We start from the raw sequence: 56,051 nt of genomic DNA on the forward strand, positions 1-56,051 counted from the left end.
AACTCAGAAACACACCCCCCCACCCCCCCCCCCCCCCCCCCCCCCCCCCCCCCCCCCCCCCCCCCCCCCCCCCCCCCCCCCCCCCCCCCCCCCCCCCCCCCCCCCCCCACGACTGTCCCAGGAGGAGGTCCGGGCCCCCGGCTCAGCGCTTGCGGCGGCGCAGCACCAGCACGAGCAGCACCAGCACCGCGGCGGCCCCGGCGGCCGGCGCGGCGAAGCGCGTCATGGCCGCGCTGCCGGCCACCTCGAGCAGGTCGATCGGCTCGGGCTCGGGCGCCGGGGAGGGCGCCGGCCGGGGCGCGGGCGGGGCGGCGGCGGGCGTGCTCTTGGCCGGTCCACCGCCGGCGGGCCGGTTCGGCGGCGCGGTGGTGCCCGCCGGGGGCCGGCTGGGCGCGGCCTTCTTCGCCGGGGTGGCCGGCGCCTCGGACGGGGTCTCGGTCGGGGTCTCGGCGGCGGGGACGGTGTCCGGCGTGGTCGCCCCGGTCGGCGAGGCGGCCTTCGCCGGGGCCGCCTTCGACCGGCGCGGCGGCACCGTCGGGTCGGGCACCGGGCTGGTCTCCGCGGCGGCCGTCCCCTCGGCGGCGCGGGCCGCGGCGGACTTCGCCGGTGCGGCCTTGGCCGCCTTCGCGGGAGCGGCCTTCTTCGCCGGCGCACCGGCCGACGCCTCCGCGTCGGCGGCCTTGTCGGCTGCGGTCGCCGCGGTCTTCTTCGCTGCCGCGGCGGACTTCTTCGCCGGACCGTCGCCCCCGGCGCCCTCCGCGGACATCGCCGCCTCCTCCACCACGCCGGCGGTGGTCGCGGCCGCCTTCGACGCGGCGGCGGCGACCTTCGCGGACGGCGTCGGCTCCTGCGGGGTCGCGGCCGCCTGCTGGTCGACGGCGACGTCGTCACCGGTGGTGGCCAGCTGGGCGGCGAGCTTGTCGGCGAACTGGCCCAGCAGCTTGTTGCCCACGTCGGTCATCACGCCGCGGCCGAACTGGGCCGGGCGGCCGGTGATGTTCAGGTCGGTGAGCACGTCGACCCGGGTGGTGCTGCCCTCGGCCGCGAGGGTGGCGGTGACCGTCGCGGCCGCGGTGCCGTTGCCGCGCTGGTCCTTGCCCTTGGCGTCGATGACCGCGCGGTGCGCCGCCTCGTCCTTCTCCACGAACGACGCCTTGCCCTGGTAGGTCAGGTTGATCGGGCCGAGCTTCACCTTGACCCGGCCGGTGAACTCGTCCCCGGTCACCGAGTCGAGCACGGCGCCGGGCATGCACGGGGCGATCCGCTCGATGTCCAGCAGCACCCGCCAGGCGTCGTCGATCGGCACCGGGACGATGAACGAGTTCTCCAGCTGCACTGCGGGACCTCCGGGGACGAGTTGCTCGGCGGCCCCCATCCGACCACGTCAGGGGGCGGTGCGCAGGAGATCGGCCCGCGGCACGCCGGACGGCCACGCCGATGTGACGGACCGGTCCGGCGTGCGCCGGTGCGCTAGAGGCCGGCCGCCGCGGCCACCGCGCGCCGGGTGAGCACGGTGGCCAGGTGCTGGCGGTAGTCGGCCTGGGCGTTGAGGTCGCTGCTCGGGCTGGTGCCCTCGGCGGCCTGCGCAGCAGCGGCGGTGACCGTCTCCAGGCTGACGTCCACCCCGACCAGGGCGGCCTCGGTGGCCCGGGCCCGCAGCGGGGTGGGGCCCATGTTGGTCAGCCCGATCCGGGCCTCGGTGATCCGCCCGCCCTCCCGCCGGACGGCGGTGGCCACCGCGACGATCGACCAGGCCTGGGCGACCCGGTTGAACTTCTCGTACCGCACCCCCCACTCCTCGCCGAGCTTGGGGATGCGGACCTCCACGAGCAGTTCGCCGTCGTCCAGGGCGGTGGTGAGGTAGTCGACGAAGAAGTCCGCCGCCGCGACGGTGCGCCGTCCGGACGGCCCGGCGAGCACGAACTCCGCGTCCAGCGCGAGCGCCACCGCCGGCAGGTCACCGGCCGGGTCGGCGTGGGCCAGCGCGCCGCCGAACGTGCCGCGCCGGCGCACCTGCCGGTCGGCGACGGTCTCGGTGGCCTGCACCACCAGCCGCCCGTACCGGGCCAGCAGCGGGTCGGTGAGCACGTCGGCGTGGGTGGTCATCGCGCCGATCACGAGGCCGTCACCCTCCTCCCGGACGCCGCGCAGCTCGGGCACGCGGGTGAGGTCGACGACGGTCTCCGGCGCGGCGAGCCGCAGCCGCATGACCGGGATCAGCGACTGCCCGCCGGCCAGGACCTTGACGTCCTCACCCCCGTCGGCGATCGCCTGCAGCGCCTCCTCGACGGTGGTCGGCCGGGCGTAGGCGAAGGGTGCGGGTATCACTGCTCTGCCTCCTCGTAGCCGGACTCGGTGGTGCGGGCACCGCCGTAGGCGTTGCTGCCCTCGGCGGCGCGGTCGCCGCCGTCGCCCCCGGTGTGCAGGGCCCGCCACACCCGCTCGGGGGTCAGCGGCATCCGGATGTCGGTGACGCCCAGGTGCCGGACCGCGTCGAGGGCGGCGTTGACCACCGCCGGGGTGCTGGCGATGCACCCGGCCTCGCCGACCCCCTTGGCGCCCAGCGGGTTGCCGGTGGCCGGGTGCACGGTGTGCCCGGTGTCGAAGTGCGGGAGGTCGGTGGCCGAGGGCACGAGGTAGTCGACGAAGGTGCCGGTGGTCAGGTTGCCCTCGGCGTCGTAGACCGCCTCCTCGTACAGCGCCTGCGCGATCCCCTGGGCCAGGCCGCCGTGCACCTGGCCCTCGACGATCAGCGGGTTGACGATCGTGCCGACGTCGTCGACGCACGCGTACTTCCGGATCTTCACGAAGCCGGTGTCGGTGTCGACCTCCATCGCGCAGATGTGCGTGCCGTGCGGGAAGGAGAAGTTGTCCGGGTCGAAGGTGGCCTCGGCGTCGATGGAGGGCTCGATCCCCTCCGGGTAGTCGTGCGCGGCGAAGACGGCCAGGGCGATCTCCTGGATGTCCATCCCGGCCCCCGGCGTCCCCCGGACCGAGAACCGGCCGCCGCTGAACTCCAGGTCGTCCTCGCTGGCCTCCAGCAGGTGGGCAGCGACCCGGCGGGCCTTGGCGACCACCTTCTCCGCGGCCTTGACCACCGCCGTGCCGCCCACCACCAGGGAGCGCGAGCCGTAGGTGTCCATCCCCCGGGGGGAGACCGAGGTGTCCCCGTGGAGCACCTCGACGTCCTCGAAGGGCACCCCGAGGGAGTCGGCGACGATCTGGCTCCACGCCGTCTCGTGGCCCTGCCCGTGCGGGGTCGAGCCGGTGACCACCTCGACCTTCCCGGTGGGCAGCATCCGGATGGACGCCGACTCCCAGCCGCCCGCGCCGTAGGCCAGCGAGCCGAGCACCCGGGAGGGCGCCAGCCCGCACATCTCGGTGAAGGTGGAGAAGCCGATGCCCAGCTGGACCGGGTCATCGGACTCGCGCCGCCGCCGCTGCTCGGCGCGCAGCTCGTCGTAGCCGATCAGCTCCAGCGCCTGCTGGGTGGCGGTGGCGTAGTCGCCCGAGTCGTACTCCAGCCCGGCGACGGTGGTGAACGGGAAGCTGTCGATCCAGTTCTTCCGGCGCAGCTCCAGCGGGTCCATGTCCAGCTCGACGGCGAGCTCGTCCATGATCCGCTCGATCGCGAAGGTGGCCTCCGGCCGCCCGGCGCCGCGGTAGGCGTCGGTGGGCACCTTGTTGGTGAAGACGCCGTCGCACTCGAACCGGTAGGCCGGGAACCGGTAGATGCCGGGGAACATGAACGCGCCCAGCACCGGCACGCCCGGGGTGATCAGCCGCAGGTAGGCGCCCATGTCGGCGAGGATCCGGCAGCGCAGCCCCCGCACGGTGCCGTCGCGGTCGGCGGCGACGTCGATGTACTGCACCTGGTCGCGGCCGTGGTGGGCGGTCATCAGCGACTCGCTGCGGGTCTCGGTCCACTTGACCGGCTTGCCCAGCCGCCGGGCGATCAGCAGGCAGAGGATCTCCTCCGGGTTGACCTGCAGCTTCCCGCCGAAGCCGCCGCCGACGTCGGGGGCGATCACCCGCAGCTTGTGCTCCGGGATGCCGGTGACCATCGCCGCCATCACCCGCAGGATGTGCGGCACCTGGGTGGCCGACCACATCGTGTAGTTGTCGCCGAGCGGCTGGACGACGACCGAGCGGGGCTCCATGAACGCCGGGATCAGCCGCTGCTGCACGAACCGGCGGCTGACCACCACCTCGGCGTCGGCGAAGGCCGCGTCGGTGTCCGCGCCCGTGCCGGCCTCCCCGGCGTCGAAGACGAAGTGGTAGCTGGTGTTGGAGGTGGTGTGCTCGTGCACCAGCGGGGCGCCGTCCTGCACCGCCTGCTCCATGTCGAGCACCACCGGCAGCGGCTCGTAGTCGATCTCGATCGCCTCGAGCGCGTCCGCGGCCGCCGTCCGGCTGCGCGCGACGACGACCGCCACCGCCTCCCCGACGTGGTTGACCCGGTCGACGGCGATCGAGGGGTGCCCGGGGTTGACCATGTCCGGGGTGACCGGCCAGGCGCAGGGCAGCGAGCCCTGCTCGTCGGCCAGGTCGCGGCCGGTATAGACGGCGACGACGCCGGGCCGTTCCCGGGCGGCGGTGACGTCGACGGCGGTGATCCGGGCGTGCGCCATCGGGCTGCGCAGCACCGCGAGGTGCAGCATCCCGGGCAGCACCAGGTTGTCGGTCCACTGCGTGCGCCCGGTGATCAGCCGGGCGTCCTCCTTGCGGCGGCGTGCCTGCCCGACCTCGGGGACGGGGGTCTCGGGGGCGGGGGCGCCGGGCTCCTCGGTGACGGTCATGCCTGCACCACCACGTGGTCGGCCGCCGCGGTGTCGACCTCGGCGGGGACGACGTGCGCGTCCTCCGCCCGCATCTCGGCGGCGGCGGCGCGCACGGCCCGGACGATGTTCTGGTAGCCGGTGCAGCGGCAGAGGTTGCCCTCGATGCCCTCCCGGACCTCGTCGTCGGTCGGGTCGGGGTTGTCCTGCAGCAGGTCGATCGAGGCCATGATCATCCCCGGCGTGCAGAAGCCGCACTGCAGTCCGTGCATCTCGGTGAACGCCCGCTGGACCGGGTGCAGGGTGCCGCCCTCGGCCAGCCCCTCGACGGTGGTGACCTCGCAGCCGTCGGCCTGGACGGCGAAGACGGTGCAGGACTTCACCGCGTGCCCGTCGAGGTGGACGGTGCAGGCGCCGCAGTTGCTGGTGTCGCAGCCGACGACGGTGCCGACCTTGCCCAGCTGCTCCCGCAGGTGGTGGACGAGCAGGGTCCGTGGTTCGACGTCGTCCGTGTAGGACGCCCCGTCGACCCGCACGTTGATCTGGGTCACCGAGTCCTCCGCTCCGTTGCGTGGCAGGTGTGTCCGGCGTCACAGCCGGTGCGGAGCAGAGTGTGTCAGCGCAGGGCGGCGGAAGGCCAGCCCCGGACGCCGCTCAGCGGACGGCGAGCTCCCGGCGGCGCAGCAGCGCGGAGGCGAGCAGGAAGCCCAGGCCCAGCACGGCCAGCCCGGCGCCGACGCCGCTGGGGGCGCGGTAGCCCCAGCCGGCGGCGATGACCAGGCCGCCGAGCCAGGCGCCGAGGGCGTTGGCCGCGTTGAGCGCGGAGTGGTTGAGCGCGGCGCCGAGCATCTGCGCGTCGCCGGCGACCTCCATCAGCCGCAGCTGCAGCAGTACCACCATCGTCGAGGCCGAGGCGGCGACCAGGAAGACGTTGGCGATGAGCGTGGCGGCGTGCAGCGACCCGACCAGCATGAGCGCCAGCAGCGCGCCGGTGGACAGGGTCGCCCCGATCAGGGACGGGAACAGCGCCCGGTCGGCCAGCCGGCCACCCAGCGCCGTCCCGAGCAGGCCGCCGACGCCGAAGGCCAGCAGCACCACCGGCACGAAGCCGGCCGACATCCCGGCGACGTCGGTGACGGTGGGCGCGATGTAGCTGTACATGGCGAACAGTCCGCCGAAGCCGACGGTGGCCAGGCCCAGGGTGAGCAGCACCTGCGGGCGCTTGAGCGCGCCGAGCTCCGCGCGCATGGAGGCGTCCCGGCGTCCCGGCGACGAGGGCACCACGACCAGGATGGCCACGATGGTGACCACTGCGATGACCACGACCGCCCAGTAGGCCGAGCGCCAGCCGAGGTGCTGGCCCAGCCAGGTGCCCGCGGGCACGCCGGCGACGTTGGCCGCGGCGAGCCCCAGCATCACCGAGCTCACTGCGCGGCCGCGCAGGTGGGGGGCGACCAGGGAGGCGGCGATCAGCGATGCGGCCCCGAAGTACGCCCCGTGCGGCAGGCCGCCGACGAAGCGGGCCAGCAGCAGCGTCGGGTAGCCGGGGGCCAGCGCGGTGAGCGCGTTGCCCACCAGGAAGGCGACCATCAGGCCGACGGCGAGCGCGCGGCGCGGCAGCCGGGCGCCCAGCGCGGCGAGCACCGGTGCGCCGAGGACGACGCCGAGTGCGTAGGCGGAGATGTAGTGCCCGGCCTCGGGGATGGTGACCCCGGTGCCGGCGGCGATGTCGGGCAGCAGGCCCATGGTGACGAACTCGGTGGTGCCGATGGCGAAGCCGCCCAGCCCCAGGGCCCCGATCGCCAGCGTGGCGGTGCGGGCCGAGGGCAGCTCCGGATGCCGGGTGGTGGTCGGGGTCGTCGTGCCCGTCGGCGCTGCGCTCACAGCCGGTGCCAAGGACGCCCCGCCGTCCCGGCATTCCCGGCCACGGTGTGGGACGCGCCTCCCCGTTTCGGCGCGAGCCCGGCGCCGTCCTGCCGAGACTCCCGGGAGGACCCGAGGAGAGGCGGCGATGGCCGGAGCGCGCAGGACCACGAAGTCCAGCCCGAGGACCCGGCGGCGCCGGGCGCGCCGCCCCCGGCGCTGGCTGGTGCCCACGGTGGCCGTCGCCGGCGGGCTGCTGGTCGCCGGCACCCAGGTGGCGCCGGCGGTGCTGGAGGTCAGCACGGCCAGCCGCGGCGTGGCGGTCGGCGCGCAGCTCAGCGCGAACAGCCCGGTGGGCACCGACCCGTTCACCGCCGCGGTGACCAGCGAGGGGCTGGCGCACGCCGGCTCGGCGGCCGCGCGGCAGGCGGACACCGGGCTCGTCGTCCCCCAGCCCCCGCGGCCGCACCGGATCGTCGTGGTGCCCAACGCGAACGTGGGCCGCCCCCCGGTGCTGGAGCACCGCCCGGACCCGTGCGGCGGCTTCTCCTCGCCACGGCGGATGACCCCCGGCGTCGTCCCCGGGCCCGGCTCGGCGACGGTGAGCTGGATGACCGCCGGCCGGGCCGAGGTGCTGTCGTACCGGGTGTCCGCGGTGAGCCAGCAGCTCGTCCCCGGCGAGCAGGCCGACCCGGTCCGGCAGGTGGTCCCCGCCGCCGAGGGCTGCCAGGAGCAGGCCGTCGTGCTGGCCGGCCTGGCTCCCGGCGTGCCCTACGTGTTCTGGCTGGAGGAGGAGACCCTCAGCCCGAGCACCGGGACGACGCGGCTGTACCAGGTCGGCACCTCGGCTCCGGTGGTCATCGGCTGAGCTCGCTCAGTGAGCGGCGGCCGGCGCGTCCGCGGGGTCGACGTCGGTCAGCTGCCAGGGCCGGACCACGGTGAACAGCACGACCAGCGCCAGCACCAGCGAGCCGACGATCACCGTGCCCATGGCGACCGCGTCGTTGCCGAGCAGGCCCACCAGCGGGGAGACGGCAGCGCCCACGCCGAACTGCACCGCGCCCAGGAGCGCGGCGGCGGTGCCGGCGGCCTCGCCGTGCCGGGACAGCGCCAGCGCCGGGGCGTTGGGCAGCGCGAGACCGCACGCGGCGAGCACGGCCCACAGCGGGACGGCGACGCCGAACAGCCCACCGACCCCGGTGGCCGCCAGCAGGAGCAGGACCGCGCCGGCCACCGCGCCGGCGATCGTGGCGCTCACCAGGATCTGCGCCGGGCCGAACCGCCGCAGCAGCACCGGGTTGAACTGGGTCGCGCCGATGAGGAAGAACGCGCCGAAGCCGAAGAACAGCCCGAACTGCTGCTCGCTGAGCCCGAAGTCGCGCTGGTAGACGAACGACGAGCCGGAGACGTAGGCGAACAGGCCGGCCATGGTCAGGCCGGCGACGAGCACCAGGCCGACGTAGGTCCGGTCGCGCAGCAGCGCCCGGTAGCCGCGCAGCGTGCCGACGACGCCGTTGCTGCGCCGGCGCTCCGGCGGCAGCGTCTCGCGCAGGGCGAACCAGCCCATCGCCACCAGCAGCGCGCCGTAGACCGCGAGGACCACGAACACCCCGCGCCAGGAGGTGAACCGGAGCACCTCCCCGCCGATGGTGGGGGCGAGCACCGGCGCGGCGCCGATCACCAGGAACAGCCGGGAGAGCATGGTGGCGGCCGCCCGGCCGGTGAACATGTCACGGACGACGGCGATCGCGATCACCGCACCGGCCGCGGCACCGACCCCCTGGAAGAAGCGCAGCGCACCGAGCACGGCGACGTTCGGGGCGACGAGCACCAGCAGCGAGGCCAGCACGTGCACGGCGGTGCCGGCCAGCAGCGGGCGCCGGCGGCCCAGCGCATCGGCCAGCGGGCCGAGCACCAGCTGCCCCAGCGCGAGGCCGACGAGGGTGCCGGTGAGGGTGAGCTGCACCGTCGCCGAGGTGGTCTGCAGGTCCTCGGTGATGGTCGGCAGGGCCGGCAGGTACATGTCGATGGTCAGCGGGCCGAGCGCGACGAACGCGCCCAGCACCAGTGCGGTGCGCGCCTGACCGGGTGGTGCGGGCTGCGGTTCGCGGTGGGCGCGGGCGCCGGTGGCGCGCGCCGCGACGGCGGCCTCCTGGCTGCTGGTGTCCTGGGTGGTGCTCAAGCGGTGCTCCCCGTGGTCGGTCCTCCTGCGGGGCCGACGCTGGTCACCGCACTACGGCGACTCCAATGCCCGGCCCCGCCGGCTTGTTCCGCCCCTTCCGTACGCCGAGTGGTTGTTCACCGAAACGTCACTCCCGCGTGTCAGCCGGCGACCGGCGGGGGCGCGACCGGCAGCAGCGCGGTGGCGTCCCGGGCCCGCCAGGCGCCGGCCCACAGCCCGGCGCCGTAGGCGAGGTCCTCCAGCCGGCGTCCGGCGGCGAAGGCACCGAGGTCGACCTCCGCCCGGTGCGGCCACCAGGCCGCGACGGCGTCCCCGGCGAGCACCGCGAGCACCAGGGCCCGCGCCCGGCGGGAGGCCAGCGCCGCGGCCAGCGCGAGCGGCCAGTGGTGCCGGGTCACCGAGCGGGCCAGCATCCGGCCGGCCCCCGCCGTCCCGCGCAGCACCAGCCCGGCCGCCCACCGGTACGGCGGCCGCCCGCCGGGCACGGCCACCCGGCCGGCCAGGCGGCGGGACGCCTCGGCCAGCACGGCGGTGGCGGCGAGCACCCCGGCGGGCCGGCCGGTGAGCGCCAGCGCCCAGGCCGCCCCCGACCAGGGCGAGAGCACCACCGGTGCGACGAGCGGCCCGTGCCGCTGCGCCAGTAGCGCCGCGCCGCTGCCGTAGAAGGCCCGTCGGGTGAGGAAGTCCCGCGGGTCGACCCGGTGCTCGTGCGCCACCCGGGCGGCCGGCTCGTAGCGGACCCGCCAGCCGGCGCCGATCAGCCGCCACACCAGGTCGACGTCCTCGGCGACCTGCATCGACTCGTCGAAGCCGTCCCCCAGCGCCGACCGCCGGGCCAGCAGGGCGGCGCTGGGCACGTAGGGGACGGCGCTGCGCGGGTGCACCAGCGCCGTCCGCTCCCCCATGTCCAGCGCGCTCGACAGCGCCTCGTACCGCGCCACCCAGCCCTCCGCCTGCACCGGCAGCGCGGTGATCCGGGGGGCGGCCAGCGCCAGCCGGGGGTCGGCGCCCAGGTGCCCGGCCAGGTGCCCGAGCCAGCCGGGCTCGGGCACGCAGTCGGAGTCGACGAACGCCACCAGCGGCGTCGCGGCCACCCGGAGCCCGGCGTTCCGGGCCGCGGCCGGACCGCGGGCCTGCTCGTGCCGCACCAGCCGGGCACCGGCGGCCGCAGCGGCCACCGCGGCCGGGTCGGCCGAGCCGTCGTCCACCACGACCACCGGGCAGCCCGCCGTCCCGGGGTCGGCGCGCAGGGCGGCGAGCAGCCGGGTGAGCCCGTCGGTGCGGTCCTTGACCGGGACGACGACGGTGACGTCGTCGGTGGGCGCGGGGCCGACCTCCGGATGCGCGAGCCCGGTGTCGACCAGCCGGCCGGCGAGGGCGGCGCTGCGCCGGTCGGTGACGGTCAGCCGGTCGCCGTCCAGCACCGCCCGGGCGGCGGGGGCCAGCCGCAGCTGGCGCAGCGGGGAACCGCCGACGAGCACCGCGCCGTCCTCGCGCCGCTGGACGGCCGGGTCCAGCCGGACGACCAGCCCGGTGGGCAGCGGCTCCTCGGGCGGGGACGACGTCGTCAGCACGCCCGGCACCGTAATCGCGCCGCTCGCACGACGACGCCCCCGCCGGCCCGGGGGGGCCGACGGGGGCGTCGGGAGAGCGGGGTGGTCAGCCGCGGGTGCGGGCGCCGTACCGCTGGTTGAACTTCTCGACCCGGCCGGCCGTGTCCAGCACGCGCTGGTTGCCGGTCCAGAAGGGGTGCGAGGAGGCGCTGATCTCGACCGGGACCACCGGCAGGGTCTCGCCGTCCAGCTCGACCGTCCGCTCGGTGGCGATCGTCGAGCGGGTGCGGAAGGTGGCGCCGGTCGACGTGTCCTGGAAGACGACGGTCCGGTACTCGGGGTGGATGCCGTTGCGCATGGTGGGTCCTCTCGGTCCGCGCGGGACGTCCGCCCCCGGCGGGGCGGGCTGATCGCGACTGTCCTGTGCAACCGGCTCCCGCCCCGGCCTGTTCCCGGGACGACGACAGATGCGCGCTCCGGCCGGTGCGTTGCACGGTGACCGGTTCGCGATTCTCCGATGTGGTTAGGTGAGCCTCACCTATCTCATGCCCGAGGAGATCCCCTTGTCCCACCGCACCGTGCGGCTCGCCGCCGCCCTCCTGACGGGTGCGCTCGCCCTCACCGCCTGCGGCTCCGCCGACCAGGCCGACGCCGGCGCCGCTGCCGACAGCTCGGCCAGCGCCTTCCCGGTGACGATCGAGCACGCCTTCGGCGAGACGACCATCGAGGAGGAGCCGCAGGCCGTCGTCACCTGGGGCTTCGGCAGCACCGACGCCGCCCTCGCCCTGGGCGTCGTCCCGGTGGCCATCCCCTTCCAGGCGTACGGCGGCAACGAGCAGGGTCTGCTGCCCTGGATCGCGGACGAGCTGGAGGAGCTGGGGGCCGAGACGCCGACGGTGCTGCCGGACTCCGTCGAGGTGCCCTTCGAGGCCATCGCGGCCGCCCACCCGGACGTGATCCTGGCCAACTACTCCGGGATCACCGCGGAGGAGTACGAGCTGCTGAACGACATCGCGCCGACCGTCGCCTACCCCGGCGAGGCGTGGGCCACCCCGTGGCGGGACGTCGCCACCACGGTCGGCCGGGCTCTCGGCAAGGACGAAGAGGCCGCGGAGCTCGTCGCGGAGACCGAGCAGGCGGTCGCGGACGCCGCCGCCGAGCACCCCGAACTGCAGGGGAAGACCGTCGCGGCGGTGTGGGACACCGCCGGCACCTTCTACGTCTACGAGGCCGCCGACCCCCGGGTGGAGTTCCTGACCGACCTCGGCCTGGAGGTCGCCCCGAGCGTCCGCGAGCTGTCCACTGGCGAGTCGACGTTCTACTTCACGCTGAGCCTGGAGGAGGTGTCGAAGCTGACCAGTGACATCCTGCTCAGCTACGCCTCCACCCAGGAGGAGTCCGACACCTTCGTGGCCCAGCCGTACGCGCAGACGATGGAGCAGATCCAGACCGGTCACCACGCCACGCTGATCGGTGACGAGCTGATCGCCGCCGTCTCCCCGCCGACCGTGCTCTCCATGACCTGGGGTCTCGACGAGTACCTGGCCGCGCTCTCCGCGGCCGCCTGACCCCCACACCACCGGAACCAGGAGCTCCCATGTCCTCTCGACTCGCCCTCCGCGGCGCCGCCCTGTTGGCCGCCGCACTCGTCGTGACCAGCTGCGGCTCCGACTCCGGCGACGAGGAGACCGGCGCCGCAGCCGGCACCGACCCCACGACCAGCTCCTCCGACGCCTTCCCGGTGACCGTGAGCACCGCCTTCGGCGACGTGGAGATCGAGGAGGAGCCGACCCGGGTCGTGGCGCTCGGCTGGGGCGACGCGGAGACGGCGCTGGCGCTGGGTGTGCAGCCGGTGGGGGCGAGCGACTGGCTCGGCTTCGGCGACGAGGGCGTCGGCCCCTGGGCCGAGGGCAGGTACGACGAGGCCCCCGAGCTCATCGAGACGATGGAGCCCAGCTACGAGGCGATCGCCGCCCTCCAGCCGGACCTGATCCTGGACACGAAGTCCAGCGGCGATCCCGCTCGCCACGAGTCGCTCAGCGCCATCGCCACGACCGTCGGGGTGCCCGAGGGGGCCGACGCCTACCTGACCAGCCCGGAGGAGCAGCTGGAGATGATCGGCGCCGCCCTCGGCAGGAGCGAGGAGGCCGCCGAGCTGCAGGCCGAGGTCGACCAGGCGTTCGCCGACGCGGCCGCCGCACACCCCGAGTTCGACGGGAAGTCGGTGGTCGTGGGCACCCGCACCGCGGAGGGCTACGGCGCCTACGTCCGGGGCGACACCCGGGTGGACTTCATGCAGCGGCTGGGCTTCACCAACTCGCCGGCGGTGCAGGACCTGGCCGGTGACAGCTTCGCCATCTCGCTGAGCAGCGAGCAGCTGCCCCTGCTCGACGCCGACCTCACGGTGATGTTCCCGATCTTCATCGAGGCCAGCGAGATCACCGACGACCCGCTGTTCCAGGCGGTCCCCTCGGTGCAGGACGGCCGGGTGGTCGTGCTCGACGACACCACGCTGACCAACGCCTTCTCCATCGGCACGCCGCTGGCCACGCAGTACGCGCTGGAGAACGCCGTTCCGCTGTTCGCCGACGCGCTCGGCTGAGCCCTCTCGCCGCACACATGGCCGTTCTGGCGTCCGTCCCGGGCGCCAGAACGGCCATCGTGGCGTCGGGGGTCAGCCGCGGAGCCGGCCCGTGGCGTCGACGTCCCAGCGGGTGACGGCGGCGACCAGCCGCTGCACGATGCCCGCCAGCAGTGCCGCCCCCTCCGCCGCCGATGCGCCGGTCGGGTCGCCCAGGACGCCGTCCGGGCTCACCCCGCGCACTCCCTCGGCGCGCAGCCGGGGCAGCAGCTCGGCGATCGGCGTGGTCACCCCCGGCGCGGCGAGCGCCTCGTCCACCTCATCCGGTTCCACGTGCAACATCAGTGACGTCTCGGTGCGCCCCGCGTGCGCATCGCCGCCGGGCACCCCGCAGGGGAACCACGCGACGTCCCGCCCCTCGGTGCGCAGCAGGGGCACCGCCGCGCGGAGCGCGTCCAGGTTGCCGCCGTGCCCGTTCACCACCAGCACCCGGCCGGCCCACCGCCCGGCCGAGCGGCCGTACTCGGTCAGCAGCGCGGTCAGCGCCTCGGTGCCGAGCGAGATGGTGCCGGGGAAGCCCTCGTGCTCCCCGCTGGCCCCGTAGCCCAGCTCCGGGGCGAGCCACGCGCCGTCCAGGTCGGGGACGGCGGCCTCGGCGACCGTGCGGGCGACGACGGTGTCGGTGGCCAGCGGCAGGTGCCGGCCGTGCTGCTCCACCGAGCCCAGCGGCACCACGACCAGCGGCCGCGACCCGATCTCCGGCCAGGTCGCACCGGCCAGCCGCTGTCCGTCCACGGCGGGCACCCTGCCAGACGGGGTGTCAGGTGCGGCGCGGCTGGGGACGACGAGCGCGACCGCCCCCTGACAGGAAGGCCCGCACCGATGCCGGCTGCACCCCTCCGCGCGTTCGCCGACCGCACGTACCCCGTCGACCCGGCGCTGGCCCACCGGGTCGCCGAGGCCACCGTGACCGTCCGAGGCGCCGACGGCCGGCCGCTGGCCGGCGCGGAGGTGAGCGTCGCCCAGACGCGGCACGCCTTCGGGTTCGGCTGCATCGGGTTCGACTTCATCCCGCTGGCCAACGGCGAGCTGGGGACGGCGGGTGGCCCGGGCTCGGTGTTCGGCGCGGCCGCGGACCCCGAGCAGGCGCTGCAGCTGGCCGACCGCTGGTTCGACCTGTTCAACGCGGCCACGCTGCCGTTCTACTGGGGCGACTTCGAGCCGGAGCGCGGGCGGCCGGACACCGAGCGGCTGCGGCGGAGTGCGGAGTGGTTCCGTGCCCGCGGCGCCACGGTGAAGGGCCACCCGCTGGCCTGGCACACGCTGGCGCCGGAGTGGCTGCTCGGCTTGTCGAACACCGAGATCGAGGCGGAGCTGCGCGGCAGGATCCGCCGGGAGGTCGCCGGCCTGGCCGGGGTGGTCGACGCGTGGGACGCGATCAACGAGGTCGTGATCATGCCGGTGTTCGACAAGTACGACAACGGGCTCACCCGGCTGGCCCGCGACCTGGGCCGGATCGGGGTGATCCGGCTGGCCTTCGAGGAGGCGCGGGCGGCGAACCCGGCGGCGACGCTGCTGCTCAACGACTTCGACATGTCCACCGCCTATGAGTGCCTGATCGAGGGCGTGCTGGAAGCGGGGGTGCAGGTCGACGCGCTGGGGCTGCAGAGCCACATGCACCAGGGGTACTGGGGCGAGGAGCGCACCCTGGAGACGTTGGAGCGGTTCGCCCGGTACGGCCTGCCGATCCACTTCACCGAGAGCACGCTGCTCTCCGGTGACCTGATGCCGCCGGAGATCGAGGACCTCAACGACTGGCAGGTCGACGAGTGGCCGTCCACGCCGGACGGCGAGGCGCGGCAGGCCGACGAGGTGGTGCGGCACTACCGGACGCTGCTGTCGCACCCGTCGGTGCAGTCGGTGACCTACTGGGGGCTGTCCGACGCCGGGGCGTGGCTGGGCGCGCCGGTCGGGTTCGTCCGCGCCGACGGGTCGCCGAAGCCGGCCTACGACGCGCTGCTCGGCCTGGTGAAGGGCGAGTGGTGGCTGGCGCCGACGACCCTCCGCACCGACGACGCCGGCCGGGTGCCGGTGCGTGGCTTCCTCGGCGACTACGAGCTGACCACGGGCGGGACGACGGCGGCGTTCGCGCTCGACCGAGCCGGCACGACGGCTGTCGACGTCCGGGTGACGGGCCGCTGAGGGGGACCGACAACAGCAGTGGCCGGTCAGCCGGCGACCGGCTCCCCGACCGGGGCGGTCGGCCCGACCGGGGCGGGCGGCGCGGTCGAGGACCCGGCGAGCGCCGGGGGGCAGCACCGCTCGGCCGGCTCCGGCCGGGCGAACAGGAACCCCTGGGCGTGCTCGCACCGCAGGTCGGCCAGGGCGCGGCGCTGCTCCTCGGTCTCGACCCCCTCGGCCACCACGTCGAGACCCAGGGTGCGGGCCAGCTCGAGGATCGAGGCGATCAGCGTGGCCGAGGAGTTGCCCGTCAGCAGGTCGTTCACGAAGGAGCGGTCGATCTTGACCACGTCCGCGGGCAGCCGCTGGAGGTAGGAGAGGCTGGAGAAGCCGGTACCGAAGTCGTCGATGGCGATGGCCACGCCCAGGTCCCGGAGCTGCTGCAACTGGTCGGCCACCCGGTCGACGTCGTGGACCAGCACACCCTCGGTGACCTCGATGGTCAGCTGCGCCGCGGGGAAGCCGCTCTCCTGCAGGGCTGCCACCACGTCGCCGGTCAGATCGCCGTCCAGGAGCTGCCGGGGGGAGACGTTCACCGCCATCCGCAGGGGCAGACCCGACCGGGCCGACCAGACCGCCCCCTGGTGGAGCGCCTGCCGCAGCACCCACCTGCCGATCTCGGCGATGGCCCCCGTCTCCTCGGCCAACGGGATGAAGTCGCCCGGCGGCAGGAGCCCGCGCACCGGGTGGAACCAGCGGACGAGCGCCTCGAAGCCGGTGACCGTCCCGTCGGAGAGCCGTACGGTGGGCTGGTAGTGGACCGCCAGCTGCCCGGCCGCCGTCGCCTGCGCCAGGTCCTGGTGCAGGTCGGCCCGCCGGCGGGCCGCTTCGGCCATCCCGTCCGCATAGGTCACCAGCCGGTTCCCGCCCTGGGCCTTGGCCAGGTACATCGCCAGGTCCGCGTTCCGCAGCAGTGAACCGACCGTGTGCCCGTCGCCCACCGCGGTCGCCGCAAGGCCCACGCTGGCGTGCACCGTGGCCGCGCCGACGTCCAGGGCCACCGGCAGGGCCATCGAGGACAGCACCCGGTTCGCCACGGTCGCGGCGACCTGCGGGCCACCCGGCAGCAGGACGGCGAACTCGTCGCCGCCCATCCGGGCTACCAGGTCCTCCTGGCGGACGCTGCGCAGCAGGCGGTCCGCGACGGCGAGCAGGACGGCGTCACCGGCTGCATGACCCCGGCCGTCGTTGACGTCCTTGAAGCCGTCCAGGTCGATGAACAGCAAGCTCACCGGGGTGTCCTGGCGCAGCAGCCGGTCCGCGTTCTCCTCCAGGGCGGTGCGGTTCGCCAGGCCGGTGAGGGGGTCGGTGCGCACCTGGTCCTCGCTCAGCCGCCAGGCGGCCAGGTGCGCGAGGCTGGCGGCGAGCACGAACGCCGCGTGGACGCCGGCCCAGACCCAGGGGGCGTGCGCTCCGTGGTGGCCGAAGACGGCGTCCGGGTGGAGCGTCCCGACCACGCCGTGGTGCACGGTGACCACGACGAGCGCGATGCCGAAGGGCACCCAGTCCTGGTAGAGCGAGACCAGCCCGACCATCACGAAGAACGAGAAGTGCGCCTCGGTGACGCCGCCCCACAGGTGCACCAGGGCCACGCAGGCCCCCATCAACCCCACCGTGGCCGTCGCGGCACGCGCGGACCGCCCCAGCCCCGGCAGGGCCGCGACCGCGAGCGGGCCGCCCACCGCAGCCAGGACCGTGAGTGCGGTGAGCTGCCCGTGCCCCCACGCCCAGCACAGCAGCAGCAGGATCCCGGTGGTCGCCCCACCGATCCGGAGGATCACCCGGTGACGGTGGTCCCGGACGGATTCGGGCAGCCGGTGACCCCGTGGGAGCAGGTCGGCCACCCGGTGACGCAGACGGCGGAGCATGGCCTCTGGATCGGCGTGTGCGGCCGCGCTCTGAAACCCGGACCTGGCCTCTCCCCTCACCGGGTGAACAGCGCCCCCGTCCCGCCGGCTGCGCTACTCCAGGCGGAGGCCCGCCAGGGGTGACTCGTCGCAGATCTTGGCCGGGATGCTCGGCATGCCCAGCAGGGTGGGCTGGCCGCGCACCGGGCCCTTGTGCGAGTGGTCCAGGTGGCTCTTCGGCGTGACCAGCTCGATGTCCCGGGCCGCCAGCGCGGTCTCCCCGTAGCCCTGCACGCACTCCGGGTCGGGCCCGTCCAGCGGCAGCCCGGTGAAGAACTTCGCCGCCATGCAGCCTCCGCGGCAGGCGTCGAAGTGGGCGCACTTGGTGCACGCGCCGCCGGTCTGCGGGCTGCGCAGCTCGGTGAACAGGTCCGAGGTCTGCCAGACCCGCTGGAAGCCGCCCTCGTCGCGCACGTTGCCGGCGAGGAAGTTCTCGTGGATGGCGAACGGGCAGGCGTACACGTCGCCCACCGGGTCGATCAGGCAGACCACCCGGCCGGCCCCGCACAGGTTCAGCCCGGGCAGGGCCTCGCCGAGCGCGGAGAGGTGGAAGAACGAGTCGCCGGTGAGCACGTTGTCGCCGTTGGCCAGCAGCCAGGAGTACAGCTCCCGCTGCTGGGCCTGGGTGGGGTGCAGCTGGTCCCAGACGTCGGCCCCACGGCCGGACGGGCGGAAGCGCGTGATCCGCAGCTGGGCGCCGTAGTGGTCGGTGAGGGCCTTGAACTCGTCGAGCTGGGACACGTTCTCCCGGGTGACGACGACGGAGACCTTGAAGTCCTTCATCCCGGCCTCGGCGAGGTTCTCCAGCGCCCGGGTGGCGGTGGCGAAGGAGCCGGTGCCGCGGACCCGGTCGTTGACCTCGGCGGTGGCGCCGTCCAGGGAGATCTGCACGTCGACGTAGTCGGTGGCCGCCAGCTGCGCGGCACGGGCCTTGTCCAGCTTCACGCCGTTGGTGGAGAACTTGACGCCGACGTCGTGCCCGATGGCGTAGTCGAGCAGGTGCCAGAAGTCCGGCCGGACGGTCGGCTCGCCACCGCCGACGTTGACGTAGAAGACCTGCATCCGCTGCAGCTCGTCGATGACCGCCTCGGCCTCGGCGGTGGACAGCTCCCGGGGGTCGCGCCGTCCGGAGGAGGACAGGCAGTGCACGCACGCCAGGTTGCAGGCGTAGGTGAGCTCCCAGGTCAGGCAGATCGGGGCGTCGAGGCCGTACTCGAACTGGTCGACCAGCCGCCCGCCGACGGGACGGTCGTGGGTGGGGCGGGAGGGCAGGACGGCGGTCATGCGGAGCGCCTCTCGATCATCTGGGAGCGGGCCAGGTCGGCCAGGGCCTTCACGTAGGCCGGGCGCTGGGCCTCGGGCACGTCGCAGGCGGCCAGCGTGGCGGGGACGTCGGGGTGGTCGGCGAGGGACTCCACGACCCGGACCAGCGCCTTCGACTTCAGGAAGGACAGCTTGCGGTTGCCGAAGTGGTAGACCAGCGCGCCGAACGGCTCCGGCCGCAGCGCGACCGACCGGGCCCGCCGCCAGGGGAGTGCAGGGTCGAATCCGGCTGCGGCCGGAGCTGGGGCGGTCACGGTCGGCTCAGTAGACGCCGCACATGCCGTCGATGGAGACCTCCTCGACGAGGGACTCCTCGACGAGCGCCTCCTCGGCGGGCGCGGCGTTCTCGATCTGGCTGTCCTGCTGCGTGGTCTCGGGCACCATTGCCTCCGGGTGAGCTGGGTCACGTGGACTCCGGCGACGCTAGGTGACACCCAGTGCCACGGACAAGAGCGGCGAGGGACCCTTTCCGTGCGGCGGAAGAGAGAGGATGGCGGGCAGTGGTCGGGACAGAGGTCGAGACGGTGGTCGGGGACGCGCGGGACCTGACGCGGGCCCGGATCGAGCAGGCTGCGCTGGAGCTGTTCACCGGCACCGGCTTCGAGCAGGTGACCACCGACGAGGTCGCCGACGCCGCCGGGATCAGCCGGCGCACCTTCTTCCGCTACTTCGCCACCAAGGCCGACGCCGTGTGGGGCGACTTCGCCGGCCACGTCGCACGGCTCGAGGCGCGGCTGGCCGCCACCGACGGCGAGCAGCCGGTGATGGCGTCGATCTGCGCGGCCTACGTGGAGGTCAACGACTACGCCGAGGCCGACCTGCCGCTGCTGCGGCAGCGGATGCGGCTGATCCTCACCGAGCCGGCGCTGCAGGCGCACTCGCAGTTGCGTTACGCCGAGGTCGACCGGGTGGTGGCCGAGCACGTGGCCCGCCGCGGCGGGACCGCGCCGGGCGCGCTGCTGCCCCGGCTGGTCGCCACCAGCACCCGGGCAGCCGCGACGACGGCGTTCGAGGTGTGGCTCGCCGACGGCGGCATCACCCTGGCGGCCTCGCTGCACAGCGCGTTCGACCAGCTCGCCGCCGGCTTCCCCGCCCTGCGCCCGCTGATCCGGGCCTCCCCCCTCCGGGTGGCCGACGGCGCGGCGGGCCCCAGCAGTCCTCCCGGGGAGCCGATGACCTCGGGGTGACCAGCAGCGCCCCCGAGAGCGACGCCACCGGGTCGCGCCGGGACGACGTCCACGTCGTGGTGCACCGCGAGGCGCTGGAGCAGGCCCGGTCGTCCGGTCTCCTCGTCGGGGCGATCGCCGCGGTCGGCTACCCCGCGTGGGCGGTGCTGGACATCGTCCTGGAACCCGCGATCGCCGGCTCGCTCGTGCCGGTGCGGGCGGTCGGCACCGTGCTCATCTGGTGCGCGCTGGCGCTGCTGTGGCGGCACCCGGCGGGCCGGCTGCAACCGGGAGCGCTGATCTTCACCGGCCTGGCCGTCGTCCAGCTGACCACCGCATGGATGCTGGCCGTCGTCGACCACGTCGAGTTCTACCTGCTCGGTCTGTCGCTGGCCCTGCACGGCAGCGGGGTGCTGCTGTCGGTCGGGCTGGGCTGGACCGTCGCGCTGATCTCCACGACGTGGACCGCGCTCGCACTGGCGGTCGCCGCCGACCCCTCACAGCTGAGCGGCCGCACCACCGCGGCCGTGGTGGTGTACCTCGGGCTGACCTCCCTGGTCGCGCTGCTGGCCCACTGGCGGCGCGCCCGGCTGGCGGCGGCGCAGCTGGCCACCCGCGTACGCCTGGACGCCGAGCAGCGCCGTACCCACCAGCTGCTGGTCCGGCTGGAACGGCTCAGCCACGAGGACCCGCTCACCGGGCTGGCGAACCGCCGACGCTGGGACGACGAGCTCGCGGCCGGCTGCACCCGGGCCCGGGAGAGCGGCGAGCGGCTGGCGGTGGTGCTGCTGGACGTCGACCACTTCAAGCACGTGAACGACCAGTTCGGCCACGCGGCCGGGGACGCGGCGCTGCAGGCGGTGGCCGGCCTGCTGCTCAGCCGGGTGCGCGCCGGTGACCTGGTGGCCCGCCTGGGCGGCGACGAGCTCGCCCTGCTGCTGCCCGGTGCCGGGCTGGTGGACGCCGTGCGGCTGGCCGAGCGGGTCCGGGCCGAGGCCCACGACCTGTGGCCGGAGGGGTTCGCCGATCCCGGGGTCAGCCTGTCGCTCGGCGTCGCCGCCGCTGTCGGGGCCGGCGCCGACCCGCGCGGCCTGCTGGCTTCCGCCGACGCGCAGCTGTACCGGGCGAAGACGAGCCGGGACGCCGTCCGGGCGGCCCGGACAGCGCTCGTCTGACGGTGCGGCTGCCCGGGGTCGCTCAGGCGGCCACCGGGTCACCGGTGAGCTCCGCCCGGCGCCGTCGCAGCCGCGCCGGCTCCCGGTACCAGGACACCGCCGCCCCGACGGCGACGAGGACACCCAGCCACCACCACGGCGTGCGGGTCAGCGCCTGGACGACCGCGTATCCCCCGACCAGCACGGAGCACGCCAGGGCGGGCACCGGATGCCCGGTGGCCACGGACAGCCGCCCGTCGAGCAGCCGGACGGCGGCGTCGCGCACCCGTGGGTCCGCCGGCACCGGCCCCCGGCGCGCCGCCCGGTGGGCCGCCCGCGCCCCGTCGTCGCCGAGCCCGGCGGTGACCTCCCGGAACCGGGCGTCCTCCCGGCGGGCGTTCCAGGCTGTGCCCAGACCAGCCGCCACCCCCACGACCAGCCCGCTCAGCAGCGACTGGGGCAGGCCGCGGCCCAGGTCGTCGTGGCTGACGAGCAGTGCGGCGCCGAACCCGACGAGGGCGCAGAGGAGTGCGACGAGCAGGGACTGCGCCCACCAGGGCGGACGCGGAACGGAAACGGCCACCTCGCGAGGGTGGCTGACCGTGGCGCAGGTCACCAGCCCCCGCGCCACGGTCTGCGCGACTCAGGCGGTGGTGGTCTTCTGCGCGATGCCGCGCTGCACCTCCGACGGCCGCTGCTGCTCGCCGGCGTAGGAGCTGACCACGACCAGCGCGCCGGTCAGCGCCGGGACGACCCACTGGAGCTGGTCGAGCCGCTCCTGGGCGACGGCGATCTCGGCGCGGGCCCGCTTGGCGGCCTTGGTGCCCCGCCGCGACGGGGTGGCGCCGCCGGAGGCGACGACCTTGCCCAGCACCCGGCTGTAGGCCGTGACGCCCAGGGCCGCGGCGGTGAGCACCGTCTTCACGGTGGACATGGCGCCGGCGCCCTGCTGCTGGGCGACGCGCTGCTTGTTCGCCTGCAGCTGGCCGACGCTGCCGATCAGGTGCGCGCCGATCGCGGCGGCGTTGACCGGCGTCCACCGGTTCCAGCCGGCGTTGGCCACGGCTCCGGTGGCCTTGGCGCTGCCGGCCTCGCTCGCGGCCTCGTTGAGGGCGACGGCGTTGGCGAGGGTGCCGCCGAACCAGGCCGCGAGGCCGACGTCGTGCAGAGATCGGGACAGGGTGTTGCGCGCCATGGGTGGTCTCCAGTCGTCCGGTGGATGAGCGGCGACCGAGGCGGTCGCCGCGCATGAGCTGCCTGGTACCCCGTGGTTCCGCATCCCACCCGCCGAACACGCCGTTCGCCGCCGGGCGTGGCAGCCTCGGGTCATGGCCGACGCCGACCTGCACTTCTACTTCGACCCGGTGTGCCCGTTCGCCTGGATGACCAGCCGGTGGGTGCGGCTGGTCCAGTCCCAGCGCGACTACACCGTCGACTGGCGGTTCATCTCGCTGCGGCTGGTCAACGCGCACGTCGACTACGACGCGCAGTTCCCGCCGGAGTACGAGGCCGGGCACACCGCCGGGCTGCGGCTGCTGCGGGTGGCCGCCCGCACCCGTGCCGAGCACGGCCGTGCCGCCGTCGGCACGCTGTACGAGGCGCTCGGTCAGCGGATCTTCGACACCGCACCCGAGCCGGGCGCCACCGGCGCCGAGCGGGGCACCCGCAGCTACCTGACACCGGTGCTGGAGCGCACCGGCCTCCCGGCCGCGCTGGCCGACGCGCTGGAGGACAGCTCCTACGACGCCGTCGTCCAGGCCGAGACCGACGAGGCGCTGGCGCTCACCGGCAAGGACGTCGGAACGCCGATCCTGCACGTCCAGCCGCCGGGCGGGCTGGCCTTCTTCGGCCCGGTGATCAGCCGGCTGCCTGCCGAGGAGGACGCCGTCCGGCTGTGGGACCACGTGATCGGCCTGGCCGGCTTCCCCGGGTTCGCCGAGCTCAAGCGCAGCCTGCGCGAGCTGCCCCAGCTGCGCGGGCTCGGCGTCGCCGACGGCGAGGTCGGTGCGCAGGAGGACTGGCACGGCGGCAGCCGCCGCCAGCACAAGTGAGACTGCCCCGGTGACTGAGACTGCCCCGGTGACCGAGAGCCTGACCCACGCCGACTCGATCGTCGTGCACGCAACCCCCGAGGCCGTCTACGACCTGGTGTCGGACGTGACCCGCACCGGCGAGTGGAGCCCGGTCTGCACCGCGTGCTGGTGGGACGAGGGCGCGACCGGGCAGGTGGGCGACTGGTTCACCGGCCGCAACGAGGTGCCCGGCCGCACCTGGGAGACCCGCAGCCAGGTGGTGGCCGCCGAGCGCGGGCGGGAGTTCGCCTGGCTGGTCGGCGGGAGGCTGGTGCGCTGGGGCTTCACCATGACGCCCGTCGAGGGCGGCACCCGGTTGACCGAGTCCTGGGAATTCCTCCCCGCCGGGCTGGCCTTCTTCGCGGAGAACTACGGCGACCAGGCCCCGACCCAGATCGAGAACCGGACCCGGTCGGCGCACGAGGGCATCCCCGCCACGCTCGCCGCGATCAAGCGGATCGCCGAGAAGGGCTGAGGTCAGCCGGCCAGCCACTCCCGCAGCCCGGTGAGCAGCCGGTCGACGTCCGCGTCGTCGCTGTAGGGGGCCAGCCCGACCCGCAGTCCGCCGGCGTCGCCCAGCCCGAGGTGCCGGCTGGCCTCGATCGCGTAGAAGGAGCCGGCGGGGGCGTTGACGCCCCGCTCGGCCAGGTACCGGTGGGCATCGGCGGCGTCCCGGCCGGCGAAGGTCAGCAGCAGGGTGGGAGTGCGCCGGCCCGCGCGTGACCACAGGGTGACGCCGGGCAGCTCCCGGACGCCGGCCTCGATCCGCGCCCGCAGCCGGTCCTCGTGCTTCTCGACCGCGGTCATCGCGGCGGTGAGCCGGGTGCGCCGGTCGCCCTCCGGGCCGGCGATCCCGGCCAGCACGTCGACGGCGGCGGTGGTGCCGGCGAGCAGCTCGTAGGGCAGCGTGCCCAGCTCGAACCGCTCGGGGACGGCGTTCGTCGAGGGCAGGAGCTTGTCCGGGTGCAGCGTCTCCAGCAGCGCCGGCGCGGCGACCAGGCAGCCGCAGTGCGGGCCGAGGAACTTGTACGGCGAGCAGACGAAGAAGTCCGCGCCCAGCGCGGCGACGTCGACCGGGGCGTGCGCGGTGAGGTGCACGCCGTCGACCCAGGTCAACGCGCCGGCGTCATGGGCGAGCGCGCTGATCGCGGCGACGTCGGGGCGGGTGCCGATGAGGTTGGAGGCCCCGGTGACGGCGACCAGCCGGGTCCGCTCGGAGAGCAGCGCGCCGATCGTGGCCGGGTCGAGCTCGCCGGTGGCGGGGTCGAAGTCGGCCCAGCGCACGGTGGCGCCGCGGGCCCCGGCGGCCTGCACCCACGGGCGGATGTTGGCGTCGTGGTCGAGCCGGGTGACGACCACCTCGTCGCCCGGGCCCCAGCCGGCCGACAGCACCCGGGACAGCTCGTAGGTCAGCGCGGTGGCGCTGCGGCCGAAGACGACGCCGCCCGGGTCACCGCCGGTGAGGTCGGCGATCGCCTGCCGGGCGCCGATGACCACGGCGTCGGCGTTGCGCTCCGCCTGGGTGACCGAGCCGCGGTTGGCCATCGGCGCGGTCATCGTCGCGGCGACCGCCTGCGCCACGGCGAGCGGCGTCTGCGACCCGCCCGGCCCGTCGAAGTGGGCGGCCCCGCCGGCCAGGGCGGGGAACTGGGCGCGCAGCGCGGCGACGTCGAAGCTCACCCGGTCACGCTAGCCGCGCCGCCACGGCGGGGCTCCGCCCGCCCGGAGACGAACGGTCAGCGGATCCAGACCGCGACAGATGTCTCGCGCCGATCGACCGCGGCGCTCTGGTCCGCCAGCACCGACGGCGGGAGGCTCACCCGGTCCGCCCTGTTCCGGTGGACGCTCACGCGAGAGAGGAACGCATGACCGCCGTGCCAGCCCAGACGTCGCCCTCCCCCACGGTCGTCCTCGTGCACGGTGCCTGGCACGGCTCCTGGTGCTGGGAGAAGGTGGTCCCCCTCCTCGAGCAGCAGGGGCTGGCGGTCCGCACGGTGGACCTGCCGAGCACCGGCCCCGACGTCGACGCGCTGGGCAGCCTGGACGACGACGTCGCCACCCTCACCGCCGTCCTGGACGAGGTGCCCGGCCCGAAGGTCCTGGTCGGCCACTCCTACGGCGGCCTGCCCATCACCGAGGCCGGCGCCGGCCGGGACGACATCGCGCACCTCGTCTACGTCTGCGCCTTCATGCTGGGCGTCGGCGAGAGCCTGCTCGACGCAGCGGGCGGCCAGCCGATGTCCTGGTGGCAGGTGTCCGAGGACGGTAGGTCGATCACCGCCGGGCGACCGGAGTCGGTCTTCTACGACGACTGCGACCCCGAGGAGGCTGCCGCCGCCGTGGCCCGCCTGACCCCTCAGTCGATGAGCTCGTGCACGACGCCGCTGCGCGTGGCGGCGTGGGAGACCGTGCCGTCGACCTACGTGGTGGCCGACGCCGACCCCGAACTGCCGCAGGCCGTGCAGGAGATGATGGCGGCCGGCAAGGCCGGGCAGGTGCGGCACATCGACTCCGCGCACTCCCCCTTCTTCTCCCGGCCGGCGGAGCTGACCGCCCTGCTCGTCGAGGTCGCCCGGGCCGTCGAGCCGGCCTGATCTCACCGGAGGGCGCCGTGGACGGCACGCCGGCCATTCGGGTTGCGCAGCTCGACGACGTCGCCGCCATCTGCCGGTTCGGCGAGGCGCACGTCCCGCCGCACTACGCGCCGCTGATCGGCGCCGAGGCCGCGGCCGGCCAGGTGCGCACCTGGTGGACCGAGGCGCAGATGGGCGCAGCCGTGGCCGCGGGCCTGGTGGTCGTCGCCGAGGCCGACGGCCAGCTCCTCGGCGTCGCGGAGCGGGGCGGCGTGGGGGCCGACCACGTGATCTGGAAGCTGTACGTCCACCCCGGGCACCGCAGCCGTGGGCTGGGTCCTCGACTGCTCGACGCGCTCATCCGCCAGCTGCCCGCGGGCACCGAGCGGGTGTACGTCGAGCACTTCGCCGCCAACGAACGGGCCGGCGCCTTCTACGAGCGAGTCGGTTTCCGGGTCGATCGGGTCGAATCCGATCCGACCGGGGACCCGGCCCTCGCCGTGGTCTGGCGCGCCCGCCGGCTGGGCTGAGCGGTGGCCGTCACCCGGCCACCGCCGCGACGATCCGGTCCGGGCGCACCAGCACCGAACGGCCGCGCAGCCAGCGGACCAGCTCCGGGGAGCTGAGCGCCGTCGCGTCGACCACCGGCCCCGGCCACTCGGCGGGCACCCGACCACCCGCGGTGAGCACCACCCACCCGTCGCCGAGGACGTCGTCCAGTCGCCCGCCGTCGACGGTCGGCTGCGGCACCAGCGACCCCACCGGCGACCCGGGCGCGAACCGGCGACGGCGCACCAGCGGGCCGGGCCGCAGCGGCGGCGTCCGGCTGTCCGCGGCGAAGGCGGCGACCCCGGGCAGGGCCAGCACGCCCCGGCGGAGCACCGCCGCACCGCGCCCGCCGCCGTTCATCAGCCGGCCCAGCAGCACCGCCAGCCGGATGAGCGCCGTCGCGTGCGGCGCCCGCTCGGCCTGGTGGGTGTCCAGCAGCGCGTCGTCGGCGCCGGCCAGCACCGCGGCCAGCTTCCAGCTGAGCTGGTGCGCGTCGCGCAGCCCGAGCCCCAGCCCCTGGCCGATGAACGGCGGCGTCAGGTGCGCGGCGTCCCCGCACAGCAGCACCCGCCCGGCCCGCCAGCGGTCGGCGACGGCGGCACGGTAGGTGTACTCCGCGGTCCGCACGACCTCGGCGCCGGCCACGCCGAACCGGTCCAGCAGCGCGGGCAGGTCGAGGTCGGCGACCGACTCCCCCGGCGCGAGCCGGAACTCCGCCCGGTACCGGTCCCCGGCGACCGGCATGAAGGTGGCCGGCCGCCGCGGGTCGCTCACCTGGTGCACCCCGGGCCAGACGTCCAGCGGGGCCGCGGAGCGCAGGTCGACCACCAGCCAGCGCTCGGCCGGCCCGAGGTCGCGCAGCCACCCGCCGATCAGCCGGCGCACCGTGCTGTTCGCCCCGTCGCAGCCGAGCACCGCCTCGGCGACCAGCTCCTCCGCCGCCCCGGTCGCCCGGTCGCGCACCCCGAGCCGGACCGCTCCGTCCCGCTGTTCCACGTGCAACACCTCGACGCCGCCGCGCAGCTCGGCCCGGGGCTCGGCGTCCAGCGCCGTGCGCAGCACCGCCTCCAGGTCGGGCTGGCTGAACATCGAGCCCTGCGGCCAGCCGTGCGCCCCGCTCCCCCGGGTGGCCTGCAGCAGCACCCGGTGGTGGGCGTCCAGCAGGCGCAGCCCGGCCATCGGCCGGCTGACCGCGGCGAACGCGTCGCCGACGCCGGCGGCCTGCAGCACCCGCAGCGACTCGTCGTCGAGGTGGACGGCGCGCGGCTGCGGATAGGGCGCGACGTGCCGGTCGAGCACCAGGACGTCGATGCCGCGGCGGGCCAGCAGCAGGGCCGCGGTCACGCCCACCGGGCCGGCGCCCACCACCACCACGGTCACCGGAGGAGTCTCTCCCACCGATTCGTGCCATCTGGCGGAAGCGGATTGGCCGGGAGTGTGACCCGCGGCATAGGTTCCGATTCCGGGCGCAGTGCCGCGCCCGGAGCACCGACGCCCTCGACGGCGAGGGCAGGAGGAGGTCCCCGTGCCCGTCCCCACCCGCGGCGCGATCCTGCGCGAGGCCCCCGGAAAGTGGGAGGTCACCGACCTGCTGGCCGATGACCCCCGCACCGGCGAGATCCAGGTGAAGCTGGCGACGTCGGGGCTGTGCCACTCCGACGACCACATCGCCACCGGCGACATGCCCAGCGGCCACTACCCGATCTGCGGCGGCCACGAGGGCGCCGGTGAGGTGATCGGCGTCGGCGCCGGCGTCACCGACCTCAAGGAGGGCGACCACGTCGTCTTCTCGTTCCTGCCGGCGTGCGGCCGCTGCCGCTGGTGCGCCACCGGCAAGCAGTACCTGTGCGACTCCGGCGCCAACATCGGCATGGGCTCGCGCTGGGACGACGCGGAGAGCTTCCGCTACTCCCTGCCCGACGGCACCCCGGTCGGGCAGATGTGCGGGCTGGGCAGCTTCTCCGAGGTGACCACCATCGACGTCCGGTCCGCGGTGAAGATCGCCCCCGACATCCCGATGGACGTCGCCTGCCTGGTCTCCTGCGGCGTCGGCACCGGCTTCGGCACCGCCACCCAGGCCGGTGACGTCAAGCCCGGCGAGACGGTGGTCGTGATGGGCATCGGCGGCATCGGCATCAACGCCGTGCAGGGCGCGGCCTTCGCCGGCGCCAGCCACGTGATCGCCGTCGACCCGGTGCCGTTCAAGCAGGAGAAGGCCCGCGAGTTCGGCGCCACGCACGCCTTCGGCGACATCGAGGAGGCCGCCGACTTCGCCCGCAGCGTCACCAACGGGCAGGGCGCGGACAAGGCGCTGGTCACCGTGGGCGTCACCACCGGCGAGCACGTGGCCCAGGCGCTGGGCTCGGTGCGCAAGGCCGGGGTGGTCGTGGTGACCGGGCTCGGCCCGGTCTCCGCCGTGGGCCTGCCGATCTCCTCGATGGACTTCACCCTCTTCGGCAAGGAGATCAAGGGCGCGCTGTTCGGCGACCAGAACCCGACCACCGACATCCCGCGGATGCTGCGGCTGTGGCAGGAGGGCAACATCAAGCTCGACGGCCTGATCACCAACCGGTACCGGCTGGACGACGTCAACGCCGGCTACGACGACATGCACGCCGGCAAGAACCTGCGCGGCATCATCGAGTTCGGCTGACGGTGACCACGACGACGACCTCCGCCGCCCGCCTCGACGGCGCCGGCATGGTGCAGACCGCCCGGCAGCGGGTGGTGGCCCGGGTCCGGGAGGCGGAGGTCGTCGCCGCCGCGCTGGCGGCAGGCCGCAACGTGGTGCTGGAGGGACCGCCCGGCACCGGGAAGACCACGCTGCTGCGGGCGCTGGCCGACGGCACCGGGGTGCCGCTGGTGCTGGTCGAGGGCAACGCCGAGCTCACCCCCACCCGGCTGGTCGGCCACCACGACGCCTCCCGGGTGCTCACCGAGGACTACCGGCCGGAGAACTTCGTGCCCGGCCCGCTCACCCGGGCGATGACCGAGGGGGCGCTCCTCTACGTGGAGGAGTTCAACCGGGTGCCCGAGGAGACGATGAACGTGCTGCTCGGGGTGCTCTCCGAACGCGAGATGCACGTGCCCCGCTACGGCCGGGTGCCCGCCCGGCCGACGTTCCGGCTGGTCGCGGCGATGAACCCGTTCGACGCCGTCGGCACCGCCCGGATCACCCCGGCGCTGTACGACCGGTCGTGCCGGGTCGCGATGGGCTACCAGACCGAGGACGACGAGCGGGCCGTGGTGGCCACCGCCACCGGCGGCCCCGCACCGCTGCTGCACCGCGCGGTGCGGGCGGTGCGGATCACCCGCGACCACCCGGAGCTGCGGATCGGCTCCTCGGTCCGCGGCGCGATCGACACGGTGCTGATCGCCCGCGAGCTCGCAGCCGTGCGCGGCCTGGAGCCGGCCGACGAGGAGGTCGGCACCGACGCCGCGCTCGCCGCGCTGACCGGCAAGGTCACCGTCACCGACGGACTGGCCCGCCCGGTCGAGGACGTCGTCCGGGACATCTGGCGCCGGGCCGGTGAGGAGCTGGGAAAAGACTGACCCCCGGGCCCGAGCCGGGGGAACCGGCGCCCGCACCTCCGCCCCCGCCGCCGCCCGACCGCCTCGCCGACCCGCCGGGACGGCGTCCGGCGCAGCCCGCCCCGGTCAGCGAGGACGCCGACGTCGAGGCGCTGCTGCGCGGGCAGCGGACCCCGCGGGCCGGGCGGGCGGAGCTGGCCCGCGCGCACCCGGACCTTCCGCAGGTCAGCCCGGAGGCCGGTCAGCTGGACGAGGCGGCGCTGGCCGAGGTGGCCGGCCGGGACCCCGACGCGGCGGTGCGGCTGCTGACCGCGCTGGGGCGCGCGGTCGACCCGGCGCTGCGGGCCGCCGCCCGGGCGCTCGCCGCGCGGCTGCCGGTGACCGCCCCCCGCCGGGGCCAGCCGGACCGGCCGGGCAGCCGGCGGGTGGTGACCCGCCGCGACCCCACCGGGTCCGACGTCGACCTGGACGCCACGCTGGCCGCCCGGGGGGCCGAGCCGCACTGGCGGGCCGAGCACCTGCACACCCGCGGCTGGCGGGCGACCGGCCGGGCCTGCGTGTTGCTGGTCGACGCCTCCGGCTCGGTGGCCGGCGACGAGCTGGCCGCGGCGGTGCTGACGGCGTCGGCGCTCACCCAGCGCATGCGGCCGGGCGACGAGCTTGCCGTCGTCGCGTTCTGGTCGACGGCGGTGGTGCTGCAGCCGCTGTCCGCGGTCGCGCGGCCCGAGCTCGTCGTCGACCGGCTGTTCGACCTGCGCGGCGGCGGCACCACCGACCTGGACCTGGCGCTGCGGACGGCGGCTCGGGAGCTGGCCCGCACCCGGACGGCGGCGCGGGACGTGCTGCTGCTGTCCGACGGGATGCCCACCGACAGCCCCGATCCCCGGCCGGCCGCCGCCTCGCTCACCCGCGCGGGGGCGCGGCTGCACGTGCTGGGGCTGTCCACCGACGAGGAGTCGGTGGCGAACTGCGCCGCGCTGGCCGCGGCCGGCGGGGGCCGCAGTGCGCCGCTGCACCGCCCCGCGCTGGCCCCGGCCGCGGTCCGCGCGCTCCTGGACTAGGCGCCCGGCTCCAGGTCGTTGAGGTCGATCGGCGACTCCGGCGCGGTGATGTCGAACTCCTCGCCGTGCTCGCTGAGGGTCAGCGTCTGGTTCTCGTCGCCCTGGTTCACGATCTCCAGCGGGTAGGGCTCGCCCTCGGCGGCGACGGCCACGGTGCTGCCGTCGGTCTGGGTGACGACGACGACCGGCTGGCCATCGCGCTCGTCGGTGCTGACCTCGTCCTCGATCTCGGTGGTCGGGTTGCGCAGCTCCTCGACCAGGGTGGCGAGGGTGAGCTCCTCGAACCCGGTGGCGCCCGCCTCGGGCACGACGACCCAGGCGCCGTCCAGCTGGCCGGCGAGGTCGGCCGGCACGCCGGAGGCGGTCCAGAAGTCGCCCGGGGCCTGCATGTAGACGACGCCGCCGGTGCGCAGCAGGCCGATGGTCTGGCCACCCGCGGCCACGGTGCCGTCGACGTCGTCGCCCTGCATGACCAGGTCGATGCTCCCCGTCTCCGCACCCATGCCGGCGCTGCCCGTGACGTGCACCGAGCCGGCCTCCTCGAGGGCGTCGGCGGCGGCAGCCGAGACCTCGGCGCCGGTCTGGTCGGCGAGACCGGACTCGCTGCTGGTCTCCGAGGCCGACGGCGACGACGACTCGCTGGTCGTGTCGCTGTCCCCGCCACAGCCGGCGAGCAGGACGGCGGTGAGTCCTGCGGTGGCGCCGGCAGTGGCCAGCCTGCGGATCTGCATGGGGTCTCCGTTCCTCTGCGCCGCGGACACGCTCGTCGCGTCCCGGCCAGGGCATCATCCCCGGTGCGCTGCCGCGCCACTCACCGGCGCACCGGCGGCCGGACCGCCACCCCGGCCCGTGCCGGGTCCAGCGGCACCGCCGAGCGCAGCACCGCGGGGCCGAGCCGCAGCACCCCGCCGGTCCGGGGCGCGCAGCGCACCCCACCCCGGCCGCGCATGCCGCGGTGCGCGCCCGGCGCGAGCACCCGGTCCAGCCAGGCGCAGGGGTGGGCGGGCCGGCCGCCGGCGAGCACCACCTCCCCCTCCCCGCAGTCGAGGCTGAGCTCGCTCCCCCGCAGCGCCTCGACCTCGGCGCCGCGCAGGACGACGTTGCGCCGGGTGGCCAGCGCGTCGAGCGGGCCGCTGCCCAGCTCCGCGGCCAGCTCCTCGACCGCCTCCACGGCGAGCACGGTCACCGACGCGTCCCGGTGCGCGGGCTTCCCGAAGTAGCGGTCGCCGACGACGCCCAGCCCGGCCCGCACCTCGATCCGGTCCCGCCGCTCCACCGGCCGCGCGGCGACGGCGTCGTCCGGCCGCCCGTCGTAGCGGTGCTCCGGCGAGGCGAGCAGGCCGACGACCTCGACGTCGTAGCGGTACGGCAGGTCGTCGGTCACCGCTCGGCGGTGCGGTGGATGGGGCCGGCGACCTCCGCCAGCCGCTCACCGCTGCCACCCCAGCGGTCGGAGATGATCTCCGCGGCGATCGAGATGGCCGTCTCCTCGGGCGTGCGGGCGCCCAGGTCCAGCCCGATCGGCGAGGAGAGCCGCGCCAGCTCGGCTTCGGTCAGCCCTGCCTCCGACAGCCGCGCGAGTCGTTCGGTGTGCGTCCGTCGCGATCCCATCGCGCCGACATAGGCCACCGGCAGCCGCAGCGCGACCTCCAGCAGCGGGACGTCGAACTTCGGGTCGTGGGTGAGCACGCACAGCACGGTGCGCTCGTCGATCCGCCCGGCGTCCACCTCGGCCTGCAGGTACCGGTGCGGCCACTCGACCACCACCTCGTGGGCATCCGGGAAGCGGCGGGCGGTGGCGAACACCGGCCGGGCATCGCAGACGGTGACCCGGTACCCGAGGAAGGCGCCCACCCGGGCGACGGCGGCGGCGAAGTCGATCGCGCCGAAGACCACCATCCGCGCGGGCGGGGCGAAGGAGGAGACGAACAGGGTCAGCTCGTCGCCGCGCCGCTCGCCGTCGTGGCCGTAGGTCAGCGTCGCCGTTCGCCCGGCGGCCAGCAGGCCGCGGGCGTCGTCGGCGACGGCGTCGTCCAGCCGCTGCGCGCCCAACGTGCCGGACGTGCGGTCCGGCCAGAGCACCAGCCGCTTGCCGAGGCGGTCGTCGGGCCCGCGCACGCAGGTGACGACGGCGACCGGCTCGTGCGCCCCCACCGACGCGGCGACCTCACCGAGCTCGGGGAAGGACTCCCGGGACACCGACTCCACGTAGACGTCGAGGATCCCGCCGCAGGTCAGGCCGACGGCGAAGGCGTCGTCGTCGCTCACGCCGTAGCGCTGCAGCGACGGCGTCCCGGTCGCGACGGCGTCCCGGGCCTCCTCGTAGACCGCACCCTCGACGCACCCGCCGGAGACGCTGCCCACCGCCGTCCCGTCCGGCCCGACCAGCATCGCCGCGCCCGGCGGACGGGGTGCGGACCGCCAGGTGCCCACCACGGTGCCCACGCCGACCGTCTCCCCGGCCTGCCACCACCCGACCAGGTCCTCAAGAACTTCACGCATGGGTCATCACCTTCGCCAGCTCCTCGAACGCGGCCAGGCTGTGCCCGGCGACGAAGTGGTCGACCGACGGCAGCGCCGCCACCATCCCGCTGGTCAGCGGCTCGTAGCCGGAGCGGCCCTTGTGCGGGTTCACCCAGACGACGGCGTGCGCGAGCCGGTGCAGCCGGGCCATCTGCTCGCCCAGCAGCTCCGCGCCCCCGCGCTCCCAGCCGTCGCTGCACACCACGACGACGGCGCCGCGGGCGGTGCCGCGCTGGCCCCAGCGGTCCAGGAACGCCTTCAGCACCTCGCCGATCCGGGTGCCGCCGGACCAGTCGGGGATCGCCGCGCCCCCGGCGGCCAGGGCACGGTCGGGGTCGCGCAGCCGCAGCTCGCGGGTGACCCGGGTGAGCCGGGTGCCGATGGTGAACACCTCGGTGGACGCCGGGCGGGCCCGGACGGCGGCGTGCGCGAAGCGCAGCAGCGCGTCGGCGTAGGGGCTCATCGAGCCGGAGACGTCGATCAGCAGCACGACCCGGCGCGGCCGGGGCCGGGCCTGGCGGTGGTGCAGCCGGCGCACCTCACCCCCGTCGCGCAGCGCCCGGCGCACGGTGCGCCCGGCGTCGACGGTGCCGTGCGGGGAGGGCCCGCGCCGGCGTGAGCGGCGCATGGGGGTGGCCGGGGCGAGCAGCGCGAACAGCCGGCGGAGCTCGGCGCGCTCGGCCGTGGTCAGCTCGGCGACGTCCCGGTGGCGCAGCACCTCCTCGCCGCTGGCCTTCGTCGCCAGGTCCGAGGGCTCCTCGCCGGGCTCGCCGCCGTCCCCGCTGCCCAGCGGGGCGATGTGCGCGACCCGCGGTTGCTCCTCCGGCGACCCGCGCCGCTGGCGGGGCGCCTCGCCGCCGAAGAAGGCGGCGAACGCGGCGTCGTAGCGGTCGAGGTCGTCGGGGCTGCCGCACAGGGTCAGCCGGCCGGCCCAGTAGACGGCGGTGGCGTCGAGGACGTCGAGGTGCGCCACCGCGGCCAGCATCGCCTCGACCCGGTCGGGCGAGGCGGCGACCCCGGCGTGCCGCAGCGTGCGGGCGAACCCCAGCACGGTCGAGACGACGTCACCCACCGAAGAGCGCCCCTCGGGCCAGCGAGCGCACCCGCTCGCCGTCCTCCCGGTACTTCAGCACCGCGCCGAGGGTGCGGGCCGCGGTGTCCGGGTCGAGTTCGCGGCAGCCCAGGGCGTGCAGCGCGCTCGCCCAGTCCATCGCCTCGGCGACACCGGGGGGCTTGAGCAGGTCCAGCTCGCGCAGCCGGCCGGTCGCCTGCGCGACCTGGCGGGCCAGCTCCTCGGTCACCTCGGGCAGCCGGCGGCGCAGGATCGCGACCTCGCGCTCGAAGTCCGGGTGTTCCAGCCAGTGGTAGAGGCAACGGCGCTTGAGCGCGTCGTGCACCTCGCGGGTGCGGTTGGAGGTGAGCACGACCAGCGGCGGCGTCTCCGCCCGGATGGTGCCCAGCTCCGGGACGGAGATGGTGAAGTCGCTGAGCACCTCCAGCAGGAACGCCTCGAACTCGTCGTCGGCCCGGTCGACCTCGTCGACCAGCAGCACCGACGGGGAGTCCTCCAGCGCCTGCAGGAGCGGGCGGGCCAGCAGGAACCGCCGGTCGTAGAGCCCGGCCTCCAGCTGCGCCACGTCGTCGGGGGAGGCGGCGGAGCCGGTCGCGTGGGCGGCCTCGGCGGCGCGCAGGTGCAGCAGCTGGCGGCCGAAGTCCCAGTCGTAGAGGGCGTGGCTGGCCTCCAGCCCCTCGTAGCACTGGAGCCGGTACAGCGGCCGGCCGGTGACCTCGGCCAGCGCCCGGGCCAGCGCGGTCTTGCCGACGCCGGCCTCGCCCTCCAGGAACAGCGGCCGGTGCATGACCAACGCCAGGTACGCCGCCGTCGCCAGGCCCTCGTCCGGCAGGTAGCCGGTCGACTCGAGGGCGTCGGCGAGCGCGGCGGGGTCGGTGGGTTGGGTCACGCTCCGCAGCATCTCACCGCTGACGGCGGCGGGTCACTCCTCGGCCATCGCCGGCAGGTAGTCCTCGTAGCTGGCGATGACGTCCTCCAGCTCGATGACGTCGGGGAAGTCGGCGACGTCCTGGTGCCGGCGGAGGAACCGCACCGTGCGCAGCACGACGTCCTCCTCGTCGTCGGAGCCCAGCCGGTCGAGCGCCTCGGGGGTGAGCGTGAACCAGGTGGTCACGTCGTCGGCCTCGGTGGCCTGCACGACCACGTACTCGTGCTCGCCCTGTGCCCTGATCTCGATGTCGTCGTCCGCCACGAGGGACCCCCTACCCGCGCCGGCTGCGGGAAACGCAGGTCAGGCGGGCGCGGCTGGGCACCGCGGGCGCTGGGGGAGGATGGGCGTCATGCCGGAGACCCCGACCGACGACCTCTCCCTCGGCGACGACCTGCGCGCCTTCATCGACGCCTCCCCCTCGCCGGGGCACGCGGTGGCCGAGATGGCCCGCCGGCTGGTCGAGGCCGGGTTCACCGAGCTGGTCGAGACCGACAGCTGGCAGCTCTCCCCGGGCGGGGCGCACTTCGTCGTCCGGCGGGGCGGCAGCCTGATCGCCTTCCGGCTGGGGACCGGGGCGCTGGCGGAGACCGGGATGCGACTGGTCGGCGCGCACACCGACTCCCCGACGTTCCGCGTACGCCCGCACTCCGACGTCCGCCAGGCCGGGTACCGGCTGGTGGGCGTCGAGCCGTACGGCGGCGGGCTGTGGCACACCTGGCTGGACCGAGAGCTGACCGTCGCCGGCCGGGTGGCCCTGCGCGGAGGCGCGGAGGCGCTGGTCGAACTGCCGGGGGCACCGCTGCGGCTGCCGTCGCTCGCGATCCACCTGGACCGGAGCGTGCGGGAGGGGCTGACCCTCGATCCGCAGCGGCACCTGGTCCCGGTGTGGGACCGCGAGCTGGGCACCGAGCCGGGGCTGCGCGAGGCGGTCGCGGCGGCGGCCGGGGTGGAGGTGGACGACGTCGTCGGGCACGACCTGGTGCTGGCCGACACCCAGCCGGCGGCCCGGACCGGCGCCGACGGCAGCTGGGTGGCCGCGCCGCGGCTGGACGACCTGGCGTGCTGCCACTCCGGGCTGACCGCGCTGATCGGCGCGCCGGCCGGTGAGCGGACGCAGCTGCTGGTCTGCAACGACCACGAGGAGGTGGGCAGCGGGTCGATGTCCGGGGCGCGGGGCAGCTTCCTGGAGGACGTCGTCGACCGGCTGGTGGCCGCCACCGACCCGGGGAACGCGCAGGCCGTGCACCGGACGATCGCCCGGTCGGTGCTGGTCAGCGCGGACATGGCGCACGCCGTGCACCCGACCCGAGGGGAGCGGCACGAGTCGGCCCACACTCCGCAGCTGGGTGGCGGCCCGGTGCTGAAGGTGAACGCCAACCAGGCGTACGCCACCGACGGGGTGGGCGGCGCGTGGTTCGCCGAGCGCTGCGCCTCGGCGTCGGTGCCGGTGCAGTGGTTCGTCAGCCGCGCCGACCTGCCGTGCGGCAGCACCATCGGCCCGCTGACCGCGACCCGGCTGGGCATCGCCACCGTGGACGTCGGCGCGCCGATGCTGGCGATGCACTCGGCACGTGAGCTGGCCAGCGCCCGGGACGTCCCGCTGATGGTCGCGGCGCTCACCGCCTGCTTCACCGACTGACGCCGCCGGCCCCTCAGTACGGCGGTGGGGTGGTGACGGCGGTCAGGCCGGTGGGCGTGGTGACGGTGAGGGCACCATCGGCGGCCAGCTCGTGCCGCCAGCCGGGCGCCTGGTGCTTGCCGCGGTGGTTCGTGGTGCAGTAGCCGGTCAGGTTCGATGCGCTGGTCGGCCCCTGCGGGTACGGGACGTCGTGGTCGAGCTCCCCGCCGCGGGGCACCCTGCGGCGACAGCCGGGGAAGCGGCAGCGGCGGTCGCGGGCGCGGACGAACCGGTCCAGCTCAGCGCCCGGCCGGTAGCCGGCGGTGGGGCCCGGTGGGCGCAGGCCGGGCCGTCCGGACAGGTCGTGGGTGCACTCCGCCGGGCGCCGCCGGCAGGCAGGTGCGTCGCAGGAGGCGGCGCGGCGCAGCTCAGGGAGCCCGGCCAGCCCGAGGAAGGCGCCGGTCAGCGCATCAGCCAGCACGATCCGCGGCCGGTCGGCGAGGCCGCCCCCGCCCGTCCGGGTCAGCAGGTCGGCCAGCAGAGCCCGCTGCTCGCTGCTCGCCGCCTCCAGCGCGGCCAGGGCGTCGGCGGCGGCGCCGACCTGCCCGGTCCGACCGTGCTGCCAGGCGGCTTCGTCGGCGGCGTCGGCGCGGCAGGCGTCGGCGACCGCTCGGCGGGCGTGGCCGAGGACCTCCTGCGTCGTGCGCAGGGCAGCGCTCGCCCGCTCCACGGCACGGTCGGCCGTCGACCACCAGCCCTCCCCGGGCAGTGGCGCGGCACCCTCGGGACCGAGCGTCGGTGGTTCGGGGGCGGATGGTGGTCGCTCCGCGCCGTCGGGTGAGGCGTCCCGAGCGGCCTCCTCAGCCCAGCGGGCGAGCACCCGACGCTCGAACTCGGCCCACCCGGGGTCCGGCCAGAACTCCTCGGACCCCCCGCCCGGCGGCCGGTCGCGGTCGGGGCTGAGCGTGACGGTCGGGGGCCCGCCGGCCGGGGCGGCGGCAGGGGCGGGGGCAAGGGCAGGGGCAGGGGCAGGGGCAGGGGCAGGGGCAGGGGCAGGGGCAGGGGAAGCGTCGGCGGCGGCGGCGTCGGCGGCGGCGGCGTCGGCGGAGGGGTCGATCGCGTCGGGGTCGGCTGTGGCGGCGTCGTCGGGCGCAGCGGCGCTGCCGGACAGGGCGCGCAGCAGGGCGCGGACCACCTCGGCCGGGACGACCTGGCCGTCGACCTCACCGGGCGCGTCACCGCCGAGCATCGTGGCGACGGACGCCACGACGTGCAGCGACACCTGGACCGGCGGCATGTTCCGCTCGCCGGGGCGCAGCACAAGGTCGAGCAGGCAGTCGGCCATCTTCTGCCCGCGGGTGCGCTGGTCGCCCGGTTCGTCGAGCGCGTCCGCGTACGCACCCAGCGCCCGGAGGAGCGCGTGCGCCTCGGGAACGGTGAGCAGCGCGGCGATCTCAGCGGTGCCGTCGGTGCGGCCCGACCGCAGGTGCACGCCGCGCTCGGCGATCGCACGGGAGAGCCTGCGGGCGGCGGCCCGGGCGTCGCGCCGGAGGACCTCGCGCCGCGCCTTGGCGCCGAGCTGCGCCGGCGTCGTCACCCGCCCGGCAGCCCACTGCAGCAGTGCCGCCTCGACGTCGGCGCGCACCGCGTCGTCCTCGATCGGGGCGACCTTGTCCAGCAGCGGCCACAGGTGCCCGGGATGCAGTGCGCCGGCGTCCAGCGCGTCCAGCGCCCGGGGCAGCCGGTGCACCAGCGTCAGCGACCGTTCGAGCAGCGACTCCGCCGCCTCGGCGCTGATCGACAGCGCCACCACGAGCTCCTGCGCGGCCCACTCGCTCACCGGCCGGAGCACCTCGGCCCGGGCCGCCCAGCGCTCGGCGCTCATCGCGCCCGGCTCACCCTGGGCCCGGTCGACCGAGGCGGGCCGCGTCGCGGCGAACTCGGCCACCGCACGGGCGCGCCGGGCGGTCTGGCGCGCGATCTCCCGATCCGCGGCCTGCACCGCGCCGAGCGGGCCCGCCGCGAGCCCGACCGGCGGGGCGGGGCAGACCCGCGCCTCGGGCTCGGCGATCACGTTCACGCATTCGATCATACGTTCGAAGGACGTGCGCGGCAAGCCGTTGAGCAGCACGGATGCGGCTGCGCCGAGAGCGGAATCCGACCCGGTTCGCACTCCGACAGGTCAGCATCTCCCCATGGACGGACAGTTCGCCGGCGCGACGGCCGAGGCGTACGCACACCACCGCAGGGACGTACCGGGCGAGATGCTGGACCAGCTGGTCGCCCACCTGGGGCTGACCGCCACGGACCGGGCCATCGACCTCGGCGCCGGCACCGGGCAGGTCGCCGTCGGCCTGGCCGCGCGGCTCGGGGGCGTGCTCGCCCTGGACCCGGAGCCGGACATGCTGGTCCAGCTCCGCCGCCGCCTCGCGGCCGGAGGGACGGTGAACGTGGTGTGCGCACTGGCCGCCGACCACGACCTGCCGGGCCTCGCCGGCGTGGTCGGCACGAACTGGGGGCTGCTCACCGTGGCCAACGCCCTGCACTGGATGGACGCCGCCGCCGTCTTCTCCACCGCCCGGCAGCTCCTGCGGCCCGGTGGGGGCATCGCCGTCATCACCCACGGCACCCCCCTGTGGCTCGGCGAGCAGGACTGGCAACGGGCCCTACGCGCTCTGCTGGAGCGCCGATTCGGCCCGGCCCCGGGCACCTGCGGCACCGACGCGGAGGCCCTCGCGGAGCGGCGGGCGCTGCTGAGCCGGGCGGGCTTCTCCGACGTCGAGGTGCTGCACCACCGCTACGCGGCCCCGGTGGACGCCGATCACGTGCTCGGCAACCTCGCGTCGGCGATGTCCCCGGGCCAGCTTCCGCCCGAGCGCAGGCGGGAGCTCGAGGACGACGTCCGCACCGCGCTGGCGCCGCACGCCGGGTCGATGGTCGAGGAGGCCCCGGTCACCGTGCTGGTGGGGCGCAGCTGACCACCCACCCCTGACCACCCACCCCTGACCACCCGGAGCGCGCCCTGCGGCACACTCTCCGTCGTGCTCACCGAGGACCGGCAGGATTCGTCGTGGCGTCCCGCGCCCGACCGTTACGAGCAGACCCGGTACCGGCGGGCCGGGCGCAGTGGCGTGCTGCTGCCGCCGGTCTCGCTGGGCCTGTGGCAGAACTTCGGCGCCGACCGGCCGCTGGAGACCGCCCGGGCGATCCTGCGACGGGCCTTCGACCTCGGCGTCACGCACATCGACCTGGCCAACAACTACGGCCCGCCCTACGGCGCCGCGGAGACCACCTTCGGCCAGGTGCTGCGCAGCGACCTGGCGCCGTACCGGGACGAGCTCTTCATCGCCACGAAGGCCGGCTACGACATGTGGCCGGGCCCCTACGGCGACGGCGGGTCGCGCAAGTACCTGCTGGCCAGCCTCGACCAGTCGTTGCGCCGCACGGGCCTGGAGTACGTCGACGTCTTCTACCACCACCGCCGCGACCCGGAGACGCCGCTGGTGGAGACGATGGGCGCGCTGGACGCCGCCGTCCGCGCGGGCAAGGCGCTCTACGTGGGGCTGTCCAACTACGACCCGGCCGACCTGCGCGAGGCGGCTGGGATCCTCGCCGACCTGGGCACCCCGGTGCTGCTGCTCCAGCCGCGCTACTCGATGTTCGACCGGCGCCCGGAGGGCGAGCTGCTCGACACCGCCGCCGAGGTCGGCGCGGGGGTGGCGGTCTTCTCCCCGCTCGCGCAGGGCCGGCTCACCGACCGGTACCTCGGCGGCATCCCGGAGGGCTCCCGGGCCACCCGCAGCGCCTACCTCTCCACCGACGACGTCACCGACGACCTGGTCGCCCGCGCCCGGGCGCTGGACGCCATCGCCGCCGCACGCGGGCAGAGCCTGGCCCAGCTCGCGCTGCGCTGGGCGGTCCGCGACGAGCGGGTCACCACCGCGCTGATCGGCGCGAGCAGCGTCGCCCAGCTGGAGGCGAACCTCGCCGCCACCGCGGGCCCCGACCTCACCGACGACGAGCTGGCGGCGGTGGAGGAGCACATCGCCGCCGCCGGGTCGACGCTGCAGGTCTGAGCCGGGTCCGGGCCGTGGCACCCCGACGCTGCCCGTGCGGCTCCGGCCTGCCCTACGCCGAGTGCTGCGGCCGGCTGCACGAGGGCCTGCGGCAGGAGGGCACCACCAGCGCGGCGACCGCCGAGCAGCTCATGCGCTCCCGGTACAGCGCCTTCGCCGTCGGCGACCCGGCGTACCTGCTGGCCACCTGGCACTCCAGCACCCGCCCGCGCGCGCTCGAGCTCGACCCGGAGGTCCGCTGGGCCGGCCTGGAGGTGCTCCGCACCACCGGCGGTGCGCTGTTCGCCACCGAGGGGACGGTGGAGTTCCGCGCCTCGTACGTCGTCGACGACGCGGCCGGCAGCCAGCACGAGGCCAGCCGGTTCACCCGGGAGGACGGCGCCTGGCGGTACCTGGACGGCGTCGCCCTGCCCTGAGGTCGCCGCCGGCACTGTTCACCTGCGCGACGTCTGCGGGTTTGTTGCGAACCGCTCGCAAGAGTTAGGTTCTTGCGAGTCGTTCGCAGCAAGCCCCGACCACCCGCTGAACGGAGCCCTCGTGCGCTCGCGCGTCCCCCTCGTCTTCCTCGCCGGCGCCGTCCTGACCGGGTGCACCGCGCCCGGCAGCGGGGACGCCACGGCGGCCGCCGAGAGCACCGACCGGCTGGTCCTGGCCGACGCCTACGAGCCCGAGTCGTTCAACCCGGTCGCGGGGCACGGCGAGACCGGGTACTCCCGGGTCTACGACGGCCTGGTCCGCCTCGCCGGCGGCGGGGCGGGCATCCCGGAGCTGGAGCCGGCGCTGGCCACCGAGCTGCCGCAGGGCAACGAGGACGCCACCGAGTGGACCGTCCCGCTCCGCGAGGGGGTCACCTTCAGCGACGGGACGGCGTTCGACGCCGAGGACGTCGTCGCCACGTACCAGGCCGTGCTCGACCCGGCGTCGGCCTCCCCGATCGCCAGCAACTACGCGATGGTGGAGAGCGTCGAGGCGGTCGACCCGCAGACCGTGGTCTTCCGGCTGGCCTACTCCTACGTGCCCTTCCCCTCCAAGCTGCTGCTGGGCATCGCCCCGGCCGAGGCCCTGGCCACCCCCGGCCCGGCCGAGGAGTCCGAGCTGAACACCGCCCCCGTCGGCACCGGCCCGTTCGTGCTCACCGAGCGGCGCGGGGACCGGACCGTCTTCCAGGCCAACCCCGACCACTGGGACGGCGCCCCCGAGGTCGACGAGCTGGTCGTGGTCTACGTGCCCGACGACAACACCCGCGCCCAGCGCATGGCCTCCGGGGAGTTCGACGGGACCACGCTGCCCCCGCTGCTGGCCGACACCCTCGCCGACGAGGACGGCCTCACCGTGATCGGCCACCCGTCGGCCGACTGGCGCGCGGTGTCGATGCCGGCCGGCAACCCGGTCACCGGCGACCCGGCCGTGCGGCGGGCGCTCAACCTCGCCGTCGACCGCGACGCCATCGTCGAGTCGGTGCTCGGCGGCCACGGCGAGGCGGCGTCGACCTTCGTGCCGGCCGTCTTCGGCGAGTACGCCGAGCCCTCGGCGGTGTTCGCGCACGACCCGGACGAGGCCCGGCGGGTGCTGGACGAGGCCGGCTGGGTGCCCGGGCCGGACGGGGTCCGGGTGCGCGACGGGCAGCGGGCGGAGTTCACCGTCATGTACTTCCCGGAGGAGACGCTGCGCCGCGACCTCGCCCAGGCCTTCGCCTCCGACGCCCTGGAGGTCGGCGTGGAGGTCGACCTGGAGGCGGTGGACCGGCCGCAGTTCCGGCCGCGCATCCCGGTCGACGCCTCGCTGCTCGGCGGCGGCGACGTCCCCTACGACCCGGACACCCAGCTGTACAACGCGCTGCACTCCTCCTTCACCGCCGACGGCGTGGGCGGGCCGTTCGACAACCCGGCCGACTACCGCAACCCCACCGTGGACGCCGCACTCGACGAGGCCCGGCGCAGCACCGACGACGACGTCCGGGTCGACGCCTACCGCGAGGTGCAGCGCCAGCTGGTCGCCGACCCGCCCGCGGTCGTGCTGGTCTTCCTCGAGCACGTCTACGTGGCGCGCGACGGCGGCTGGACCGGCACCGAGCCGGTGCTGGAGCCGCACTCCCACGGCGTGAGCTGGGGACCGTGGTGGAACCTGGCCGAGTGGCGGCGCGACGGGTGACCCTCACCGACCTCCCGGCCCCACGGGTCGCCGCCCCTCCGCCGCCCGCCACCGCGCCCCGCCCCCGGCAGCCGCGGCGGGCGCGGTGGCGCGCGGCCGGGCGGCTGGCCCGCCGACGGCTGCTGTTCGTCCTGCCGGTGCTCGCCGTCGTCTCCGGCGGCGTCTTCGCCCTCGCCGCCGCCTCCCCGTTCGACCCGCTGGTCGGCTACCTCGGCGATCGGTACCTGACCGCCAGCGAGGAGGCCCAGGCCCGGATCGCCGAGGAGCTGGGCACCGGCCGGCCCTGGTGGCAGCAGTACGCCGACTGGGTCGGCGGGCTGCTCACCGGAGACCTCGGCACCTCCCGGTCCTTCGGCCAGCCGGTCGGGGAGGTGCTCGCCGAGCGGCTGCCCTGGACGCTGCTGCTGGTCACGGTCGCGCTCGGCCTCGCCGTCGTCGCCGCCCTGGTGCTGGGCACGTGGAGCGCGGCCCGGCGCGGCGGCTGGGTCGACCGGGTGGTCACCCCGGTCTGCCTGCTGCTGCAGGCGGTGCCGCCGTTCGTCGTGGCGCTGGGCGCGGTCGCGCTGTTCGCCATCGGCCTGTCCTGGCTGCCGGTCGCCGGCCTGACCGACGCCGGCGCCGAGCTCTCCGCCGGCCAGGTGGCCCGGCACCTGGTGCTGCCCGCCACCGTGCTGGCCGCCTCCCAGCTGCCCTGGCTGCTGCTCAACGTGCGCCAGTCGGTGCTCGCCGCGCTCGCCGACGACGCCGTCGTCGCCGCCCGGGCCCGCGGGCTGGCCGAGCCCACGGTGGTGGTGCGGCACGCGCTGCCGACGGCGCTGCTGCCGTTCGTCACCCTGCTCGGCGCGCGGCTGCCCGAGCTGGTGGTCGGCGCCGTGCTGGTCGAGGAGGTCTTCAGCTGGCCGGGGGTGGCGCAGGCGGTGGTCACCTCCGCCGTCCAGCTGGACTTCCCGCTGCTGGCGGTGCTGACCCTGCTCACCACCGCGGCGGTGTTGCTGGGCTCGCTGCTCGCCGACGCCGCCTACGTGCTGCTCGACCCGCGGGTGGCCGCGGATGGCTGACCGCCGCCTGCTCACCGGGCTGGCCGTGATCGCCCTGCTGGCCGGCTACGCGCTGCTCGTCCCGTGGATCGCCGGCGTCGACGACCGGGTCACCGACTTCGCCGCCGCCCGGCAGGCCCCCTCCTTCGAGCACCTGTTCGGCACCGACTCGGCCGGGCGGGACCTGTTCGTCCGCACCGCGGCCGGGCTGCGGATCTCGCTGCTCATCGCCGTCGTCTGCGCGGTGCTGTCGGTGCTGATCGGCGCCCTGGTCGGCGCGCTCTCCGCCGCCGCCGGGGGCTCGGTAGACCGGGTGGCCATGCGGGTGGTCGACGCGGTCAACGCCGTGCCGCACCTGCTGCTGGGCATCGTGCTGGTGGCGCTGTTCCGGGGCAGCCTGGTGGCGATCATCGCCTCGATCGCGCTCACCCACTGGACCCAGGTGGCCCGGATCGTCCGCGCGGAGGTGCTGTCGCTGCGCGACCGGGAGCACGTGGACGCCGCGCTGCTGGGTGGCGCGACCCGCTGGCGGGTGGTGCAGCGGCACCTGCTGCCCGCAGCAGCCCCCCAGGCGCTGGTCGCCGCCGTGCTGCTGCTGCCGCACGCCGTGTGGCACGAGTCGACCCTGAGCTTCCTCGGGCTGGGCCTGCCCCCGCACGCGGCCAGCCTGGGCACCCTGCTCCAGGAGGCGCGCAGCTCGCTGCTGCTCGGCGGCTGGTGGACGCTGGTGTTCCCCGCGCTCGGCCTGGTGCTCGCCACCCTCGCCGTCGCCGCCGTGGGGTCGGCGCTGCGCGACCGCACCGCGCTGCCCGAGCGGGCCGGAGCCCGGCTGTGACCGCGCCGGCGCTCGCCGTCTCCGGGCTCACCGTCCGGTTCCCCACGGGGCGCCGCGGACGGGCCGCCGTGCACGCGGCCACCGACGTCTCCTTCGACCTCGTCCCCGGCCGGGTGCTGGCCCTGGTCGGGGAGAGCGGCTGCGGCAAGTCGGTGCTGGCCGCGGCGCTGCTGCGCCTGCTGCCGCCCGGCACGGAGGTCAGCGGCGCGGCGGTGCTGGCCGGGGAGGTCGACGTGCTCAGCGCCCCGGGGCGGGTGCTGCGCCGCAGCATCAGGGGACGCCGGGTGGCGCTCGTGCCGCAGAGCGCGGCGACCGCGCTCACCCCGGTGCGCACCGTACGGTCGCAGCTGGAGGAGACCGTCGCCGAGCTGACCCCGGACGCCGATCGGCGGTACCGCGCCGACGTGCTGGCCACCCGGGTGGGGCTCGACCCGGCCGACCTCGACCGGTACCCGCACGAGCTGTCCGGCGGCATGGCGCAACGGGTGGTCGTGGCGCTCGCGCTGGCCGGGGACCCCGACGTCGTGCTGGCCGACGAGCCGACCGCCGGGCTGGACCGGCCGCTGGTCGACCGCACGCTGCGCCTGCTCCGGTCGGTGGCCGACCGGGGCACCGCCGTCCTGCTCATCACCCACGACCTCGGCGCGCTGCAGCGCTCCCCGGAGCTGGTGGACGACGTCGCCGTCATGTACGCCGGCCGGCTGGTGGAGACCGGCCCGGCCGCGGCGGTGCTCGGCGACCCGGCGCACGACTACACCCGGGCGCTGCTGGGCGCGCTGCCTGCCGGCGGGCTGATCCCGATCCCCGGCACCGCACCGACGCTCACCGACCTGCCGCCCGGCTGCGCCTGGCACGCCCGCCGGCCGGACAGCGGGGCCTGCGACGGCGGCGACCGGGTGCACGTGTCCGGGGCACGCACCAGCCGCTGCCGGCCCCCGGCGGGTGTCCGGTGCTGACCCTCACCGGCGTCACCGCCGGCTACGAACCGGACCACCCGGTGCTGCACGGCGTCGACCTGCACGTGGCCCGCGGTGAGGTGGTCGGGCTGGCCGGGCCGAGTGGCACCGGCAAGACGACGCTGGCCCGGGTCGCCGCGCTGCTGCTCACGCCGCAGCAGGGCACCGTCGCCGTCGACGGGGTCGTGGCCGGCGGCGTCCGGTACGCCCGGCCGCCCGAGCTGCGCACCGCCGTCGGCATGGTGTTCCAGTCACCGCGCCGGTCGGTCGACGCCCGGCTGCGGCTGCGCGACGTGATCGCCGAGCCACTGCGGCTGCGCGGCCTGCCCACCGCCGGCCGGCGCGGCGCGCCGGCCCGGGAGGCACGCACCGCGGAGCTGGCCGAGCGGGTGGGGCTGACGGCCGACCTGCTGGCGCGCCGGCCGCACGAGGTCAGCGACGGGCAGCTGCAGCGGGCCTGCCTGGCCCGGGCCCTCGCCGCGCAGCCGCGCTACCTGGTGTGCGACGAGATGACCGCGATGCTCGACGCGTCGACGGCGGCGGCGCTGGTCGGCGTCGTCCGGGAGGAGGTGGCCGCCGGGCGGCTGGGCGTGCTGGCGATCAGCCACGACCAGGACCTGCTCGCCGTCTGGGCCGACCGGGTCGTCGCCCTGGGCAGGGCCGCCGTGACCGACGTGCGCGCTACAGGATAGGACGGTCGCCGTGACCGAGGAGTTCGACGACGTCGTCCGCGCACTCCACGAGGAGGGCGCCCGCCTCGACGCCGACCGGGCGAACCCCGCGAAGCGGCCGCGCAACCTGAGCCCCGACGCGGCGGCGCTGCTCGCGGTGGTCGTCCAGGCCATGGGCGCCGGGCGGGTGCTGGAGATCGGCACCTCCAACGGCTTCTCCACGCTGTGGCTGGCCCGCGCGGTGCAGGAGCACGACGGCACGGTCCTCTCCGTGGACATCGACGCCGACGGGCAGCAGGCGGCCGCCGCGAACCTGGCCCGCGTCGGCCTGGCGGAGCACGTCGAGCTCCGCTGCGCCGACGGCGGCGACGTGCTGCGCCGGCTGCCCGACGGCGTCCAGGACGTCGTCTTCCTGGACGCCGACAGTTCCCGGTACGCGGACTGGTGGCCCCACCCGGTGCGGGTGCTGCGCGCTGGTGGCCTGCTCGCCATCGACAACGTGCTCTCCCACCCCGACCAGGTCGCCGACGTCCGTGGCCGGATCGAGGCCGACCCACGACTCACCTCGACCGTCCCCGCCGTCGGCAAGGGCCTGCTGCTCGCGGTCCGCCGCGCGGGCTGAGCCCCCGGCGTACGGCGGGGTTCAGGACGTCACCCCCTGGGCAGGGCGTCTGCATGCGTGTGACCTTCGTGGTGCTCGGCGGCCGGGGTGACCTGACCGGTCGCCTCCTCCTCCCCGGGCTGGCCGAGCTGTTCGACGCCGCCGACGGCCAGGCGGTCGACGCCGAACTCGACCTGCTGGCGGTGGGCCGGCAGGAGTGGTCCGACGACGAGTACCGCGGCTGGGCCCGGGAACGGCTCGCCGAGCACGCCGGGCACGTGCCGGAGGAGGTCCGGGACCGACTGGTGGCCCGGCTGGGGTACCAGCAGGGCGACGTCACCGAGCCCGCCGACCTGCGGCGTGCGCTGGACCGGGCCGAGGGCCGCCCGGTCGTGTACCTGGCACTGCCCAACACCGTCTTCCTGCCCACGCTGCAGGCGCTCACCGAGGTCGACCTGCCCGAGGGCACCTCCATCGCCGTCGAGAAGCCCTTCGGCCGGGACCTGGCCGACGCCCGCGAGCTGAACGCTGTGCTGCACCGGCTGGTGCCCGAGGACCGCGTCTTCCGCACCGACCACTTCCTGGCGATGCAGACGGTGCTGAACATCCTGGGTCTGCGCTTCGCCAACCGGCTGTTCGAGCCGGTGTGGAACGCCGGGCACGTCGAGCGGGTCGAGATCGTCTTCGACGAGACGCTGGGCCTGGAAGGGCGGGCGGGCTACTACGACACCGCCGGCGCGCTGCGGGACATGCTGCAGAACCACCTGCTGCAGCAGCTGGCGCTGATCGCGATGGAGCCGCCGCTGGCGGTCGACGGCCCCAGCCTGTCCGCCCGCAAGGCCGACGTGCTGCGGGCGGTGCGCCCCCCGGCCGACATGACCCGGGACACCGTGCGGGCCCGCTACACCGCCGGCACCGTCGAGGGCCGCGAGCTGCCCGACTACACCAGCGAGGACGGGGTCGACCCCGCGCGGGAGACCGAGACCTACGCCGAGTACACGGTCACCATCGACAACTGGCGGTGGGCCGGGGTGCCGTTCCGGCTGCGCACCGGCAAGGCGCTGGGCGAGGGCCGGCAGGAGATCGCGGTCTGGTTCAAGCCGGTGCCGCACCTGGCCTTCGCGCACGAGCAGCCGCAGCCCGACGTGCTGCGGATGCGCTTCGACCCCGACCACATCACCGTGGAGATCAACCTCAACGGCGCCGACGACCCGTTCGACCTGGAGCGCCACGCCCTGGACATCGGGCTGTCACCGAACCCGCTGTCGGCCTACGGCCTGCTGCTCCGGGAGATGGCCGCCGGCGACGCGACGCTGTCCATCAGCGACGCGGAGGCCGAGGAGTCCTGGCGGATCGTCGAGCCGATCCTCGCCGCGTGGGCCGCCGGCGAGGTGCCGCTGCGGGAGTACCCCGCCGGGTCGGCGGGGCCCGCCCGGGACTGAAGCGTCCCCCGGCCGGGTGACTCCCCGGCCGGGATTCGCCGTCCCGACGGGGACGCGCCAGGCCGCGGCCACTCGACGGACACCTCGCCCGCTGAACCTGGCGGCGTCCGGGCCCCGCCCAGGGGCCTCCCGGCACCCGAGGTGTCCCCGTGACCCCCACCCCGACCACGCTCCCCCCACTCCCCGCGCTCCGGTCCACGACCACCACCTACACGACCACGCTGGCCACCGACGCCGCCGACCTCGTCGCCGTCCAGCGCCTGCGGCACGAGGTGTTCGCCGTGGAAGGCGGCGCCCAGCTGGGCCCGGCGGGCGCCGCCACCGGCCGGGACGTCGACGAGTGGGACGAGCTCTGCGACCACCTGCTGGTCCGCGACGAGCGGACCGGCGAGGTGGTCGGCACCTACCGGCTGCTGCCGCCCGAGAGCGCCGCCGCCGCGGGCCGCAGCTACTCCGCCGGCGAGTTCGACCTCGACCGGCACGCGGCGCTGCGCCCCGGACTCGTCGAGGCCGGCCGCAGCTGCGTGCACCCCGCCCACCGCAGCGGCGCCGTGATCACCCGGCTGTGGGCCGGCGTCGCCCGGTACGTGCTCGACCGGGGCGCGACCCACCTGGCGGGCTGCGCCTCCGTGTCGCTGTCCGACGGCGGCGCGACCGCCGCCGGGGTGTGGGACCTGGTCCGCGGCCGGCACCTGGCCCCCGCCTCCCTGCGGGTCGTGCCGCACCTGCCCTTCGACGTCGAGTCCCCGCCCCGGCCGGCCCGGCTGGTGGTCCCGCCGCTGCTGCGCGCCTACCTGAAGCTGGGCGCGCGGGTGTGCGGGCGGCCGGCCTGGGACCCCGCCTTCGGCACGGCGGACTTCTACGTGCTGCTCGGCCTCGCCGACGTCCCCCGCCCGGTGCTCGGCCGCCTCACCGGAGGTGCCCGGTGAGCGTCTGGCTGCCGGTCAGCACCTGCACGTCGGCCTGCGCCGGTGACCCGGCCGCCACCGTGGACCCGGCCACCCGGCGCCGCCGCTGGCTGCGGCTGGCCGGCGCGCTCGCCGGCGCGGGGGCGGCGTCGCTGCGCGCGCCGGCGGTCAGCGCCCGCGGCCGCCGCCGCATCCTCGTCTGCGCCGCGGCCCGGGTGCTGACCGCGGTCGGGGTGCGCGTCGAGGTGCACCCCTCCCCGGTCGGCTGGCCCCGCACCGGTCCCGGGCACGGCCCCGGGCACCTGGTTGTCAGCAACCACGTGTCCTGGGTCGACGACCTGGCGATGCTCACCGTCGTCCCCGGTCTGCCGGTGGCCAAGCGGGAGGTGGGCGAGTGGCCGCTCGTGGGTGGGCTGGCCCGCCGGGCCGGCCTGGTGCTGCTCGACCGCGGCCGGATCCGCACCCTGCCGGGCGCCGTGGCGCAGGCCGCAGCGGCGTTGCGGGCCGGCGCGACGGTGACGGTCCACCCGGAGGGGACGACGTCCTGCGGGGTGGAGCTGGAGCGGTTCCGCCCCGCCTTCTTCCAGGCCGCGGTCGACGCCGCCGCCCCGGTGTGCCCGGTCGCCGTCCGGTACCGGCTGGCCGACGGGGAGGCCACTGCGCTCGCCGGCTACCTGGCCGACGAGCCGCTGTGGCGCAGCGTGGCGCGGGTGGTCGCCGCGCGGGGCCTGGTCGTGGAGGTCCACCTGCTGCCGGCGCTGGACCCGGCGGAGGCGAGCCGCCGGGAGCTCGCCGCGCTGGCGGAGTACGCGGTCGCCGCGGTCACCGAGTCGCGCGCACCGGTCGTCGCCGCGCACCCGCGCCGGCTGCGGGCCCCCGTCCGGCGGGTCGTGCCGGCACCCCGGGAAGCCTCCCGTGCTGCGTGAGGCGGTGCCCGCCGACCCGGCCACCGTGGCCGTGCCCGGCGCGCCGGGGATGCGCGTCCTGGTGGTCGCGGAGACCTTCCTCCCGGCCGTCAACGGGGTGGTGAACTCCGTCCTGCGGCTGGTCGACCACCTCGCCGTGCGGGGGCACGACCCGGTGGTGCTGGCGCCGTCGGGGGCCGACTACGAGTCCCGCTGCGGCGCCCGGGTGCAGGTGGTCACCGTGCCGGCGATGCGCCTGCCGAGGTACCGGCAGCTGCAGCTGGCCCGCCCCACCGGCGACCTCACCCCGGTCCTGCGGCGGCTGGCGCCGGACGTCGTCCACCTCGCGTCCCCTGCCGTGCTCGGCCTGGCCGCGGCCCGGGCCGCCCGCAGCCTGGGTGTGCCGTCCGTGGCGGTGTTCCAGACCGATCTCGCCGCCTTCGCCCAGCGCTACCGACTGCCGGGCGGACCGGCCGCCGCCTGGCGCTTCCTGCGCACCGTGCACGGCACCGCCGACCTGACGCTCGCCCCCTCCTCGCCGACGGCGGCCGAGCTGCGACGGCACGGGATCGGCCCGGTGGCGCTCTGGCCACGAGGGGTGGACCTGGAGCAGTTCTGCCCGACCAGGCGTGACCCCGCGTTGCGCGCCGAGCTGGCGCCCGGCGGCGAGCTGCTGGTGGGCGTGGTCGCCCGCCTGGCACTGGAGAAGCGGCTGGACCTGCTCGGCCCGGTCAGCGAGCTGCCCGCGGTGCGACTGGTCGTGGTCGGCGACGGTCCGCAGCGGCGGGCGCTGACCAGGGCGATGCCGCGGGCCCGCTTCCTCGGCCAGCTGGGTGGGGCGGACCTCGGCGCCGTCGTCGCCTCGCTGGACCTGTTCGTGCACCCCGGGGCGGACGAGACGTTCTGCCAGGCGGTGCAGGAGGCGCTCGCCGCGGGGGTGCCCGCGGTCGTCGCCGCGTCCGGCGGGCCGCTGGACCTGGTGCGGCACCGGGAGAACGGCTGGCTGTGGGCCGGCGACGACCCGCAGGTGCTGGCCGCGATCGTCGCCGGGTTGCGGGACGACCCGGCGGCGCTCGCGGCGGCCGCCCTCCGGACACGGCCCTCGGTGGAGGGCCGCACCTGGGGCCGGGTCGGCGACGTTCTCATCGAGCACCTGCGGCAGGTCCGGGCCGCCGCGCTGTGCCGGTGAACGAGACCGACCGTTCCACGTGGAACCACCGGGGCAGTTCGGGTGAGGATCGGGACATGGACACCCGACCAGCACCCTCGTCCGTGCTCGACCTGTCGCAGTGGCGGCTCAACGCGCTCCCCGACACCAACAGCGACGAGGACTGGGACGACGACCGCGAGCTCTTCGACCCCGAGGGCAACCGGGTCGACTCCTGGCGCGAGGGCTTCCCGTACGACGAGCGGCTGCAGCGCCGCGAGTACGAGATCCGCAAGCGCCTGCTGCAGATCGAGCTGCTGAAGCTGCAGGGCTGGGTGAAGGACACCGGCCAGAAGATGGTCATCGTGTTCGAGGGCCGGGACGCTGCCGGCAAGGGCGGCACGATCAAGCGGTTCACCGAGCACCTGAACCCGCGGGGCGCCCGGGTGGTGGCGCTGGACAAGCCGTCCGAGCGCGAGCAGTCGCAGTGGTACTTCCAGCGCTACGTGCAGCACCTGCCCGCCGCCGGGGAGATCGTGCTGTTCGACCGGTCCTGGTACAACCGGGCCGGCGTCGAGCGGGTGATGGGCTACTGCACGCCCGAGGAGTACCGGCTGTTCATGCGCCAGGCCCCGGAGTTCGAGCGGATGCTCGTCGAGTCCGGCATCCACCTGGTCAAGTTCTGGTTCTCGGTGACCCGTGGCGAGCAGCGGAGCCGGTTCATCGTCCGGCAGATCGACCCGGTGCGGCAGTGGAAGCTCTCCCCCACCGACCTCGCCTCGCTGGACCGGTGGGACGCCTACACCGAGGCGAAGGAGGCGATGTTCCTGCACACCGACACCGAGCACGCGCCGTGGACGGTGGTCAAGAGCAACGACAAGAAGCGCGCCCGACTCGGTGCGATGCAGCACGTGCTGCACCGCTTCGACTACACCGACAAGGACGTCGAGGTCGTCGGGGCCCCCGACCCGCTGATCGTCGGCGCGGCCGCCGACGAGCTGCCTGCAACTAGCTGACCCGCCCCCCCCGGACGACACAGCGCCCGCCCCGAACGGCCGGGGCGGGCGCTGTGCTGGCTCAGGGTGGATCAGCGGCGGGTGGTGTCCCCGCCGTCGGTGTCGATCTGCTCCTTGCGCACCTCGTCGCTCACCTGCTGCTGCTCGGTGACCGTCTCGGTGTCCAGGCGCACGCGCTCGACCGGCACTGCCTCCTTCTCCACGACCGGGCGCTCGGCGTGCAGCGTCACCTCGTGCTCCTCCTCGGAGATGGCCGGGCCGTCGGTGGCCTTGCCGCGGTTGGCGTCGGTGATCGGCTCGCGCTCGACCCGGACCTCCTCGTGCGACACGGGGACGGTCTCGGTCACGTTCTCGGTGACCACGTACTTGCGGAGTCGGGCGCGGCCGCTCTCCTCCCGCCGGGTGCCGACGTTGAGGCGCTCCTCCGAGCGCGTCATGGCGTCGTCGGTGGTCGGGCCGGAGGTGTCGTGGCCGACGGTCCCGTGCCGGTTGGCGTCCGCGGTGCCCGCGGTACCGGCCGTCTCCGTACGGGTGGTGTCGGTGGTGGTCGTGCCGCGGCCGGTGCCGTAGTACCGGTAGAGCTCCTGCTCCTCCTCGGGGGAGAGGTGCCCGTCGGTGTCGATCTTCGGCGCGTCCTTGACCTGGGACTTGCTCACCGGGACGCGGACGCCGTCACCGGTCAGGTCCGCGTCCGCGATCGGGACGAAGGACTCCTTGGTGCCGAAGAGGCCGGTCTTCACGGTGACCCACTCCGGCTGGCCGGACTGGTCGTCGAGGTACACCTCGGAAGCGGTGCCGATCTTGTCGCCGTCGGCGTCGTAGACGTCTGCGCCGATCACGCGGTCGAGGGTGTCGGTGCCGATCATGGTTCCGTTCTCCTCAAGTTCGGGGACGTGTCGTCGCACAGAGATCTGCCCACGCACCCGGCACGAAAACGGTCGCTCCATGATCGACACGCGCGAGCGCGGGACGTCTCCGCCCCAGCATCACTCGACCCACCCTCGTCTCCGCAGGTGAGCCGCTTGCGAGGGGCGTTGACCAGTGACTGCAGCCCGGGTGGGCGACACGCCCGGGCGTCAGGTGCTCGGACGGCGACCGGGCGTGTCGTCCACCCGACCCGGCGGTGCGGCGCACAGCATGGAGGGCGTGCCTCCTCGTTCGCCGTACGACAACCTCGTCCACCCGCGCACCCAGAAGAAGCCCTCCCCGCAGGTCGAGGCGCTGAAGGACGTCGTCGTCGAGGACCCCAGCAGCGGGTTCGTCGGCGCCGTCGTCCGGTGCGAGAAGGATGTCGTCCACCTCGAGGACCGGTTCGGAAAGGTCCGCGCCTACCCGCTCGGGCCCGGCTTCTGGGTCGACGGCCGGCCGGTCGTGCTGGTGCGGCCGAAGCAGAACGCACCCTCGGGCCCGCAGCGCAGCGCCTCCGGCTCGACCTACGTCGTCGGCGCCCGCGCCCGGGTCGCCCGCGAGGGGCGGATCTACGTCGAGGGCAAGCACGACGCCGAGCTGGTGGAGAAGGTCTGGGGCCACGACCTGCGGATCGAGGGCGTCGTCGTCGAGCCGCTGCACGGCGTCGACGACCTGCCGGGCATCGTGAAGGAGTTCCGCCCGTCGTCGGGACGGCGGCTGGGCGTGCTCGTCGACCACCTGGTCACCGGGTCCAAGGAGTCCCGGATCGCGGCGCAGATCACCGGCGACCACGCGCTCGTCGTCGGCCACCCGTTCATCGACATCTGGCAGGCGGTCAAGCCGTCCGTCGTCGGGATCGAGGTCTGGCCGACGGTGCCCCGGGGCGAGGACTGGAAGACCGGCGTCTGCAAGCGACTGGGCTGGGAGGACGACACCGGCTACGTGTGGGCGCAGCGCATCCTGGCCCGGGTCAAGGTGTGGACCGACCTGGAGCCGACGCTGATCGGCCGGGTCGAGGAGCTCATCGACTTCGTCACCACCGACTGACGCCGGACGCACCAGCGGCCGCCGTCCCCGAAGGGACGACGGCCGCTGGTGAGGCGCTGGAACGGTCAGGCCCCGTCCAGAGGCTCACCCCGAGCCTGCGAGGGGTGAGGAGGACGGGGTCCTTCCTCAGCTGGGGATGTAGTTGAAGTCGTCCGGGTTCGGGCCGTTGCGACCGTCGGCGCGGTCCAGGCCGTCGATCTCACGCATGTCGTCGTCGGTGAGCTCGAAGTCGAACAGGTCGAAGTTCTCCTCGACCCGGCTGCGGGTGACCGACTTCGGGAAGACGATGTCGCCCCGCTGGATGTGCCAGCGCAGCGTCGCCTGCGCCGGGCTCTTGCCGTACCGCTCACCGATCCGGATGAGGGTCGGGTCGTCGAGCACCTTGCCCTGCGCGATCGGGGCCCAGGCCTCGGTGCGGATCTCGTGGTCGGCGTTGAACGCCCGCAGGTCGTTCTGCGCGAAGTACGGGTGCACCTCGATCTGGTTCACCACCGGGCGGATCTCGGTCTCGGAGAAGAGCCGGCGCAGGTGGTGGGCGTTGAAGTTGGAGACGCCGATGGCCTTGACCCGGCCGGACCGGTAGATCTCCTCCATCGCCTTCCAGGTCTCGACGTAGTCGACGTCGATGCCCGGCAGCGGCCAGTGGATGAGGAACAGGTCCAGGTAGTCGAACCCCAGCGCCTCCATGGTGCCGTCGAACGCCTTCAGCGCGGCGTCGCGGGCGTGGAAGCCGTTGTTCAGCTTGGAGGTCACGAAGACCTCCTCACGCGGGACGCCGGACTGGCGGACGGCCTCGCCGACCTCGGCTTCGTTGCCGTACATCTCGGCGGTGTCGATGTGCCGGTAGCCGACCTCGAGAGCGGTGCGGGTGGCCTCGACGGTGTCCTCGGGCTTGATCTGGAAGACGCCGAAGCCCAGCTGCGGGATCTCGACGCCGTTGTTCAGGGGGATGGTGGGCACGGTGGCCATGCGGGGTCCTCCTCGATGGGGTGCGGTGAGCTGGCGGCGCACGGCGGAGCGCCACGCTGCCGGCCTGCCTGCGCGCCTACCCGGCCCCTCCCGCGGTTACCCGCGAGGATTCTCACCCGGGCGGCCGGGAATGCCCGGCCGCCCGGGGAGTGCGTCAGCCGTTGGCGGCCAGGTGTCCGGTCAGGCTCTCGGCAAACCCCTCGGCCACCGCCAGCTGCTCGCGCAGCGCGGTCACCCGGGCGGTGGCCGCCTCGTGGAACCTCCGGAGGCGGTCCAGCAGCTGCGCGCGGTCCCCCTCCCCCCGCGCCAGGTCGGCGAGCAGGGTGAGCAGCTCGTGCATCTCCTCGAGGGTGAAGCCCAGCGGCTTCATCCGCTTGATCACCTCGAAGCGGGCGACGTCGGCCTCGCTGTAGAGGCGGAAACCGCCGTCGGTGCGTGCGGTGGGGACGACGAGGCCGTTCTCCTCGTAGAACCGGATGGTGCGCAGGCTCAGCCCGGTGCGCTCGGCGACCTGTCCGATCTGCATCAGCCCACCGCCGGCGGAGGCGGTGGCCGGCCGCATCAGTGCGCCCCGGTGAGCTGGCCGGTGTGCCGGTCGAACCGGGCCGCGGAGTGGCCAGTCAGGCCGACGATCTCCACCTGCTTGCCCCGGGTCTCGTACTTGTGCGTGATCGCGTCCAGCGCGGCCACGGTCGAGGCGTCC

Annotated in this window: 57 protein-coding genes (1 of these 57 running past the window's edge); 29 read left to right on the plus strand and 28 right to left on the minus strand. The window is 75.4% G+C overall.

Going from position 1 to position 56,051, the window contains the following annotated elements; translation table 11 throughout:
* Positions 1-142: 142 nt before the first annotated feature.
* The 5 genes from ACI783_RS12700 to ACI783_RS12720 form a co-directional block, all read right to left on the minus strand.
* Positions 143-1,336, minus strand: a complete 1,194-nt coding sequence (locus tag ACI783_RS12700) for an SRPBCC family protein (protein WP_457140766.1) — start codon at positions 1,334-1,336, stop codon at positions 143-145.
* Positions 1,337-1,470: 134 nt separating this feature from the next.
* A complete protein-coding gene (locus ACI783_RS12705) occupies positions 1,471-2,328 on the minus strand; it encodes an FAD binding domain-containing protein (protein ID WP_457140767.1) in 858 nt (285 codons plus the stop codon).
* Entirely contained in the window at positions 2,325-4,799 is a 2,475-nt protein-coding gene (locus tag ACI783_RS12710; RefSeq protein WP_457140768.1) for a xanthine dehydrogenase family protein molybdopterin-binding subunit, read from the minus strand. The genes ACI783_RS12705 and ACI783_RS12710 overlap by 4 nt, the downstream gene beginning before the upstream one ends.
* The gene (locus ACI783_RS12715; RefSeq protein ID WP_457140769.1) at positions 4,796-5,329 is read right to left on the minus strand and encodes a (2Fe-2S)-binding protein; all 534 of its coding nucleotides are present in this window, start codon (positions 5,327-5,329) and stop codon (positions 4,796-4,798) included. The genes ACI783_RS12710 and ACI783_RS12715 overlap by 4 nt, the downstream gene beginning before the upstream one ends.
* Before the next feature lie 103 nt (positions 5,330-5,432).
* Positions 5,433-6,662: an MFS transporter gene (locus ACI783_RS12720; protein WP_457140770.1), complete on the minus strand. Its 1,230-nt coding sequence runs from the start codon at positions 6,660-6,662 to the stop codon at positions 5,433-5,435.
* A 127-nt stretch (positions 6,663-6,789) separates the two neighbouring features.
* On the opposite strand from ACI783_RS12720, the gene ACI783_RS12725 reads away from it, so the two are divergent.
* The gene (locus ACI783_RS12725) at positions 6,790-7,509 is read left to right on the plus strand and encodes a hypothetical protein (protein ID WP_457140771.1); all 720 of its coding nucleotides are present in this window, start codon (positions 6,790-6,792) and stop codon (positions 7,507-7,509) included.
* Positions 7,510-7,515: 6 nt separating this feature from the next.
* Here ACI783_RS12725 and ACI783_RS12730 read toward each other — a convergent pair whose 3' ends face one another.
* From ACI783_RS12730 to ACI783_RS12740, 3 genes are all read right to left on the minus strand, one after another.
* Entirely contained in the window at positions 7,516-8,823 is a 1,308-nt protein-coding gene (locus ACI783_RS12730) for a multidrug effflux MFS transporter (RefSeq protein WP_457140772.1), read from the minus strand.
* A 140-nt stretch (positions 8,824-8,963) separates the two neighbouring features.
* The gene (gene mftF, locus ACI783_RS12735) at positions 8,964-10,397 is read right to left on the minus strand and encodes a mycofactocin biosynthesis glycosyltransferase MftF (RefSeq protein WP_457140773.1); all 1,434 of its coding nucleotides are present in this window, start codon (positions 10,395-10,397) and stop codon (positions 8,964-8,966) included.
* Between the two features lie 85 nt (positions 10,398-10,482).
* Positions 10,483-10,734 carry a type B 50S ribosomal protein L31 gene (locus ACI783_RS12740; RefSeq protein ID WP_457074503.1) on the minus strand — a complete coding sequence of 84 codons (252 nt, stop codon included), beginning with the start codon at positions 10,732-10,734 and terminating at the stop codon, positions 10,483-10,485.
* Between the two features lie 169 nt (positions 10,735-10,903).
* On the opposite strand from ACI783_RS12740, the gene ACI783_RS12745 reads away from it, so the two are divergent.
* Together ACI783_RS12745 and ACI783_RS12750 are read left to right on the plus strand one after the other, a co-directional pair.
* Positions 10,904-11,944 carry an iron-siderophore ABC transporter substrate-binding protein gene (locus tag ACI783_RS12745; protein ID WP_457140774.1) on the plus strand — a complete coding sequence of 347 codons (1,041 nt, stop codon included), beginning with the start codon at positions 10,904-10,906 and terminating at the stop codon, positions 11,942-11,944.
* A gap of 29 nt (positions 11,945-11,973) precedes the next feature.
* Complete coding sequence (locus tag ACI783_RS12750; RefSeq protein ID WP_457140775.1) at positions 11,974-12,978, plus strand: iron-siderophore ABC transporter substrate-binding protein; 1,005 nt, start codon at positions 11,974-11,976, stop codon at positions 12,976-12,978.
* A 72-nt stretch (positions 12,979-13,050) separates the two neighbouring features.
* On the opposite strand, the gene mftE is transcribed toward ACI783_RS12750, so the two are convergent.
* Complete coding sequence (gene mftE, locus ACI783_RS12755) at positions 13,051-13,752, minus strand: mycofactocin biosynthesis peptidyl-dipeptidase MftE (protein ID WP_457140776.1); 702 nt, start codon at positions 13,750-13,752, stop codon at positions 13,051-13,053.
* 87 nt (positions 13,753-13,839) lie between these two features.
* On the opposite strand from mftE, the gene ACI783_RS12760 reads away from it, so the two are divergent.
* Entirely contained in the window at positions 13,840-15,159 is a 1,320-nt protein-coding gene (locus tag ACI783_RS12760) for an endo-1,4-beta-xylanase (RefSeq protein WP_457140777.1), read from the plus strand.
* A gap of 26 nt (positions 15,160-15,185) precedes the next feature.
* Here ACI783_RS12760 and ACI783_RS12765 read toward each other — a convergent pair whose 3' ends face one another.
* The 4 genes from ACI783_RS12765 to mftA all read right to left on the minus strand — a co-directional run bounded on the left by ACI783_RS12765 (position 15,186) and on the right by mftA (position 18,809).
* Positions 15,186-16,979 (minus strand): putative bifunctional diguanylate cyclase/phosphodiesterase, encoded by a 1,794-nt coding sequence (locus ACI783_RS12765; RefSeq protein ID WP_457140778.1) that lies wholly within the window; start codon positions 16,977-16,979, stop codon positions 15,186-15,188.
* 180 nt (positions 16,980-17,159) lie between these two features.
* On the minus strand, positions 17,160-18,389 hold the full coding sequence (gene mftC, locus ACI783_RS12770) for a mycofactocin radical SAM maturase (protein WP_457140779.1): 1,230 nt from the start codon (positions 18,387-18,389) through the stop codon (positions 17,160-17,162).
* Positions 18,386-18,682, minus strand: coding sequence for a mycofactocin biosynthesis chaperone MftB (mftB, locus tag ACI783_RS12775; protein ID WP_457140780.1), 297 nt, complete (start codon positions 18,680-18,682; stop codon positions 18,386-18,388). The genes mftC and mftB overlap by 4 nt, the downstream gene beginning before the upstream one ends.
* Before the next feature lie 7 nt (positions 18,683-18,689).
* Entirely contained in the window at positions 18,690-18,809 is a 120-nt protein-coding gene (mftA, locus tag ACI783_RS12780) for an electron carrier mycofactocin (RefSeq protein WP_457066548.1), read from the minus strand.
* A gap of 119 nt (positions 18,810-18,928) precedes the next feature.
* On the opposite strand from mftA, the gene mftR reads away from it, so the two are divergent.
* Both mftR and ACI783_RS12790 read left to right on the plus strand, forming a co-directional pair.
* Positions 18,929-19,615: a mycofactocin system transcriptional regulator gene (gene mftR / locus ACI783_RS12785; protein ID WP_457140781.1), complete on the plus strand. Its 687-nt coding sequence runs from the start codon at positions 18,929-18,931 to the stop codon at positions 19,613-19,615.
* On the plus strand, positions 19,612-20,769 hold the full coding sequence (locus tag ACI783_RS12790) for a diguanylate cyclase (RefSeq protein ID WP_457140782.1): 1,158 nt from the start codon (positions 19,612-19,614) through the stop codon (positions 20,767-20,769). The genes mftR and ACI783_RS12790 overlap by 4 nt, the downstream gene beginning before the upstream one ends.
* A 22-nt stretch (positions 20,770-20,791) precedes the next feature.
* On the opposite strand, the gene ACI783_RS12795 is transcribed toward ACI783_RS12790, so the two are convergent.
* Both ACI783_RS12795 and ACI783_RS12800 read right to left on the minus strand, forming a co-directional pair.
* Positions 20,792-21,331, minus strand: a complete 540-nt coding sequence (locus ACI783_RS12795) for a hypothetical protein (protein WP_457140783.1) — start codon at positions 21,329-21,331, stop codon at positions 20,792-20,794.
* Between the two features lie 60 nt (positions 21,332-21,391).
* Positions 21,392-21,943, minus strand: a complete 552-nt coding sequence (locus ACI783_RS12800; RefSeq protein WP_457140784.1) for a hypothetical protein — start codon at positions 21,941-21,943, stop codon at positions 21,392-21,394.
* A gap of 133 nt (positions 21,944-22,076) precedes the next feature.
* Here ACI783_RS12800 and ACI783_RS12805 point away from each other — a divergent pair, with 133 nt between their 5' ends.
* Both ACI783_RS12805 and ACI783_RS12810 read left to right on the plus strand, forming a co-directional pair.
* A complete protein-coding gene (locus tag ACI783_RS12805; RefSeq protein ID WP_457140785.1) occupies positions 22,077-22,799 on the plus strand; it encodes a mycothiol-dependent nitroreductase Rv2466c family protein in 723 nt (240 codons plus the stop codon).
* 10 nt (positions 22,800-22,809) lie between these two features.
* On the plus strand, positions 22,810-23,295 hold the full coding sequence (locus ACI783_RS12810) for an SRPBCC family protein (protein ID WP_457140786.1): 486 nt from the start codon (positions 22,810-22,812) through the stop codon (positions 23,293-23,295).
* Positions 23,296-23,297: 2 nt separating this feature from the next.
* Here ACI783_RS12810 and ACI783_RS12815 read toward each other — a convergent pair whose 3' ends face one another.
* On the minus strand, positions 23,298-24,500 hold the full coding sequence (locus ACI783_RS12815) for a cysteine desulfurase-like protein (RefSeq protein WP_457140787.1): 1,203 nt from the start codon (positions 24,498-24,500) through the stop codon (positions 23,298-23,300).
* Positions 24,501-24,685: 185 nt separating this feature from the next.
* On the opposite strand from ACI783_RS12815, the gene ACI783_RS12820 reads away from it, so the two are divergent.
* The gene (locus ACI783_RS12820) at positions 24,686-25,414 is read left to right on the plus strand and encodes an alpha/beta fold hydrolase (protein ID WP_457140788.1); all 729 of its coding nucleotides are present in this window, start codon (positions 24,686-24,688) and stop codon (positions 25,412-25,414) included.
* Positions 25,415-25,431: 17 nt separating this feature from the next.
* Entirely contained in the window at positions 25,432-25,923 is a 492-nt protein-coding gene (locus ACI783_RS12825) for a GNAT family N-acetyltransferase (RefSeq protein ID WP_457140789.1), read from the plus strand.
* A gap of 10 nt (positions 25,924-25,933) precedes the next feature.
* Here the strand turns inward: ACI783_RS12825 and ACI783_RS12830 are convergent, their stop codons facing one another.
* The gene (locus ACI783_RS12830) at positions 25,934-27,322 is read right to left on the minus strand and encodes a bifunctional 3-(3-hydroxy-phenyl)propionate/3-hydroxycinnamic acid hydroxylase (RefSeq protein WP_457140790.1); all 1,389 of its coding nucleotides are present in this window, start codon (positions 27,320-27,322) and stop codon (positions 25,934-25,936) included.
* 145 nt (positions 27,323-27,467) lie between these two features.
* Between ACI783_RS12830 and ACI783_RS12835 the strand changes: the two genes are divergently transcribed.
* From ACI783_RS12835 to ACI783_RS12845, 3 genes are all read left to right on the plus strand, one after another.
* Positions 27,468-28,595 (plus strand): NDMA-dependent alcohol dehydrogenase, encoded by a 1,128-nt coding sequence (locus ACI783_RS12835; RefSeq protein ID WP_457140791.1) that lies wholly within the window; start codon positions 27,468-27,470, stop codon positions 28,593-28,595.
* 2 nt (positions 28,596-28,597) lie between these two features.
* Entirely contained in the window at positions 28,598-29,494 is an 897-nt protein-coding gene (locus tag ACI783_RS12840; protein ID WP_457140792.1) for an AAA family ATPase, read from the plus strand.
* Between the two features lie 248 nt (positions 29,495-29,742).
* Positions 29,743-30,534: a vWA domain-containing protein gene (locus ACI783_RS12845; protein WP_457140793.1), complete on the plus strand. Its 792-nt coding sequence runs from the start codon at positions 29,743-29,745 to the stop codon at positions 30,532-30,534.
* On the opposite strand, the gene ACI783_RS12850 is transcribed toward ACI783_RS12845, so the two are convergent.
* The 6 genes from ACI783_RS12850 to ACI783_RS12875 all read right to left on the minus strand — a co-directional run bounded on the left by ACI783_RS12850 (position 30,531) and on the right by ACI783_RS12875 (position 35,321).
* The gene (locus tag ACI783_RS12850) at positions 30,531-31,265 is read right to left on the minus strand and encodes a hypothetical protein (protein WP_457140794.1); all 735 of its coding nucleotides are present in this window, start codon (positions 31,263-31,265) and stop codon (positions 30,531-30,533) included. The genes ACI783_RS12845 and ACI783_RS12850 overlap by 4 nt on opposite strands.
* A gap of 80 nt (positions 31,266-31,345) precedes the next feature.
* Positions 31,346-31,918, minus strand: a complete 573-nt coding sequence (locus ACI783_RS12855) for an MOSC domain-containing protein (RefSeq protein ID WP_457140795.1) — start codon at positions 31,916-31,918, stop codon at positions 31,346-31,348.
* A complete protein-coding gene (locus ACI783_RS12860) occupies positions 31,915-33,036 on the minus strand; it encodes an XdhC family protein (protein ID WP_457140796.1) in 1,122 nt (373 codons plus the stop codon). The genes ACI783_RS12855 and ACI783_RS12860 overlap by 4 nt, the downstream gene beginning before the upstream one ends.
* Entirely contained in the window at positions 33,029-34,129 is a 1,101-nt protein-coding gene (locus ACI783_RS12865; RefSeq protein WP_457140797.1) for a vWA domain-containing protein, read from the minus strand. The genes ACI783_RS12860 and ACI783_RS12865 overlap by 8 nt, the downstream gene beginning before the upstream one ends.
* Positions 34,122-35,018: an AAA family ATPase gene (locus ACI783_RS12870; RefSeq protein WP_457140798.1), complete on the minus strand. Its 897-nt coding sequence runs from the start codon at positions 35,016-35,018 to the stop codon at positions 34,122-34,124. The genes ACI783_RS12865 and ACI783_RS12870 overlap by 8 nt, the downstream gene beginning before the upstream one ends.
* A gap of 33 nt (positions 35,019-35,051) precedes the next feature.
* Positions 35,052-35,321, minus strand: coding sequence for a hypothetical protein (locus ACI783_RS12875; RefSeq protein WP_457140799.1), 270 nt, complete (start codon positions 35,319-35,321; stop codon positions 35,052-35,054).
* 88 nt (positions 35,322-35,409) lie between these two features.
* Here ACI783_RS12875 and ACI783_RS12880 point away from each other — a divergent pair, with 88 nt between their 5' ends.
* Positions 35,410-36,699: a M18 family aminopeptidase gene (locus tag ACI783_RS12880; RefSeq protein WP_457140800.1), complete on the plus strand. Its 1,290-nt coding sequence runs from the start codon at positions 35,410-35,412 to the stop codon at positions 36,697-36,699.
* Between the two features lie 13 nt (positions 36,700-36,712).
* Here the strand turns inward: ACI783_RS12880 and ACI783_RS12885 are convergent, their stop codons facing one another.
* Positions 36,713-38,758: a DUF222 domain-containing protein gene (locus ACI783_RS12885; RefSeq protein WP_457140801.1), complete on the minus strand. Its 2,046-nt coding sequence runs from the start codon at positions 38,756-38,758 to the stop codon at positions 36,713-36,715.
* Positions 38,759-38,873: 115 nt separating this feature from the next.
* On the opposite strand from ACI783_RS12885, the gene ACI783_RS12890 reads away from it, so the two are divergent.
* The 14 genes from ACI783_RS12890 to ppk2 all read left to right on the plus strand — a co-directional run bounded on the left by ACI783_RS12890 (position 38,874) and on the right by ppk2 (position 52,423).
* Complete coding sequence (locus ACI783_RS12890; RefSeq protein ID WP_457140802.1) at positions 38,874-39,656, plus strand: class I SAM-dependent methyltransferase; 783 nt, start codon at positions 38,874-38,876, stop codon at positions 39,654-39,656.
* Between the two features lie 63 nt (positions 39,657-39,719).
* On the plus strand, positions 39,720-40,754 hold the full coding sequence (locus tag ACI783_RS12895) for an aldo/keto reductase (protein ID WP_457140803.1): 1,035 nt from the start codon (positions 39,720-39,722) through the stop codon (positions 40,752-40,754).
* Between the two features lie 14 nt (positions 40,755-40,768).
* Positions 40,769-41,170 (plus strand): YchJ family protein, encoded by a 402-nt coding sequence (locus tag ACI783_RS12900; protein WP_457140804.1) that lies wholly within the window; start codon positions 40,769-40,771, stop codon positions 41,168-41,170.
* Positions 41,171-41,291: 121 nt separating this feature from the next.
* Positions 41,292-42,905: an ABC transporter substrate-binding protein gene (locus ACI783_RS12905; RefSeq protein ID WP_457140805.1), complete on the plus strand. Its 1,614-nt coding sequence runs from the start codon at positions 41,292-41,294 to the stop codon at positions 42,903-42,905.
* Positions 42,887-43,963, plus strand: coding sequence for an ABC transporter permease (locus ACI783_RS12910; protein WP_457140806.1), 1,077 nt, complete (start codon positions 42,887-42,889; stop codon positions 43,961-43,963). The genes ACI783_RS12905 and ACI783_RS12910 overlap by 19 nt, the downstream gene beginning before the upstream one ends.
* Positions 43,956-44,777 carry an ABC transporter permease gene (locus ACI783_RS12915; protein ID WP_457140807.1) on the plus strand — a complete coding sequence of 274 codons (822 nt, stop codon included), beginning with the start codon at positions 43,956-43,958 and terminating at the stop codon, positions 44,775-44,777. The genes ACI783_RS12910 and ACI783_RS12915 overlap by 8 nt, the downstream gene beginning before the upstream one ends.
* The gene (locus ACI783_RS12920; RefSeq protein WP_457140808.1) at positions 44,774-45,733 is read left to right on the plus strand and encodes an ABC transporter ATP-binding protein; all 960 of its coding nucleotides are present in this window, start codon (positions 44,774-44,776) and stop codon (positions 45,731-45,733) included. The genes ACI783_RS12915 and ACI783_RS12920 overlap by 4 nt, the downstream gene beginning before the upstream one ends.
* Complete coding sequence (locus ACI783_RS12925) at positions 45,727-46,425, plus strand: ABC transporter ATP-binding protein (protein WP_457140809.1); 699 nt, start codon at positions 45,727-45,729, stop codon at positions 46,423-46,425. Before ACI783_RS12920 ends, ACI783_RS12925 begins: the two co-directional genes overlap by 7 nt.
* Before the next feature lie 10 nt (positions 46,426-46,435).
* Positions 46,436-47,026 (plus strand): O-methyltransferase, encoded by a 591-nt coding sequence (locus tag ACI783_RS12930; RefSeq protein WP_457140810.1) that lies wholly within the window; start codon positions 46,436-46,438, stop codon positions 47,024-47,026.
* Positions 47,027-47,079: 53 nt separating this feature from the next.
* Positions 47,080-48,447: a glucose-6-phosphate dehydrogenase gene (locus ACI783_RS12935; protein WP_457140811.1), complete on the plus strand. Its 1,368-nt coding sequence runs from the start codon at positions 47,080-47,082 to the stop codon at positions 48,445-48,447.
* A gap of 149 nt (positions 48,448-48,596) precedes the next feature.
* On the plus strand, positions 48,597-49,376 hold the full coding sequence (locus ACI783_RS12940; protein WP_457140812.1) for a GNAT family N-acetyltransferase: 780 nt from the start codon (positions 48,597-48,599) through the stop codon (positions 49,374-49,376).
* Positions 49,373-50,281, plus strand: a complete 909-nt coding sequence (locus ACI783_RS12945) for a lysophospholipid acyltransferase family protein (RefSeq protein ID WP_457140813.1) — start codon at positions 49,373-49,375, stop codon at positions 50,279-50,281. Before ACI783_RS12940 ends, ACI783_RS12945 begins: the two co-directional genes overlap by 4 nt.
* On the plus strand, positions 50,271-51,449 hold the full coding sequence (locus tag ACI783_RS12950) for a glycosyltransferase family 4 protein (RefSeq protein ID WP_457140814.1): 1,179 nt from the start codon (positions 50,271-50,273) through the stop codon (positions 51,447-51,449). The genes ACI783_RS12945 and ACI783_RS12950 overlap by 11 nt, the downstream gene beginning before the upstream one ends.
* 56 nt (positions 51,450-51,505) lie before the next feature.
* Positions 51,506-52,423 (plus strand): polyphosphate kinase 2, encoded by a 918-nt coding sequence (ppk2, locus tag ACI783_RS12955; RefSeq protein WP_457140815.1) that lies wholly within the window; start codon positions 51,506-51,508, stop codon positions 52,421-52,423.
* Between the two features lie 71 nt (positions 52,424-52,494).
* Here the strand turns inward: ppk2 and ACI783_RS12960 are convergent, their stop codons facing one another.
* Positions 52,495-53,289 carry a DUF2382 domain-containing protein gene (locus tag ACI783_RS12960; RefSeq protein WP_457083862.1) on the minus strand — a complete coding sequence of 265 codons (795 nt, stop codon included), beginning with the start codon at positions 53,287-53,289 and terminating at the stop codon, positions 52,495-52,497.
* A gap of 271 nt (positions 53,290-53,560) precedes the next feature.
* On the opposite strand from ACI783_RS12960, the gene ACI783_RS12965 reads away from it, so the two are divergent.
* Complete coding sequence (locus ACI783_RS12965; RefSeq protein ID WP_457140824.1) at positions 53,561-54,379, plus strand: DUF3097 domain-containing protein; 819 nt, start codon at positions 53,561-53,563, stop codon at positions 54,377-54,379.
* A gap of 126 nt (positions 54,380-54,505) precedes the next feature.
* On the opposite strand, the gene ACI783_RS12970 is transcribed toward ACI783_RS12965, so the two are convergent.
* From ACI783_RS12970 to ACI783_RS12980, 3 genes are all read right to left on the minus strand, one after another.
* The gene (locus ACI783_RS12970) at positions 54,506-55,348 is read right to left on the minus strand and encodes an aldo/keto reductase (protein ID WP_457140816.1); all 843 of its coding nucleotides are present in this window, start codon (positions 55,346-55,348) and stop codon (positions 54,506-54,508) included.
* A gap of 154 nt (positions 55,349-55,502) precedes the next feature.
* The gene (locus tag ACI783_RS12975) at positions 55,503-55,874 is read right to left on the minus strand and encodes a MerR family transcriptional regulator (RefSeq protein ID WP_457140817.1); all 372 of its coding nucleotides are present in this window, start codon (positions 55,872-55,874) and stop codon (positions 55,503-55,505) included.
* A gap of 35 nt (positions 55,875-55,909) precedes the next feature.
* A protein-coding gene (locus ACI783_RS12980; RefSeq protein ID WP_457140818.1) for a SulP family inorganic anion transporter crosses the window boundary here: on the minus strand, positions 55,910-56,051 show its final stretch. The gene runs 1,349 nt beyond the window's last position; the window shows 142 of its 1,491 coding nt (coding positions 1,350-1,491); the start codon falls outside the window, past its right edge — the gene reads right to left on this strand; it ends in the stop codon at positions 55,910-55,912.

Source organism: Modestobacter sp. SYSU DS0511 (assembly GCF_054050755.1).

Bases quoted from the DNA above. Each gene is read 5' to 3' on its own strand.
- ACI783_RS12975 (WP_457140817.1), bottom strand. From the start codon at position 55,874: ATGCAGATCGGACAGGTCGCCGAGCGCACCGGGCTGAGCCTGCGCACC.
- ACI783_RS12710 (WP_457140768.1), bottom strand. From the start codon at position 4,799: ATGACCGTCACCGAGGAGCCCGGCGCCCCCGCCCCCGAGACCCCCGTC.
- ACI783_RS12965 (WP_457140824.1), top strand. From the start codon at position 53,561: ATGGAGGGCGTGCCTCCTCGTTCGCCGTACGACAACCTCGTCCACCCG.
- ACI783_RS12850 (WP_457140794.1), bottom strand. From the start codon at position 31,265: ATGCAGATCCGCAGGCTGGCCACTGCCGGCGCCACCGCAGGACTCACC.
- ACI783_RS12800 (WP_457140784.1), bottom strand. From the start codon at position 21,943: ATGGCGCGCAACACCCTGTCCCGATCTCTGCACGACGTCGGCCTCGCG.
- ACI783_RS12960 (WP_457083862.1), bottom strand. From the start codon at position 53,289: ATGATCGGCACCGACACCCTCGACCGCGTGATCGGCGCAGACGTCTAC.
- ACI783_RS12935 (WP_457140811.1), top strand. From the start codon at position 47,080: ATGCGTGTGACCTTCGTGGTGCTCGGCGGCCGGGGTGACCTGACCGGT.
- ACI783_RS12970 (WP_457140816.1), bottom strand. From the start codon at position 55,348: ATGGCCACCGTGCCCACCATCCCCCTGAACAACGGCGTCGAGATCCCG.
- ACI783_RS12860 (WP_457140796.1), bottom strand. From the start codon at position 33,036: ATGCGTGAAGTTCTTGAGGACCTGGTCGGGTGGTGGCAGGCCGGGGAG.
- ACI783_RS12805 (WP_457140785.1), top strand. From the start codon at position 22,077: ATGGCCGACGCCGACCTGCACTTCTACTTCGACCCGGTGTGCCCGTTC.
- ACI783_RS12740 (WP_457074503.1), bottom strand. From the start codon at position 10,734: ATGCGCAACGGCATCCACCCCGAGTACCGGACCGTCGTCTTCCAGGAC.
- mftC (WP_457140779.1), bottom strand. From the start codon at position 18,389: ATGACCGCCGTCCTGCCCTCCCGCCCCACCCACGACCGTCCCGTCGGC.
- ACI783_RS12725 (WP_457140771.1), top strand. From the start codon at position 6,790: ATGGCCGGAGCGCGCAGGACCACGAAGTCCAGCCCGAGGACCCGGCGG.
- ppk2 (WP_457140815.1), top strand. From the start codon at position 51,506: ATGGACACCCGACCAGCACCCTCGTCCGTGCTCGACCTGTCGCAGTGG.
- ACI783_RS12820 (WP_457140788.1), top strand. From the start codon at position 24,686: ATGACCGCCGTGCCAGCCCAGACGTCGCCCTCCCCCACGGTCGTCCTC.
- ACI783_RS12890 (WP_457140802.1), top strand. From the start codon at position 38,874: ATGGACGGACAGTTCGCCGGCGCGACGGCCGAGGCGTACGCACACCAC.
- ACI783_RS12880 (WP_457140800.1), top strand. From the start codon at position 35,410: ATGCCGGAGACCCCGACCGACGACCTCTCCCTCGGCGACGACCTGCGC.
- ACI783_RS12760 (WP_457140777.1), top strand. From the start codon at position 13,840: ATGCCGGCTGCACCCCTCCGCGCGTTCGCCGACCGCACGTACCCCGTC.
- ACI783_RS12915 (WP_457140807.1), top strand. From the start codon at position 43,956: ATGGCTGACCGCCGCCTGCTCACCGGGCTGGCCGTGATCGCCCTGCTG.
- ACI783_RS12750 (WP_457140775.1), top strand. From the start codon at position 11,974: ATGTCCTCTCGACTCGCCCTCCGCGGCGCCGCCCTGTTGGCCGCCGCA.